This window comes from Variovorax robiniae, from assembly GCF_037889955.1.
Taxonomy (GTDB): domain Bacteria; phylum Pseudomonadota; class Gammaproteobacteria; order Burkholderiales; family Burkholderiaceae_C; genus Variovorax; species Variovorax robiniae.
On the sequence record NZ_JBBKZS010000028.1, the window covers coordinates 1 to 57,671 of the forward strand.

At 63.1% G+C, this 57,671-nt stretch carries 51 protein-coding genes and 4 pseudogenes; 28 read left to right on the forward strand and 27 right to left on the reverse strand.

Annotated features, from left to right (window positions below; translation table 11 throughout):
* The 3 genes from istA to WKW79_RS32780 all read right to left on the reverse strand — a co-directional run.
* Positions 1-573: IS21 family transposase (gene istA, locus WKW79_RS32770; protein ID WP_340339422.1), on the reverse strand; the 573-nt coding region annotated here is incomplete at its 3' end.
* A 356-nt stretch (positions 574-929) separates the two neighbouring features.
* A complete protein-coding gene (locus WKW79_RS32775) occupies positions 930-1,895 on the reverse strand; it encodes an extracellular catalytic domain type 1 short-chain-length polyhydroxyalkanoate depolymerase (protein ID WP_340339423.1) in 966 nt (321 codons plus the stop codon).
* A gap of 319 nt (positions 1,896-2,214) precedes the next feature.
* On the reverse strand, positions 2,215-3,081 hold the full coding sequence (locus WKW79_RS32780) for a class I SAM-dependent methyltransferase (protein ID WP_340339424.1): 867 nt from the start codon (positions 3,079-3,081) through the stop codon (positions 2,215-2,217).
* Between the two features lie 796 nt (positions 3,082-3,877).
* On the opposite strand from WKW79_RS32780, the gene WKW79_RS32785 reads away from it, so the two are divergent.
* Together WKW79_RS32785 and WKW79_RS32790 are read left to right on the forward strand one after the other, a co-directional pair.
* A complete protein-coding gene (locus tag WKW79_RS32785) occupies positions 3,878-4,684 on the forward strand; it encodes an alpha/beta fold hydrolase (protein ID WP_340339425.1) in 807 nt (268 codons plus the stop codon).
* Positions 4,685-6,205 (forward strand): sensor histidine kinase, encoded by a 1,521-nt coding sequence (locus WKW79_RS32790; RefSeq protein ID WP_340339426.1) that lies wholly within the window; start codon positions 4,685-4,687, stop codon positions 6,203-6,205.
* A gap of 40 nt (positions 6,206-6,245) precedes the next feature.
* Here the strand turns inward: WKW79_RS32790 and WKW79_RS32795 are convergent, their stop codons facing one another.
* From WKW79_RS32795 to WKW79_RS32805, 3 genes are read right to left on the reverse strand one after another with little or no spacing between them, the layout of a single operon-like run.
* Positions 6,246-7,574, reverse strand: a complete 1,329-nt coding sequence (locus tag WKW79_RS32795; protein WP_340339427.1) for a hybrid sensor histidine kinase/response regulator — start codon at positions 7,572-7,574, stop codon at positions 6,246-6,248.
* Between the two features lie 14 nt (positions 7,575-7,588).
* A complete protein-coding gene (locus WKW79_RS32800) occupies positions 7,589-9,064 on the reverse strand; it encodes an ATPase domain-containing protein (RefSeq protein ID WP_340339428.1) in 1,476 nt (491 codons plus the stop codon).
* A complete protein-coding gene (locus WKW79_RS32805; RefSeq protein ID WP_340339429.1) occupies positions 9,057-9,476 on the reverse strand; it encodes a hypothetical protein in 420 nt (139 codons plus the stop codon). Before WKW79_RS32805 ends, WKW79_RS32800 begins: the two co-directional genes overlap by 8 nt.
* A gap of 54 nt (positions 9,477-9,530) precedes the next feature.
* On the opposite strand from WKW79_RS32805, the pseudogene WKW79_RS32810 reads away from it, so the two are divergent.
* Positions 9,531-10,541, forward strand: a pseudogene (locus WKW79_RS32810) (Tn3 family transposase); the annotation flags it as partial.
* Here the strand turns inward: WKW79_RS32810 and WKW79_RS32815 are convergent.
* Positions 10,506-11,144, reverse strand: coding sequence for an acyl-CoA dehydrogenase family protein (locus WKW79_RS32815; RefSeq protein WP_340339430.1), 639 nt, complete (start codon positions 11,142-11,144; stop codon positions 10,506-10,508). The pseudogene WKW79_RS32810 and the gene WKW79_RS32815 sit on opposite strands and share 36 nt — an antisense overlap.
* Positions 11,145-11,266: 122 nt before the next feature.
* Here WKW79_RS32815 and WKW79_RS32820 point away from each other — a divergent pair, with 122 nt between their 5' ends.
* Complete coding sequence (locus tag WKW79_RS32820; protein WP_340339431.1) at positions 11,267-12,310, forward strand: GlxA family transcriptional regulator; 1,044 nt, start codon at positions 11,267-11,269, stop codon at positions 12,308-12,310.
* Positions 12,311-12,567: 257 nt separating this feature from the next.
* On the opposite strand, the gene WKW79_RS32825 is transcribed toward WKW79_RS32820, so the two are convergent.
* Positions 12,568-13,587, reverse strand: a complete 1,020-nt coding sequence (locus WKW79_RS32825; RefSeq protein WP_340339432.1) for an AraC family transcriptional regulator — start codon at positions 13,585-13,587, stop codon at positions 12,568-12,570.
* Positions 13,588-13,732: 145 nt separating this feature from the next.
* Here WKW79_RS32825 and WKW79_RS32830 point away from each other — a divergent pair, with 145 nt between their 5' ends.
* The 9 genes and pseudogenes from WKW79_RS32830 to WKW79_RS32870 all read left to right on the forward strand — a co-directional run bounded on the left by WKW79_RS32830 (position 13,733) and on the right by WKW79_RS32870 (position 22,895).
* Positions 13,733-14,113: a carboxymuconolactone decarboxylase family protein gene (locus tag WKW79_RS32830; protein WP_340339433.1), complete on the forward strand. Its 381-nt coding sequence runs from the start codon at positions 13,733-13,735 to the stop codon at positions 14,111-14,113.
* Positions 14,114-14,160: 47 nt separating this feature from the next.
* On the forward strand, positions 14,161-15,216 hold the full coding sequence (locus WKW79_RS32835) for a beta-keto acid cleavage family enzyme (RefSeq protein ID WP_340339434.1): 1,056 nt from the start codon (positions 14,161-14,163) through the stop codon (positions 15,214-15,216).
* 122 nt (positions 15,217-15,338) lie between these two features.
* Positions 15,339-16,652, forward strand: coding sequence for an MFS transporter (locus tag WKW79_RS32840; protein WP_340339435.1), 1,314 nt, complete (start codon positions 15,339-15,341; stop codon positions 16,650-16,652).
* Between the two features lie 183 nt (positions 16,653-16,835).
* Positions 16,836-16,976: pseudogene (locus WKW79_RS32845) on the forward strand (electron transfer flavoprotein subunit alpha/FixB family protein); the annotation flags it as partial.
* A gap of 119 nt (positions 16,977-17,095) precedes the next feature.
* On the forward strand, positions 17,096-18,322 hold the full coding sequence (locus tag WKW79_RS32850) for a porin (RefSeq protein ID WP_340339436.1): 1,227 nt from the start codon (positions 17,096-17,098) through the stop codon (positions 18,320-18,322).
* Positions 18,323-18,810: 488 nt separating this feature from the next.
* Positions 18,811-19,191, forward strand: coding sequence for a Rieske (2Fe-2S) protein (locus WKW79_RS32855; protein ID WP_340339437.1), 381 nt, complete (start codon positions 18,811-18,813; stop codon positions 19,189-19,191).
* A 35-nt stretch (positions 19,192-19,226) separates the two neighbouring features.
* The gene (locus tag WKW79_RS32860) at positions 19,227-20,222 is read left to right on the forward strand and encodes a Bug family tripartite tricarboxylate transporter substrate binding protein (protein ID WP_340339438.1); all 996 of its coding nucleotides are present in this window, start codon (positions 19,227-19,229) and stop codon (positions 20,220-20,222) included.
* A 23-nt stretch (positions 20,223-20,245) separates the two neighbouring features.
* Positions 20,246-21,874, forward strand: coding sequence for a 3-(methylthio)propionyl-CoA ligase (locus WKW79_RS32865; RefSeq protein ID WP_340339439.1), 1,629 nt, complete (start codon positions 20,246-20,248; stop codon positions 21,872-21,874).
* 4 nt (positions 21,875-21,878) lie between these two features.
* Positions 21,879-22,895, forward strand: coding sequence for a YeiH family protein (locus tag WKW79_RS32870; RefSeq protein ID WP_340339440.1), 1,017 nt, complete (start codon positions 21,879-21,881; stop codon positions 22,893-22,895).
* A gap of 603 nt (positions 22,896-23,498) precedes the next feature.
* On the opposite strand, the gene WKW79_RS32875 is transcribed toward WKW79_RS32870, so the two are convergent.
* The 4 genes and pseudogenes from WKW79_RS32875 to WKW79_RS32890 all read right to left on the reverse strand — a co-directional run bounded on the left by WKW79_RS32875 (position 23,499) and on the right by WKW79_RS32890 (position 28,284).
* Positions 23,499-25,178 carry a mechanosensitive ion channel family protein gene (locus WKW79_RS32875; RefSeq protein ID WP_340339441.1) on the reverse strand — a complete coding sequence of 560 codons (1,680 nt, stop codon included), beginning with the start codon at positions 25,176-25,178 and terminating at the stop codon, positions 23,499-23,501.
* 386 nt (positions 25,179-25,564) lie between these two features.
* Positions 25,565-26,011 (reverse strand): outer membrane lipoprotein, encoded by a 447-nt coding sequence (locus WKW79_RS32880; protein ID WP_340339442.1) that lies wholly within the window; start codon positions 26,009-26,011, stop codon positions 25,565-25,567.
* A 274-nt stretch (positions 26,012-26,285) separates the two neighbouring features.
* Positions 26,286-27,225: pseudogene (locus tag WKW79_RS32885) on the reverse strand (IS481 family transposase).
* Between the two features lie 84 nt (positions 27,226-27,309).
* Positions 27,310-28,284, reverse strand: a complete 975-nt coding sequence (locus tag WKW79_RS32890; RefSeq protein WP_340339443.1) for a tripartite tricarboxylate transporter substrate-binding protein — start codon at positions 28,282-28,284, stop codon at positions 27,310-27,312.
* A 63-nt stretch (positions 28,285-28,347) separates the two neighbouring features.
* Here WKW79_RS32890 and WKW79_RS32895 point away from each other — a divergent pair, with 63 nt between their 5' ends.
* The 11 genes from WKW79_RS32895 (at position 28,348) to WKW79_RS32940 (ending at position 38,385) form a co-directional block, all read left to right on the forward strand.
* Positions 28,348-30,186 (forward strand): ATP-binding protein, encoded by a 1,839-nt coding sequence (locus WKW79_RS32895; protein WP_340339444.1) that lies wholly within the window; start codon positions 28,348-28,350, stop codon positions 30,184-30,186.
* Between the two features lie 4 nt (positions 30,187-30,190).
* Positions 30,191-30,805, forward strand: a complete 615-nt coding sequence (locus tag WKW79_RS32900) for a response regulator transcription factor (protein WP_340339445.1) — start codon at positions 30,191-30,193, stop codon at positions 30,803-30,805.
* Positions 30,806-31,028: 223 nt separating this feature from the next.
* The gene (locus WKW79_RS32905; protein WP_340339446.1) at positions 31,029-31,352 is read left to right on the forward strand and encodes a cell envelope biogenesis protein TolA; all 324 of its coding nucleotides are present in this window, start codon (positions 31,029-31,031) and stop codon (positions 31,350-31,352) included.
* 113 nt (positions 31,353-31,465) lie between these two features.
* Positions 31,466-31,879 carry a hypothetical protein gene (locus tag WKW79_RS32910; RefSeq protein ID WP_340339447.1) on the forward strand — a complete coding sequence of 138 codons (414 nt, stop codon included), beginning with the start codon at positions 31,466-31,468 and terminating at the stop codon, positions 31,877-31,879.
* 378 nt (positions 31,880-32,257) lie between these two features.
* Complete coding sequence (locus WKW79_RS32915; RefSeq protein WP_340339448.1) at positions 32,258-33,286, forward strand: transporter; 1,029 nt, start codon at positions 32,258-32,260, stop codon at positions 33,284-33,286.
* Positions 33,287-33,604: 318 nt separating this feature from the next.
* Positions 33,605-33,973: a response regulator transcription factor FixJ gene (locus tag WKW79_RS32920; RefSeq protein ID WP_340339449.1), complete on the forward strand. Its 369-nt coding sequence runs from the start codon at positions 33,605-33,607 to the stop codon at positions 33,971-33,973.
* A 282-nt stretch (positions 33,974-34,255) separates the two neighbouring features.
* Complete coding sequence (locus tag WKW79_RS32925) at positions 34,256-34,402, forward strand: hypothetical protein (protein WP_340339450.1); 147 nt, start codon at positions 34,256-34,258, stop codon at positions 34,400-34,402.
* Between the two features lie 218 nt (positions 34,403-34,620).
* Positions 34,621-36,288, forward strand: a complete 1,668-nt coding sequence (locus WKW79_RS32930) for an arylsulfatase (RefSeq protein WP_340339451.1) — start codon at positions 34,621-34,623, stop codon at positions 36,286-36,288.
* Between the two features lie 79 nt (positions 36,289-36,367).
* Complete coding sequence (locus WKW79_RS32935; protein ID WP_422824002.1) at positions 36,368-37,648, forward strand: formylglycine-generating enzyme family protein; 1,281 nt, start codon at positions 36,368-36,370, stop codon at positions 37,646-37,648.
* Positions 37,649-37,687: 39 nt separating this feature from the next.
* A complete protein-coding gene (locus WKW79_RS37115; protein WP_422824005.1) occupies positions 37,688-37,876 on the forward strand; it encodes an ATP-binding protein in 189 nt (62 codons plus the stop codon).
* A 293-nt stretch (positions 37,877-38,169) separates the two neighbouring features.
* Entirely contained in the window at positions 38,170-38,385 is a 216-nt protein-coding gene (locus tag WKW79_RS32940; protein ID WP_422824003.1) for a site-specific integrase, read from the forward strand.
* Between the two features lie 106 nt (positions 38,386-38,491).
* Here WKW79_RS32940 and WKW79_RS32945 read toward each other — a convergent pair whose 3' ends face one another.
* On the reverse strand, positions 38,492-39,493 hold the full coding sequence (locus WKW79_RS32945) for an ABC transporter substrate-binding protein (RefSeq protein ID WP_340339452.1): 1,002 nt from the start codon (positions 39,491-39,493) through the stop codon (positions 38,492-38,494).
* A gap of 67 nt (positions 39,494-39,560) precedes the next feature.
* Here WKW79_RS32945 and WKW79_RS32950 point away from each other — a divergent pair, with 67 nt between their 5' ends.
* Entirely contained in the window at positions 39,561-40,001 is a 441-nt protein-coding gene (locus WKW79_RS32950) for a site-specific integrase (protein ID WP_340339453.1), read from the forward strand.
* Positions 40,002-40,269: 268 nt separating this feature from the next.
* Here the strand turns inward: WKW79_RS32950 and WKW79_RS32955 are convergent.
* From WKW79_RS32955 to WKW79_RS32995, 9 genes and pseudogenes are all read right to left on the reverse strand, one after another.
* A pseudogene (locus WKW79_RS32955) lies at positions 40,270-40,523 on the reverse strand (IS5/IS1182 family transposase); the annotation flags it as partial.
* 52 nt (positions 40,524-40,575) lie between these two features.
* A complete protein-coding gene (locus WKW79_RS32960; protein WP_340339454.1) occupies positions 40,576-41,301 on the reverse strand; it encodes a type 2 periplasmic-binding domain-containing protein in 726 nt (241 codons plus the stop codon).
* Complete coding sequence (locus tag WKW79_RS32965; RefSeq protein ID WP_340339455.1) at positions 41,259-41,633, reverse strand: transporter substrate-binding domain-containing protein; 375 nt, start codon at positions 41,631-41,633, stop codon at positions 41,259-41,261. The genes WKW79_RS32960 and WKW79_RS32965 overlap by 43 nt, the downstream gene beginning before the upstream one ends.
* Before the next feature lie 381 nt (positions 41,634-42,014).
* On the reverse strand, positions 42,015-46,238 hold the full coding sequence (locus WKW79_RS32970) for a CheR family methyltransferase (protein WP_340339456.1): 4,224 nt from the start codon (positions 46,236-46,238) through the stop codon (positions 42,015-42,017).
* A 688-nt stretch (positions 46,239-46,926) separates the two neighbouring features.
* Positions 46,927-47,292: a response regulator transcription factor gene (locus WKW79_RS32975; RefSeq protein WP_340339457.1), complete on the reverse strand. Its 366-nt coding sequence runs from the start codon at positions 47,290-47,292 to the stop codon at positions 46,927-46,929.
* Positions 47,293-47,713: 421 nt separating this feature from the next.
* Positions 47,714-48,148 (reverse strand): large conductance mechanosensitive channel protein MscL, encoded by a 435-nt coding sequence (gene mscL / locus WKW79_RS32980; protein ID WP_340339458.1) that lies wholly within the window; start codon positions 48,146-48,148, stop codon positions 47,714-47,716.
* Between the two features lie 998 nt (positions 48,149-49,146).
* Positions 49,147-49,845, reverse strand: a complete 699-nt coding sequence (locus tag WKW79_RS32985) for a glycosyltransferase family 2 protein (protein ID WP_340339459.1) — start codon at positions 49,843-49,845, stop codon at positions 49,147-49,149.
* A 78-nt stretch (positions 49,846-49,923) separates the two neighbouring features.
* The gene (locus WKW79_RS32990) at positions 49,924-50,178 is read right to left on the reverse strand and encodes a DUF2934 domain-containing protein (protein ID WP_340339460.1); all 255 of its coding nucleotides are present in this window, start codon (positions 50,176-50,178) and stop codon (positions 49,924-49,926) included.
* 20 nt (positions 50,179-50,198) lie between these two features.
* Positions 50,199-52,622: a catalase gene (locus tag WKW79_RS32995; RefSeq protein WP_340339461.1), complete on the reverse strand. Its 2,424-nt coding sequence runs from the start codon at positions 52,620-52,622 to the stop codon at positions 50,199-50,201.
* A 33-nt stretch (positions 52,623-52,655) separates the two neighbouring features.
* On the opposite strand from WKW79_RS32995, the gene WKW79_RS33000 reads away from it, so the two are divergent.
* Together WKW79_RS33000 and WKW79_RS33005 are read left to right on the forward strand one after the other, a co-directional pair.
* Positions 52,656-53,555 carry a Crp/Fnr family transcriptional regulator gene (locus tag WKW79_RS33000; RefSeq protein ID WP_340339462.1) on the forward strand — a complete coding sequence of 300 codons (900 nt, stop codon included), beginning with the start codon at positions 52,656-52,658 and terminating at the stop codon, positions 53,553-53,555.
* The gene (locus tag WKW79_RS33005; protein ID WP_340339463.1) at positions 53,548-53,790 is read left to right on the forward strand and encodes a hypothetical protein; all 243 of its coding nucleotides are present in this window, start codon (positions 53,548-53,550) and stop codon (positions 53,788-53,790) included. The genes WKW79_RS33000 and WKW79_RS33005 overlap by 8 nt, the downstream gene beginning before the upstream one ends.
* A 348-nt stretch (positions 53,791-54,138) precedes the next feature.
* Here WKW79_RS33005 and WKW79_RS33010 read toward each other — a convergent pair whose 3' ends face one another.
* From WKW79_RS33010 to WKW79_RS33030, 5 genes are all read right to left on the reverse strand, one after another.
* A complete protein-coding gene (locus WKW79_RS33010) occupies positions 54,139-54,450 on the reverse strand; it encodes a hypothetical protein (protein ID WP_340339464.1) in 312 nt (103 codons plus the stop codon).
* An 82-nt stretch (positions 54,451-54,532) separates the two neighbouring features.
* The gene (locus WKW79_RS33015) at positions 54,533-54,940 is read right to left on the reverse strand and encodes an Hsp20/alpha crystallin family protein (RefSeq protein WP_340339465.1); all 408 of its coding nucleotides are present in this window, start codon (positions 54,938-54,940) and stop codon (positions 54,533-54,535) included.
* A 16-nt stretch (positions 54,941-54,956) separates the two neighbouring features.
* Positions 54,957-55,409: an Hsp20/alpha crystallin family protein gene (locus WKW79_RS33020; RefSeq protein ID WP_340339471.1), complete on the reverse strand. Its 453-nt coding sequence runs from the start codon at positions 55,407-55,409 to the stop codon at positions 54,957-54,959.
* 202 nt (positions 55,410-55,611) lie between these two features.
* A complete protein-coding gene (locus WKW79_RS33025) occupies positions 55,612-55,983 on the reverse strand; it encodes a response regulator transcription factor (protein ID WP_340339466.1) in 372 nt (123 codons plus the stop codon).
* Positions 55,984-56,075: 92 nt separating this feature from the next.
* Positions 56,076-56,420, reverse strand: a complete 345-nt coding sequence (locus tag WKW79_RS33030) for a hypothetical protein (protein WP_340339467.1) — start codon at positions 56,418-56,420, stop codon at positions 56,076-56,078.
* 904 nt (positions 56,421-57,324) lie between these two features.
* Between WKW79_RS33030 and WKW79_RS33035 the strand changes: the two genes are divergently transcribed.
* The gene (locus WKW79_RS33035) at positions 57,325-57,564 is read left to right on the forward strand and encodes a hypothetical protein (protein ID WP_340339468.1); all 240 of its coding nucleotides are present in this window, start codon (positions 57,325-57,327) and stop codon (positions 57,562-57,564) included.
* Positions 57,565-57,671 lie beyond the last annotated feature (107 nt).

Sequence of the window (57,671 nt, forward strand, 5' to 3'; positions counted from 1 at the left end):
TCGGCGCGCGACGCCGCCCAGCGCCGCAAACGAGCGGGTGTGCGCGTCGAACAGCATTTCGTGGCCCTGGCTCGGATAAGCCACCAGCCAGAACGCGCGGCTTGAGCACAGCTTCAGGTGCGAGACCTGCATGCGGCGGTAGACGCCGCCGATCACCAGGCCTTCTTCGCTCCAATCGAACTGGAACGCCTCACCGAGTTCGAAGGCCAGCGGCACGAACGCCTTGGTCGCCGCCCCTTGGCCTTCACCCTGACGCCACGCCCGAATGAAGTCGGTCAACCGGCTATAGCCACCCTCGTAGCCCTGCACCTTGATCTCCGCGTGCAACGCCCGTGCCGTGCGCCGTTCATGCTTTGCTCGCCGGGCGTCAGCTCGCAGCATCTGCACCAGCGCCTCATGGAACGCATTCAACTTGCCGGCCGCCGCCTCGCGCCGGTAGCGCGGCTCGACTTCGGCAGGCGCCTTGACCCATTTCTTCACGGTGTTGCGCGACAGGCCCGTGCGCCTCGCAATGTCGCTGAACGAGAGATGGTCGCGGAAGTGCATCCGCTTGACCTTGCCAATCATGTCCATGGTGATCACCTGTTCGCCTTGCTGAAATAATCAGCAGGGCAGTTGAGCACCCTGGTCAATTTTGGATCGGCAGACTCCGGTCTAGATGGTCAGTTTTCGGTCGGCGCCAACAGACCAGCCCAACGTCGTCGATACGGAAAGCGCTTGCCGGTACCGAGAAGCTGGCCGTTGCCGTTTTGGCTTCGCCGGCGCTTACACGCAACTTTTTTTCGCCAGCGCGCGTTCCTTGACGATGAAGACTGCGGCAGACAGAAGCCTCGTTCTGCGATAGGTCAACGTGCTGGCACAGCACCGCATGAAGCGAGATTGCGGTCAGCCAGCTGAAGTACGGAAGGCATGTGCGTAAAGAACTTGGCTCAGGAGTGGCCGCAAGACGGTTGAAGACTGATCGCCGTGTCCCTGGTGTCGACGAGCCGATGCGTCTTGAAAAAACGAAGCATCTCCTCGCTCGCATCGGGGCCTTGAGGATCTGCAAAAGTGCCCGCTGCACTTCCACCGGACCATGCGTGAGACGCTCCATGCAATGTCCAATGCTCGCCGCAGACTGCCTTCGATGATCTACGAAAGTACTTTCGTCGAGTGACGCGGCGACCGTCTGCGCCGACATGCTCTTCGAGACTGAAACGGCGATCGATGCCGAACGCGGCTTCGATGACTTGCATGCCATTGACGGGACTGACGACCGTGTCCCTGTCTCCATGAAAAACGATAGTCGGCATCTCGCTGGGCACCGAGGGTGGACGCACCCCTCCTCGCATCGCGGCCAAACCAGACGACATGTCTTTGCCAGCGAACGCCGCCAGGCCGGAGTGCACTCCGACCGCCGCATAGATCTCGGGAAAGAGTTCGCCCAGCAAGCTGGCCATTGCGCCACCGGCCGACAGCCCCGCCACATAGATGCGCTCGCGGTCGACGCCATGCGCGCGGGCCACGTGTTGGGTCAGCGCCGCAATGCGCGCCGGCTCGCCATGACCTCGGTCCTGGTGTGCCGCCTCGAACCAGTTCCAGCACCGGTACGCACTGGCAAGTTTCGATTGACCGGGATAGAGAACCACGAAGCCATGGCGCTCGGCCGCATCATTCATCGTGGTCCCAGCCGCAAAATCGTCCGGGTCCTGTGCGGCGCCGTGCAACATCACCACCATGGGACGCTCCTTCCTCGCCGGCCGAGAAGGAATGAACACCGTGTGCTCGCCGTGCGCTTGCGAACTGGCTTCGATGTCGGCGGCGCCGGCGGGAGGCGGGGTGCCAGATGGCGCGTTGAGGGAAGTAGGGGCTTGTGTCGACGGCGCAGGTACCCAGAACATTGAGTTGAGGAACATTTCGACTGCGGGTGAAAGACTGAGCATCACCCGTTATCGGCGAGTGAGGGATCGCCGCTGCTGCGCTAGCGCCACGAGGACGCGTAGGCGGACAGGCCGGGTTGGCGCGACCGGGCAAGTCGACTGAGGTCGAGGCGCGTGGCGTGATACACCGACGCCGCGCGCAAGGCGGCCGAGGCCGGCGCCGTTTCGATGGTGCCTGTGTTCGCGTGACGACCACCTTGCGGCTGCGGACATCGAGACTGCGTTGTCCTGACTTCGCACGTTGAAAGGCTCCCCTTTGCCGCTTGTGCTCTCAACCGGAGAAAGCACGTGTCGCTCAACGTGCTTCGAACAGACAGACGCCAGAAGACTGCCGCAAGCTTTCGTGCGCCAATTGAAAGTGCGGTCCGCCGAATGCCGTCCACCAAGCGGCCCATGAATGGGGCCGTTTGAGCCGGATGGATTCGTCCCAGGTCGATCGAAACTCGCGCTCGCGCCAACCTAGTCGTGCGAAGAATCCCGGGCGATCGTCAGGCGCGAACTTAAACGCTGCGTCAGGCGTCAGTTGAGATTTCCAGAGCGAGGCGGAGGTTGCGCGCACGACAGGGCTGATCACGTCGCCGATCCACCAGGCCACCTGCGGTTCGTCAAACAACTGTGCTGCAAGGCGGGCAACCTGGTGCTCCGTGAGGTAGAGCAGCAATCCCTCGGTGAGCACGACCACAGGGCCCGGACTCGATCTGGCGATCGAGAGCACCGTTTCAACCTCCTGCACGTCGCAGACATCTGCAACCACGTGGGAATGCTTGCAACTTGACGTTTCGTCGCCCAGGCACTTGCGTCGGTGCACCACCATGTCGGGGAGATCAACGTCGATCCAGTGCAGGTCGGCAGGCAGACCCAGTCGAAACGCACGGGTATCCAATCCCGCCCCCAGATTGATCACCGTGCATGCGCCTTGCTCGATGCAGTCCAGGACGAGTTCGTCTATCACGACTGTGCGCACTGTCATCGGATGAGCGATTTCCGCGGCGCCGGGCATCATGCGAACAATCGCTTCACCCCGCGCCCCAGCCATCCTCCGTGCCAAGGGGTCGTCGAAGAGCGCATCGGGCCGCTCCGACTCCATAGCGCGGTACATCGCCACCCACAAGGCGGTGTCCGAGACGTTTCTCAAAGATGGCAAAGGGTCGATAGTGCTCATAAGCAATGCTGGTTGCGTGATGCCCCTTTGGACGAAGCACAGGAGAGGTCTTCGCCGCGAAGCGCGCTTTGCACGGCCGAGTGCCCATGAAAACGCACCTCCATGCCGCGCCGATGGCGCAGCACTGAACGTTGTCGCGTCAACAGGCGGCGTTATTTCAGACGTCTCTGATCGGGCGCCACTGATCCCAGTCGCATGCGGCCGTGGCGTCGTGTAACTCGCGCGTGTTCGGTTGCTGATGCTGCGCGAGTTCCCGATTCTCTTGAAAGGATTCAGGACCGGTATCGCTTGACCTTGAATCGACCTGGGTGCGTGTGCTCATGGACTTCCTAAAGTGATTTAGCGATTCGAACTCGCTTTAGGGAAATAGTAGGGTTAGTACCAACGACGACAGGTAGGACTTCGCGCCGTCGCCTGGGGCCTGGAGCTGAATATCGCGCCCCGCAGGCGGAATGAGGGAGTGGGGAGGCCGAGCTCGCCTGGGCAATATCGTCAGCGTTCAGCAGTGTTGTGCAACCTTGGTCACGCGCAGCTCGTGCGGCACGATCAGGGCCGCCATCAAAACAGCCGATCAGCCGGGCCGCTCCGCACCTTCAAGTTTGCGGAGATCAACAGTGATGCGACGCGACCATCCGGCCCCGTACGCAGCCTCGACGACAAGCAGGGCGCCGATGCCGGTGAGAATGAGGGAAACAATGCTTCCCGGCCAAAGCTGGGACGTTCCCACAAACCGCGATAATGGCTTTTTCATAGTCGGGTGGAGTCAGCGTCCGCGCGGCATCTGTCAAGGGCGCGCATGTCTGTCGAAACGCGAAACAACGTCAAGGTCCTCGGAGATGGGCCAGCCACCATGGTGTTCTCGCACGGATTCGGATGCGACCAGCACATGTGGCGGTTTCTGGCGCCCCAGTATTCGTCGCGATTCAGGACAGTCACTTTCGACCTGGTCGGTGCGGGTCAGTCGGACCTGAATGCTTACGACCCAGCCAAGTACAACCAGCTGTCCGGCTATGCGGACGACTTGCTGGAAATCGTCGATGCGTTTGCCAAGGGTCCTGTCATCTTCGTCGGGCACTCCGTGAGCGCCATGATCGGTTTGCTCGCCGGCATCCGGGCCCCGCAGCGTTTCGCAGGTCACGTGATGGTCGGTCCATCGCCCTGCTACATCAACGACGGGGACTACGTCGGCGGCTTCACACGGGAGGACATCGACTCGCTGCTGGACACGCTCGAGTCCAACTACCTGGGTTGGGCCAGCAACATGGCGCCCGCGATCATGGGTGCGCCGGAGCAGCCCGAGCTTGGCGTCGAGCTCACCAACAGTTTCTGCCGGACGGATCCAGAGATCGCGAAGCAGTTTGCACGCGTCACCTTCCTGTCGGACAACCGGGCCGACTTGCCCAAGCTGAGTGCACCAACACTCGTCGTCCAGTCGAGCGACGACCTGATCGCGCCGCTGGCGGTGGGCGAATACCTCCAGCGAACGCTTCCCAACTGCATGCTTCGCGTCGTCGAGAACGTGGGTCATTGTCCGCATCTGAGCGCGCCTTGTGCCAGTGCCAGCGCAATGGACGAGTTCCTCGCGACGCTTGGCCACCGGTGAATGGTCGAAGACGTACCTGACCTGCCCAGCGCCGAGCAACTCTTCGACGAGTTCCCGACCGCGCTGCTCGTCACGAGCATCACGGGCAACATCCTGAAGGTGAACAAGACCTTCTGTACGTGGCTGGGGATCGAGCGCGATGACCTGGTCGGCAGGAAGCGGCTGCAGGAACTCTTCACGATGGGTGGGCGCATCTTTCACCAGACGCACTGGCTGCCCACGCTGCAGATGCAAGGCTCCCTGTCCGAAGTGAAGCTTGACGTGCGGCACAGGGACGGCCATACGATCCCGATGATGCTCAACGCCATCCGGCGCACCACGGACGCCGGCAGCTATGACGAGATCTCGATGGTGGTTGCCGAAGAGCGCAATAAGTACGAGCGGGAACTTCTCGTCGCCCGCAAACGCGCCGACGAGTTGGTGATCAAGGAGCGCGAAACCCAGGCGGCCCTGCAGGTCACGCAGGCCCGGTTGCGCCAAGCCCTGCGACTCGGGAACCTGTTTCTCTGGGACATCGATGCGGCAACGGGCGCCCGACGCTACGAAGGCGACGTGGCGCGGCTGCTCGGCTACGCGACCGCATGCCCGGTGGACGAATCACGCTACGCTGAAGCAATCGACCTTGCAGACAGGGAGAACGAACGTCACGCCATGGAACGCGCCCTCGGCCGCAGCGAGGAGGCCTACAACTGCACCTACCGGCTCAATGGTGTCGACGGCGTCCAGCGAACGGTGGTGTCTTCGGGCCAAGTTTTTTTCAGCGAGGATGGCGCGCTGGCGTACTTCGTGGGTGTGCTGAGTGACATCACCGAATCCACGCGCGAGCGAGCACGTGCAGAGGACCGGGCCCTTTTTGCTGAGCAGATGGTGGGCATCGTGAGCCACGACCTGCGCAACCCGCTGTCGGCGATTCTCATGGGCGCCAAGGTGCTCTCGCACGACGAGGACGCACCCCAGAAGGTTCGAGTCCTCGGCCACGTCACACGCTCCGCACAGCGGGCCCAGCGCCTCATCGGGGAACTGCTGGATTTCACGCTCGCCCGGGTGGGACGTGGTCTCACGGTCGCACCGGCGCCTCTGGACCTGCATGTTTTGGTTGCCGGCATCGTCGAGGAGCTTGCTCTGGCTTTTCCCGGACGGCAGCTTGTCCACCGTGCGGAGGGCGACGCGCAGTGCATCGCCGACGCGGATCGGGTAGCCCAGCTGGTGGGCAACCTCGTGGGCAACGCGATGGCCTATGGTGACCCGGCAGGCGCTGTTACCGTGACCTCGGCCATTCGTGGGGACACGGCCAGCCTGTCCGTTCACAATCAGGGTGAGCCCATCCCGCAAGCCTTGCAGGCCTCGCTGTTCGAGCCCATGGTGCGAGGAGATCCCGGAGAGAGCGCTACACGCAGCGTTGGACTGGGCTTGTTCATCGTTCGCGCCATCGCGCTGGCGCACGGCGGAGATGTCAGGCTCCGTTCATCGCGCGCGGACGGAACGACCTTCATTTTTGCGTTTCCGAGGAAGCAAAACTAGCGGCGATGCCGCATCTGCGAGACAACAGGATCGCGAGCTGTTAAGAGCGAGCTTCGCTTTGGATCGAGTCGATCAGTAGCAACAGGCGATCAAAATCCACCGGCTTCGCCACGTGATGGTTGAAGCCAGCCGCGATCGCATGCGCCCGATCGGCGGGACCGTCGTAGCCCGTGAGGGCAATCAGTACCGGCGCTGGCGTGTCGTTTCTTTCGCGAATCCTCGAAGCGACTTCGTATCCGCTGACCCCGGGAAGGCCGATGTCGCACAACACGACCTGCGGTCGCTGCTGTTCAAACATCTCCAGCGCCGATGGACCGTCAAGGGCAATTTCGACTTCGTGGCCCTCCATGCGCAACAGCATGGCGAGAAGAAGCCCCGCGTCCGCGTTGTCATCGACGACGAGGATGCGCGTCGGCACGACAGTTGCCGAGGGGCGCGATGCGACCGGGGCGCTGACGGGGCGGTCGATGCGGGGGAGCGTGACGATGAACTCACTGCCTTCGCCAAGCCCTGCGCTCCTGGCCTCGACCTTGCCACCGTGGAGTTCGACCATGCTGCGCACCACGGTGAGACCGATGCCCAGTCCGCCCTGGCTGCGACTCAGGGAGCGATCTTCCTGGCGGAACAAGTCAAAGATCATGGGCAGCGCTTCCGCTGAAATCCCGCTGCCGTTGTCGATCACCCGGATCACGACCTTGTCCGCCACCGCCCGCGCGCTGACAGAGATGACGCCGCCTTCGGGCGTGTACTTGGCCGCGTTGTGCAACAGATTGCCGATGATCTGCGCCAGCCGCGTTGGATCGCCCTCGACGTAGAGTTGCGAGACGGGCATGTCCAAGTTGAGTTGATGGCGCTGCGCCTCGATGTGTCCGCGGCTGATCTCCACGGCCTGGTCGACGAACTCGCTGATCTTGATGGGGCGCCGCTGCAGCGTCACCTTGCCACTGGTGACCCGGGACGCATCAAGAAGGTCGTCGAGCAGGCGCGCCATGTGATCGACTTGCCGTCCCAGTACCTCGCGGATGACGGGAAGCGTCGGGTGCAGGGCGTCCAGGCGCTCCAGCAATGCGACCGCACTGCGAATCGGTGCCAGAGGATTGCGCAACTCGTGGGCCAGCATGGCCAGGAATTCATCCTGATGACGCTTGGCCTGCAAGGCCGCTTCCTTGTGCTCTTCGGCCTGCAGGGTGGCCATGACCAGATGTTCGTTGGCCTCTTGCACATCGGCGGTGTGCCCCTCCGATTGCGACTGCGCCTGTTCGCGAAGGAAAACCGCCTCTTCGCGCATGCGCGCCGCGTCCTCGCGCTCTGCGACCGCCTTCTCGCGCTGGACGACGTGTCCGTCACTTGGGCCCGCAGAATCGCTCATGGTGGACCTGCCTTTCAAGGTGGCATCGTCGCGCTTGGCCTCGGATGGCCCGTGAGCAACGCGTCCATGCCGGGCTTGTGATCAGCGATGGCGATGCCCGCATCGTTGATCTCGAACAGCCGAAGTTCGTGGCTGTGGGCGCTGTTCCTGAGCTTGACCACCGCCATCACGCGCTTGATTTCGCCTTGGAGTTCTACATAGCGTTGCACGATGATCGCATCGGTGAGGAACGCGGCGCCGTAGGGGCTGAATCGCAGGTCTGTGTAGCGGTCTTCGAGCTCCGAGATCATCATCACCGTTGCGCCCATGCCCGTCAGCACCGCGACCATGCGATGCAGCGACTCGCGAAAGTCCTCGCGAAATGTCGGCGCCAGCGCAAGCTCGAATCCCGAAAGCGAATCGATGACCACGCGCGTCGCGCCGGTGCGCTCGATGACCTGCGTCAGCGCGTACAAGGTCTCGTCGATGGAGAGATCCAGGGCGCGCGTATCGACGACGGCAACATCCTCGCTGGCGATCAACTGTTCGAGCAAGATCGTGCGCGACCGGCTCGGGCTTTTCTCGAAGGCGGCGATCACGCCTTTCTGTCCCGCCTTCGCGCCTGCGGCAAGGAAGGCACTGGCCAGTTGTGATTTGCCCGAGCCCGAAGGCCCCGCGACCAGCAGCGAATAGCCAGCCGGCAATCCGCCGCACATGAGTTCATCCAGCAGGGGTATCCCCATGGACAGTCGCGGCGACACCGCTGGCTCGACGCGGGTATCGCCAGCCGCGGCCTCGGGCGCGCGTGCGATCGTGCGAGGAAAGATGTGCAGACCGTCCTCGTTGATTCGAAAGGTGTGCAGACCGGGAATGGTGGCATGCCCGCGCATCTTCGCGACCTGGATCTTGCGCACCATCGAATTGCGATCGACACTTTGTGCCAGCCAGAGAATGCCATCGGCGACAGTGAAGATCGGATTCGATTCGTTCTCGGGCGCCATGTACTCGCCGATCAGGAAGGTCGTGGCTTGCCAAGTTGTCAGGTGCATGCCAAGCCGCTGGATGAACTCCTGCAGATCCATGCTCCCGTTGCCTGGGGCTTTGGACGCCTGCACAACGGAGCGGAACGAATCGACCATGACCAGCGCAGGCTCGAAGCGTTCGACCTCATCGGTGATACGAGCCAGAACACGCTCGAAATCGCCCGTCATGACGTCGTCTGCCAGATTGACGAAGCGGATCGACTCGTTGACCTTGGCGGCGTCGAAGAAGGTGTATTGCTGCTGGTAACGCAGCATCTTCAGGGGAGGCTCGCCGAGCACGGTGAAAAACAGGGCACGCTTGTCCGGCCGTGCCAGCGAGAACATGATCTGATGGGCCAGTGTCGTCTTGCCCGAACCTGGCGCACCGGCGATGAGGTTGAAAGAAAACTCCGCAAGGCCGCCGCCCAGCACTGCATCGAGTCCGGGCACGCCCGTCGGCAGCCGTCGGATCTCAACTTTCTCATTCATCGCGCGTTCTCCCGGAAGGTTCGTCGTCAGCCGCTCTGCCCCAAGCCGATTGCAACAAGCGGTGTGTCAATGGTTCGCCGATCAGTGATACCAGAAGATCGGCGAAGGCGAGCAAGATCGCCTCTCCTGCTTCCCGCGCCTCGGTCGGATCGCGCAAGGAAAGGTCACTGCGCAAGGTCGAAAGTCCGGCTTCCGGTGGGTCGGGGGCCGGTTGGTTGAGCCACTGAAACGAAGAGCGCGTCAAATGCAAGCTTCGTGCGTACAGTGCGCCGGTCGCCTGAGACCCAATGAGGGAACCGAGTTCTGTGTGGAGCAAGCGCAGTGCGCCCACCGTCGCATCTGCAACGGCGGCCGGATTGGCCCCGTCGCCAGCGAGTTCAGCGAGTGCTTTCGCGATGATTTGCTGTCGCATTTCCCTGCGGCGTCAAGCGGCTGATGGTCTGAGCATGCGCCTGCTCGGCGATGAACGCAGGCCTGCCAGGCAGTGCTGGAGTTCATGCAGGGCCACGCCATCGCCGCCACCTGGGGTCGTTCGGACCTGGCCTCCTCGGACATGATGAGCATGGAGACAACCAAGCGGGTCTGGCAGGCGCGATTGGATCCCAGGCGCAACACGCCCTCGATTGGCATCTACTCTCATGTGCGCGATCGCTGGGGCATCTTCAATGCGCAGCCGTTCGTGCTCAACGAGCGACAAGCCGGCGTGGCGATTGAGGGCGTCGTGCGCCAGGAGCGCATCGAGACGTCCCAACTTGCGGTGGACACGCACGGGCATACCGACTTCGCCATGGCCCTGGCTCGTTTGCTCGGCTTCGACCTTTGCCCGCGGCTGAAGGACCTGAAGCAGCGACACCTGTACGTGCCGCATGGCATGGCGATCCCGGCCGAGATCGCCTCGGTGTGCGAGGCCAAGGTCGACCTGTCAAAGATCGAGGCGCATTGGGATGCCCTCGTTCATCTCACCGCCTCTGTCATGTCCGGCCACGCCAGTGCGGTGGCGGCACTGGCGCGGTTTGGTTCGGCGGCCCGGGGAGATCCGATTTATGAGGCCGGTGTTCAGCTCGGCCGTTTGCTGCGCACGGCATTCCTCGCGGACTACTTCGTCAACGAGGCCTTCCGGCGCGAACTGCGCCGGGTGCTCAATCGCGGCGAGGCGGTCAACGCCCTCAAGCGCGCCATCTATACCGGGCGGATCAGCCCGGCGCAGGCCAAGCGAGTCGACGAGATGCAGGCGGTGGCCGACGCATTGAGCTTGCTGGCCAACATCGTGATGGCATGGAACACCACGCAGATGCAGGCGGTGCTCGATCGCTGGGCCAACCGGCGCCAGGTCATCCCGCCAGAACTCATAGGGCGCATCGCGCCGACGCGGCTGGAGGGCATCAATCTGCGCGGCGTCTTCCGCTTCCCGATCGAGCGCTACGTCGATCAGCTCCTACCGTCACAAACTGCAGCGATAACGAGCGCCGTGCGCTGAGATCGACCTCGCAACGACGCCGCAAAACACAAACTCAAGAGCGAACAGGAAGTTCAACAAAATCAACGACATAGCTATCGCTACCCCGCATGGTTGCTGGGGTTCGCAACCGTCAGTTATTGCACCGAAAACGAGTAGACCCCTGGTGGCGAAGCTGCCGATCTTCTCGCCGGCCAGCAGCGGTGTGAGGTAGCGCGCCTGCAACTGGGGTGACGCATGCTCCAGCGCGTGGCCTGCCAGGATGCAATGCACGTCGACGACTGCTGCGACGGAATTCGAGTGATAGGCCAGTTCTTCGATGAGCGCGGCAGTCGCGCAGGCCGGGTACTTCAAGCCGCGTCCGCCCACCTCGGCCGCGAAGGGAATGCGGAACAGCCCCGCATCGGCCATCTTGCGAAAGAGTTCGCGCGGGAAGTTCTCGACCGACTCTTCTCGGTGCCCGATCTCCCACGCTACCGGCGCAACGTGTTCGTCGGAGAAGCGGCGGACCTCCTGGCGGATCGCGAGCGTTTCTGCGGGCGTGAGAAGGTCGTGATAGAGCTTCGGCTGATGGCGCTCAGGCGCCTGTTGGCTCGATGCAATGGTGTCGTCTCTGGCGTTCATGTCTCGCGTTCCTGTGGCGGGTGGGCGTTGCTCGCCCGTTGAATGTGAGACCAAGTCTAGGTTTTGAGGCAGGTGGGGTACATTGGCAAAAGTGACGTTTTCAATGCGAGATCAGACAGCCCATGCCGCGCGCCGCAATCCTTGCCATTGACGGCTGCTATGCCTCAAGCCTGGGCGGATTCGCCGACATCCTGCAAGTGGCGAATTCGCATTTGCGCAGACAGCACGGTGCGTCAGCGGCACTTTTCGAATGGCGCTTCGTGTCGCTCACGGGCGAGCCCGTCGCGGCCAGCAACGGCCTGCAACTGCAGACACACAGGATCGGCGCGCGCGAGCATTTCGACCTCGTTTTCATACCCAGCCTGCACTACGCCGGCCACAAGAAGTTCGACCAGCTGCTCCATTCTCAGCAGGCTGCAAGCGCGTGGCTCGCATCGCAGTGGCGTCGCGGCGCCTGGCTGGCAGCCAACTGCACGGGCACCTTCATCCTGGCACAGACACGCCTTTTGGACGGGCGCATTGCCACCACGACCTGGTGGCTGGAACGGCAGTTCCGCACGCGCTTTCCGCAGGTCGATCTACAACTGCGGCCCGTGCTCACGGAAGTCGATCGGCTGCTGTGCGCCGGCGCCTCGGCGTCCTATCTGCTTCAAGCCATTCGCGTGGTCGAACGATTCTGCGGACCGGCGATCGCGTCGCAATGCGCCAAGAGCATGCTCATCGATGTAAGCCAGACGAGCCAGACACCCTATCTGCCCTTGCTTGCGGACATCACGCACACCGACGCGGTGGTTCATCGTGCCCAGCACTGGTTGCACACGAACATGGCCCGGCCGATCCGCATTGCCAGGCTCGCGGGCGAACTGGCGGTAAGCGAAAGAACGCTGGTTCGACGGTTCAACGTCGTCCTCGATCAGTCGCCGCTGACCTACCTGCAGCATCTGCGCATCGACTCCGCCCGTGCTCTGCTGGAAGCCAGCGATCTCGGTATCGACCAGATTGCGGTGCAGGTGGGCTATAGCGATGCCAGTTCATTCTCGCGCCTGTTCCGAGAGCGCATGGGTCTTAGCCCTGGCGCGTATCGCAGCCGATTCCAGTTGCCGGAGATCGAGGCCTCGATCCAGCACTCGGCACAGCGCGGAACTCGGGGTGGGCCGGATACATGAACTGCGGGTCTTGCCAAGTAGATGCAGATCGCGGATGCCTGCTTCGCGGCGAAGTTGCCTCCTCGCTGTAGCGAGGCGCTCAGGTTAGCGTGCACGCGCAGCCCAAGAGCGATCGCCTCCCAAGTCGGTACTCCAAAGTTGCAACCGTCATCCAACAAGTCATGTACAACAACATGTGCACATGTGCTGCTCGATGTCGCGTCGCAATTGCGCTGGTCAAAAAAGGAAGACGCGTTGGCGGAGCACAAAGCCGACGCTCAGCAATCGGGTCGTCCTGCCCCGACGATCATGCGACGGCGCAATCCGGCAACCTCGCCGAACTGTTGCCTGTACCACCGCGAGAAAGCGCTCAGCGCAGAGAACCCGAGCAATTCAGCAACCTGGGCCAGCGGTCGCGTGCCGTCGTCGAGGTAGTGCGCGGCCAGTTCGCGACGGATCGTATTCACAACCTCGCGGAAACCGGTGCCCTCGCGCACGAGTCGCCGGTGCACTGTCTGCCGGTCCACACCCAATTGTTGCGCCACTTGCTCGATCGAGCACTGTCCCGAGGGCAGCAGCACCAGCAGTATGTTGCGCACGCTGTCGGCCGCGCTCATGCGCGTCGAAGCGGCGGACGCTTCCAAAACCTGGCGTGCGTAGCGCGCCATCACCGGGTCAGCCATCGGGTTCGGCGCATCCAAGTCGCTTGTCGTGCAGGCGATCCCATTGAAATGCTGTCCGAAATAGACGCCATAGCCGAAGAGCTGAAAGTGCAGGCTCGGATCGCGCGGCGGTGCATGCGAGAAGCAGACTTGCAACGGGTTCCATGCCGGGCCGAGGAAGAATTTCAGACTCCGGAATGTCACCCCTACGAGCAGTTCCGTCGCCTGACGCGATGAGCCGCCCTGGCCCACGAGGAATTCTTCCCGCATCACGGCGATGCCATTGGCCTCTTCCAATTCCACGAACAACGACTCGTTGAGCACGTGGCTGTATCGCATCATCGCTCGCACGACGCGTCGCACCGTGGGCTCCTCGCGCGCCATCAGCGCCACCGCGCCCAAGTTTGAAAGGTGCCGCGTTTCGGCCATCCGCAGACCGAAATTGTCCACGCCGCTGGCCTTGGCCGACGCCTCCAGCAGGTCTCGCACCGCATAGCTCGGTATGCGCATCTCGGGATCGTGCAGGCACGCCGGACTCAGTCCCACCCCGGCCAGCAGGACCAAGGGATCGAGTCCGACCGCACGCGCGACCTCGGGATAGTTGGTCAGGCTGGCACTGCGAACGAGGTTAGACATAGGGATACCGCGGGGTGTCACAGCAGGTTAAAAGGAAGTCACAACAGGTCAATCGGCATCTCCCCTTGCCCGGAACAATTCAATCTTCTGAATCCACTGCCACGTGAGGCACGGGGCAGCGACAACCTCAAGGAGACACGACTCGATGGACCAACTCAACGTACCTACCTCCACACCGGTCTGCGACCGCTTGCGCAGCACCGGCAACTGGAACCCCAACTGGGAACCTTTCGCCGAACTCGACCCCGCGTGGACCGAGAAATTCATGTCGATGGCCATGGCGCCGATGCTTTCGGGCGTGCTTGATGCGAAGACAGTCGAATTCCTCGCCATCGCCGTGGATGCCTCGTGCACCCACATGTATGGGCCTGGCGTGCGCCGCCACATCCGCAAGGCGCTGGAACTCGGCGCCACGAAGGAAGAGATCACGGCCGTGCTGCAGTGCGTGAGCGTGCTCGGCATCCATACCATGAGCATCGGTGCCCCCATCCTGCTCGACGAAATGGCCTCGGCTTCCGCGCGCTGAGCCATCCCCTACCCGCTCCACTTCCCGAACTCCAAGGACAAATCATCATGCAATTCTTCGACGACTCCCTCCTCCCTGAAAACCAGCAACCCCTGGTCATCCAGGTCGCCCCTTACGGCCCCCAGTGGGACGCCAGCGACTCCGACGACATCGCGGTGTCGATGGACGACCAGGTCCAGAAAGCGGTCGATTGCTGGAATGCCGGCGCCACCGTGCTGCACGTGCACGTGCGTGAAGAAGACGGCAAGGGCAGCAAGCACCTGTCCAAGTTCAACGAGATGCTGGCGCGTCTGCGCGAAGCGGTGCCCAAGATGATCCTGCAAGTGGGCGGCTCCATCTCCTTCGCCCCCGAGGATGACGGCCAGGCTGCCAAGTGGATGACGGACGACACGCGCCACATGCTGGCGGACCTGAACCCACGTCCGGACCAGGTGACGATCGCCATCAACACCAACCAGATGAACGTGATGGAGCTGATGACCGAAGCCGATGTCGCTGGCACATCGCTCACCAATCCGGCCTTGCAGGCAGCCTACACCGACATGATCGTGCCATCGAATCCTTCGTGGCATGTCGAGCACCTGAAGCGCCTCACGGCCAGCGGAATCCAGCCGCACTTCATGCTCGGCAACGTGTCCCAGCTCGAGACGGTGGAGCGACTGATTCGGCGCGGCGTGTACATGGGCCCGCTGATCCTGAATTACGTGGCGATTGGTGGCGGCTTCGCCGGTCTGAACCCGGCGGACATGATGGAGTTCGTGCGCCGCACGCCCGACGGGGCGGTGCTCACGCTCGAGACCCTGAACCGCCACATCTATCCGATGAACACGATGGCCATCGCGATGGGCATGCATGTGCGCGTGGGCATCGAGGACACGCTGTTCGGGCCGACCGGCGAGCGCATGACCTCGGTCCAGCAGATCGAGATGATGGTGCACATCGCACGCGAACTGAACCGCGATGTCGCCAGCGGCGACGAGGCGCACCGTATCTACAAGATCGGCGAGACCTACCGCAGCACCGAGGAGACGCTGGCGCGGATCGGGTTCGCACCGAACCGGGCCCAAGGTCAACGCGGCGTACCGATGCGCGTGGCCGCCTGAGGCCGCGCTCCCGCCGCTGTCTGCCAGCGGGGGGCGAGCAGAACCGATCGCCGCACGGAAGCCAAGACGCGCCCGCGCACAGCAAGCTGTCGCACGACCACAAAAACCAAGAGACAAAGACCATGAACCCCTCCCTGTCGGCCGCCGCGACCCACAGACTTTCCCGCAATCCGGCTCGCATATCCCGCCTCTATGCATGGGCAGTGTTCGCACTCACCTTCGGGCTGATGCTGTCTGACTACTTGTCGCGCCAGGTCATCGGCGCCGTGATTCCATTTCTGAAGCTCGAATGGGGACTGCTGGACTCGCAACTCGGAATGCTGGTGAGCGTGGTCGCGCTTGTGGTGGGGGTGTTGACGGTGCCAATCTCGTTGATCGCTGACCGCTGCGGACGTGTCAAGAGCATCACGGTGATGGCCTTCGTCTGGTGCTTGGCAACCGTTGCCTGCGGCCTCGCGCAAAGCTATGGGCAGTTGCTATGGGCGCGGGCCTTTGTGGGTCTTGGCGAGGCGGCTTACGGGGCAGCGGGTGCCGCACTGCTGGCACATGTGTTTCCCGCCAGGCAGCGTGCCGCGGTGATGGGTGCCTTCTTGTCGGCAGGCCTGTTCGGTTCGGTACTCGGCGTGGTCCTCGGGGGCGCCGTCGCGGCCCAGTCGGGCTGGCGCACGGCTTTCTTTGTCGTGGGCGCTCCGGGCCTGCTGCTGGCCCTGATCTATCCGTTCGTCGTGCGTGACTACAAGACTGTGGCCCTAACGCCCGAGGGCGAGGGCAGCACGGCGCCCGAGCGACTGCGCTTTGCACGGATCGCGCGCGAAGTCTTCGCCGCTCGCTCGAGCAATTTCGCCTACCTCGCAAGCGGCCTGCAGATGGCGATGCCCGCGATGCTGATCGCATGGTTGCCGACCTACTTCGTTCGCTTCCATGGGATGGACATGAAGAAGGCCGCCCTGATGACTGGCGTGGCAGTGCTGGTGTCAGGCCTCGGCATGATCTTTGGCGGCGGCCTGGCGGATCGGTTGAGCGCCGGTCACCCGCGGCGTCGGGCCCTTGTGCCTGCGCTCTATTCAGTGCTCACGGCCGTGTTCCTCATCGCCGCGTTCGCGCTCCCGACCGGTCCACTGGGACTGGGTCTGATTTTCCTGGGCGCCTTGTTCGCGGCCGCGCAGGGCGGCTGCTCCGTCGCCCTCGCCTGCGATGTCACCCATCCTGGAGTGCGTGCGACGGTCACGGCGACGATGACCTTGGCCAACAACCTGCTCGGCCTCGCGCCGGGCCCGATCATCGTTGGCGTGCTCTCGGACAGCTTTGGGCTGAAGTTTGCACTGACGCTGACCCCGGTCCTTGCGCTCGCAGCGGCTGTCTTCTTTGTGCTGGCTTCTAGCACCTACCAAAGGGACTCCACGCGCCATTTCATCGGCGGTGCTCAACGCGCCTGAACGGAACTCGGCGCGGTCTTCAGGGTGGGCCATGTGCAACCGGTCAAGGTTGCTGTTCATGGTCTACCTAACCGCCGGACGAGGATCCGCTCCCGGCTTGACAACCGAGCACGCACTGCCCACTTGCTACTTTTAAAGATGGAAATCAACCAATGAAAGTTCTCGTAGGAGTCAAGCGCGTCGCACTTGGCCGGAATGAAGGATTCCAAGGCGATCGTCGCGATCAACAAGGATGAAGAAGCCCCGATCTTCTCGGTGGCCGACTACGGCCTCGTGCCCGATCTCTATCAAGCGGTGCCCGAATTGGTGACCTCCTTGGGCTAATTCAGCGTCCCGAACCACAACCGAACCCCGCGTACGGGGCCCCTACCTCTTCCGACCCTGGCCGTGGATCACGCATGGCGGGCGTCCCCTGTCGATTTTCAACACCCATGAAACGTCCCATGAAAAAGTCACTCGTTACCCTGGCTGCCCTGGCCCTCACCGGCGCTGCCTCGGCGCAATCTTCCGTCACGCTGTTCGGCGTGGTGGACGCCGCAGTCAGCGGATATTCCAACAAGGCGGAGGATCGCAACGTCGCAACCCTGCTCAACCCGGCCTACATCAATCGCGGCAGCGTCACGACCAGCCGTACGGTGCTGTCGAATTCGGGCTACAACTCCAGCCGACTGGGATTTCGCGGCACGGAGGACCTCGGCGGCGGCCTGGCCGCCAGCTTTTGGCTCGAAGCACCCATCACCAATGATGACGGCGCTGTGGGCATCTCGAGCTTCATCCGTCGCTCGACCGTGAGTCTGTCGGGGGGCTTCGGTGAAATCCGCCTGGGCCGCGATTACACGCCCACCTTCTGGAATGACGCGGTGTTCGATCCGTTTGGCACCAACGGCGTGGGCACCAACCTCATCGCGACGGCCAACGGCCTGGTCACTCCCGGCAGCGCGTCGGCGGGCTTCCAGGCCAACCCGAACTACGTTCGCGCGGCCAACTCGATCGGCTACGTCCTGCCGCCGAACCTCGGCGGCTTTTACGGCCAGGTGCAATACGCGTTCCATGAGCAAGTCAAGTACGACCCGGGCACGACCACCCCGGTCGCTCCCCTCAACAGCAGCCGTACGGGCGGCTATGTGGGCGGGCGCGTCGGCTATTCAAACAACGCGCTGGACATTGCCGTGGCCTACGGCTCGAGCACCGTGGGCGACAACTACTTCCTCGGGTCTACCACCTACCTGCAGACGGCCAACATCGGCGCCTCTTACGACTTCGGCCCGGTCAAATTGTTCGGCGAATACAGCCGCTCCAAGCTCGCGCGCGACACGGTCACGGTGAACCTCCTGCCCGAGCCCACGGCCGACGGCTACCTGCTTGGCGCGACGGTGCCGATCGGCCCGGGCCTCATCCGCGTGTCCTATGCGAAGCTCAAGCTCGACACCCACGTGCGTAGCCCGCTGCTGGCGCAGCCCCCCGCGCCTGGCGCGCAGAAGTTCGCTGTCGGATACGTGCACAACCTGTCCAAGCGGACTGCTCTGTACGCCACCTACGCCTACCTGAGGGATGAGAACGGGCTGGATCTGACCGTCGGTGGCCCTGCCATGGCCACGGCCCTGAACGGCGTGGCGTTGTCGGGCAAGACCTCGCGGGGCTACGACATCGGCGTTCGCCACGCCTTCTAGCCAACGCGTCCCGCTCCCACGCACAGTTGAAAGCAATGTCAGGCCGTTTGGCTGCATGTCTTTTCCCATAGGCAAAGGTCGGCATTGAGCTGCAGGGCCGGCATGTGCGCGATGCGGGCGCGCAGGGTAAGTACTTTCTCCTGACCCCCTTTGAGGGAAAACCATCCGTCAAATTGCCGGACCTTTCAGTTATCTCCGTGGGCGTCCCGCAAGTGCGCTCACCTTCACCCACCGGGCGCAACCCGGTGGGTTTCTTTCTTTGCGAAGAACCTCGGACGAACTCTCGAAGCTTGCCCAGCCGGCGCACGTCGAGCAGTTCAGCCGATTGTTGCCCCCTCAGAAGTTGATGAATCCGTTTGTCACAACAGGTTAAACCAAAGTCACATCCGGTCAATCAGCTCCGGTCCTTGACCGGAAAAATAGGACTTCCGAATCAGCTGCCAACGTAATGGTCATGTGCAGCAACGATCTCCAGGAGACACGAAGAAATGGACCAGCAGAACACAGCCACTTCCACGCCGGGGTGCATCTCTCGAGCGTGGACCGACCTGCTTGGAGCGCACGAACTGACCGAGCACGGACGCGGCTTTGCGCGCAGCGACGGACACGAGATTGCGCTCTTCTGCATCGAGCACATCGTGCATGCGATTGCGGACAGTTGCCCGCACGCTGGCGCGTCGCTCGCCGGGGGCGCGCTCCAAGGCACCTCGATCCGATGCCCCGCACATGGCCTGCGCTTCGATCTCGCAACTGGCCATATCCATGGCGCAGGCGGCGGGCTCGCTGTGCGTATTTACCCCGTGCGCGTTCTTGATGGTCGCATCCAAGTCGACCTCAGCGACCACCGAACACCGGACTCCATCCGATGACACGCACCGCTATTCATTTATTCCGGAGACTCAACATGCAACTACTCACGAACCCTTTGCGCCGCGCCATGCTCGGCACCCTTGCCGCCGCGTCCCTGCTGGCCATGGCACCCACCGCGCTGGCGCAAGGCTGGCCCAGCAAGCCAATCCGCCTGGTCGTCGGCGCGCCAGCCGGCGGCACTGCCGACACCGTCGCGCGCACATTGGCCGAAGGGCTGACGCCGCTGCTCGGGCAGCCGGTGATCGTCGACAACAAGGCGGGTGGCATGGGCGCCATCGGCACCCAGGACCTGCTGCAATCGCCGCACGACGGCTACACCTTCATGGTCGGCGTCAACGGACTGGTCAGCGAGATACCGCATGTCGTCGCGAAATCCCGCATCGACATGTTCAAGGACGTCAAGCCTTTGGCCCAGCTCACCCAAACCGGCCTGCTGCTCGTCGGCACGCCGTCGCTGCCGGCATCGAACCTGCAGGAAGTCATCGCCTATGTGAAGGCTCATCCGGGCAAGGTGAACTATGCCTCGTACAGCACGGGCTCGATGTCGCACACCATGGGACAGGAGTTAAACAAGCTCGCCGGTCTGGACATGACCCATGTCGGCTACAAGGGCTCGCCGCCCGCGCTGCAGGACGTGATGGGCGGCCATGTGGCGTTGATGTTCGATGGTCCGGCGACTTCGGTTCCGCTGATCAAGGCGGGCAAGCTGAAGGCGTTCGCGGTCGGCGCACCAAAGCGGCTGGCTGCACTGCCCGACGTGCCGACCTTCGCCGAACTTGGCTACCCGAAGATCGGTGACCTCGCATGGATCGGCCTGTGGACCACGCCTGACGTGCCGGCCGACGTGCAAGCCAAGGTTCGCGAGGCCACGCTGAAGGTGCTCCAGCAACCGAAGGTGATCGAGCGTTTCAGGGAACAGGGCCAGGACATCGGCCTGCCGCTCACGCCCGAGGAGCTGTCGAAGTCGCTGCTCGCGGCATCCGACAGGCACGCTGCCAACCTGAAGGCCATCGGCTTTCAGCCTGAATGAACACCCATCAAGGAATACACATCATGAACGGACAGATGATGCAGCAACCGCTGCTGATCTCCACTCTGCTGACGCATGCCGAACGCCATCACGGCGAACAGGAAATCGTCTCGCGCCGCGTCGAAGGCGACATCCATCGCACCACCTACCGGGAGCTCGCCGCCCGGGCGCGCCGCGTGGCCAACGCGCTGGCACAACGCGGCGTCAAGTTCGGTGACCGCGTCGCCACGTTGGCGTGGAATGGCTACCGCCACATGGAGCTGTACTACGGCGTCTCGGGCGCCGGCGCCGTACTGCACACACTTAATCCGCGCCTGCACCCCGACCAGGTAGTGTGGATCGCCGACCATGCCGAAGACGAGATTCTGTTCTTCGACCTGAGCTTCCTGCCGATCGTCGAAGCGATCGCGTCACGTGTGAAGACCATCAAGGCCTTCGTCGTCATGACCGACCGTGCCCACATGCCGGCGTCCTCCAAAGTGCCCAACCTGCTGTGCTACGAGGAACTGCTGACTGATGTGAGCGATCGTTTCGAGTGGCCGCGCTTCGACGAGAACAGCGCGTCGTCGCTGTGCTACACCTCGGGCACCACCGGCGACCCGAAGGGCGTGCTGTACAGCCATCGCTCGACGGTGCTGCACACCTATGCCGCGGCGCTCCCCGACGCGCTCAACTGCTCGGCGCGCGATTCCATCCTGCCCGTGGTGCCGATGTTCCACGTCAATGCCTGGGGCCTGCCCTATGTCGGTTGCGCGGTCGGCGCCAAGCTCGTCTACCCGGGTCCGTTCCTGGACGGCAAGAGCCTGTACGAACTGTTCGAGTCCGAGGGCGTGACGATGTCGGCTGGCGTGCCCACGGTCTGGCAGGGACTGCTCGCGCACGTCGAGTCCAACGACCTGAGCTTCAGCACCATGCGCCGCACCGTGATCGGCGGCTCGGCTTGCCCGCCGGCCATGATGCGTGCCTTCCAGGAACGCCATGACGTGCAGGTGCTGCACGCCTGGGGCATGACCGAGGTGAGCCCGCTGGGCACTGTCTGCACGCTCAAGCCGGCGCAACTGGCCCTGGGCAGCGAAGAGCACCTCGCGACCCAGTCCAAACAAGGGCGCGCCGTGTTCGGCGTCGACCTCAAGATCGTCGATGGCGACGGCAACGAACTGCCCTGGGACGGCAAGACCTCGGGCGAGTTGATGGTGCGCGGTCCCTGGATCGTCGCGAGCTACTTCAAGGGCGCCGGCGGCGACCCGCTGGTGGACGGCTGGTTCCCGACCGGTGACGTCGCCGTCATCGACGCCGATGGCTTCATGCAGATCACCGACCGCGCCAAGGACGTCATCAAGTCCGGCGGCGAGTGGATCGGCTCGATCGACCTGGAGAACATCGCGATGGCACATCCTGCAGTGAGCATGGCCGCCTGCATTGCTGCATTCCATCCGAAGTGGGACGAGCGTCCGCTGTTGGTGGTGGTGAAGAAGTCCGACTTCGAGGTCACGCGCGAGGAACTGCTGGCCTTCTATGACGGCAAGATCGCCAAATGGTGGACGCCCGACGATGTGGTTTTCAGTGACACGATACCGCTCGGCGCGACCGGCAAGATGCTCAAGCATCGCCTGCGCGAGCAGTTCAAGGACCACCGCCTGCCGACCGCCTGACGCCATGACCACCACACTCACGATCGGCGCGGTTCCCGGGCGCGCTCGCTTGCTGATTCCTGGCCTGCTCGCATGTGGCGTCGTCGCTGCGGCCTCCACCTTCCTCTCGAGGCACTATGGTGCGCCGGTCATGCTGTTCGCGCTGCTGCTGGGCATTGCAATGAACTTCCTCTCCGGAGAGGGCGGCACATGCAAGCCGGGCATCGAATTCGCGGGTCGGACGCTGCTGCGCATCGGCGTCGCGCTGCTCGGGTTGCGGATCACCGTGGGCCAGGTCGCCGAACTCGGCTGGCAACCGGTGGCGCTCGTTGTTGCGTCAGTGGTGCTGACGATCGTGGTGTCGATGCTTTCGGCGCGGTTCCTGGGGTTCCAGACCCTGTTCGGCCTTCTAAGCGGCGGGGCCACCGCGATCTGCGGCGCTTCCGCGGCGATGGCGCTGGCCGCTGCGCTGCCGAACCACCCGCTGAAAGAGCGCGCAACGCTGTTCACTGTGGTTGGCGTGTCCGCGTTGTCGACGCTGGCGATGATCGTCTACCCGATGATCGCGCAGGCCATGGGGCTGGACGCGCGCGCCGCCGGAGTGTTCCTCGGCGCAACCATCCACGACGTCGCCCAGGTGGTCGGCGCCGGCTACAGCATGTCGCAACAGACGGGCGACGTGGCCACACTGGTCAAGCTGATGCGCGTGGCGATGCTGCTGCCGGTGATCGTCTTCGCGGTCATGTTGTCGCGGCGCCAGGCAGGTCAAACAGGTGGCCCGCGCCCGCCGCTGCTTCCGGGCTTCGTCATCAGCTTCGCGCTGCTGGTAGCGATCAACAGCACGGGCTGGATGCCGGCGGTCGTCGCCAAGGGGGGCAGCGATCTCTCACGCTGGTGCCTGGTGGCCGCCATTGCGGGCATCGGCATGAAGACGCAGTTGAAGGACTTGGTCACGGTCGGCCTCAAGCCGGTGATGCTGATGCTTGGCGAGACGGTCTTCCTCGTCGTGCTGGTGCTTGCCTTGATGCATTGGCTGGCCTGAATCCGACGCGCTGATACTCGAGGTCCAGACGCTCAGTAAACGCGCGCGGGTCGGGGCTACGAAGCGCATCGTCAGCACAAATTCGCCTTTCGGCCTTTCAGTGCCGGAACTCAGTTGGCTTGTCTGTCGGCACCGGGCGAAAGGGTTCCTGATGTCGCTTGACAGCAACGTCGGAGGGTCGGGGAACCCATCTAGTCAGCGACGAAAATTGGCCGCTACGGTACGGCTACCGCCGTCACTGCGACAAGGGTCTTGAGCCGTCGGCAGGCAAAACGATGGTCGAGTCGCCGTCGGGCGAAGTGACGGTTGCGGAGTCACTTAACGGCGGTGGCGCGCCTTGCGGGACGACGACAATTGCGCGGCCGCCTGGCGAAGCGACGTCGTCCGAGGGAGGAAGACCGCGTTGAGCCCGGTCCCACGCCATTCCGGCATCGCGCACGCAGGCATCGCGTTGCGGGCGCGGCAAATTGCCGCTGTTGCAATACGCCATCGAGCGCTCGTAGCGCGCTTGCGCCGCGTCAATGTCGGACGATTGTGCGAACGCGACTACGCTTGACAGGAGAGCGACACAAGAAATTGCCGCATTCAAATGACTATGAGTCATCATGCTGCTCCTCGGTTTGAAGGGACGGGTTGTCCAGGCTGAGGCGAAGTGGCCTGATCTTCGTGGTCTGCCATGGCAGGTGGCGAAAACCACTTCTCCCTTGGCACGACCTTGGGCGTTTCGGGGTCCTCCTCGTAGGCGGGCGTCACGATCGAAACACCGTAATCGTTGAAGACATCAAGGATATTTCGGTGCAGCACAGAATAAAGTTCGTGCATGCGCTGAGGATCGTCGCACCCGACGTTAAGTTCGTAAATGATGGAGCAGTCCCCAAGCTTCGTCTGCAGCACAAAGGGCTCCGGTGGGGCCACAAGACCTTTGGTGTGGGATGCCGCTTCCAGCAGCATCGCTTCCACCTGACGCCAAGGCGTGTTGTAGCCAATCTGTATCGAGGTGTGCAGGAGCAGGCCATCCTTGCGCGCCAAGGTGGTGTAGTTGATCACGGAGCTGTTGATGATTTGCGAATTCGGGATCACTACCTCCTCGTGCTTAGTTGTGCGCAGATGCGAAACCTGCAACCGCATGGCGGTAATGTCTCCCGTGACTTCGCCGATCTTCACGCGATCGCCGACGCGAAATGCACGGCGGTACGTCATCATGTATCCCGCAATGATGTTCGAAATTGCACCTGATGAGCCCAGTGAAAAGACGACGCCGAGAAAAAGAGAAACCCCCTTGAATGCAGCGGAACTCGATCCGGGAACATAGGGATAAGCGATGACGAGCGCAAACGCAATCATGGCGAGCCTGACGATCTTGTAAGTGGGCATTGCCCACTCCGGTTCGAAGTGCTGAAGCTTTACCTTGCCTTGCTCCACCGCGTCGAAGAACAGACGGACGATTCGCAGCGCAGATCGAAAGATGAAATAGAGGATGGTAAGAAAGATCAGGTTCGGAATGGCCGCAAGAAAATCCCTGCCGATCGTCGTGAGTGGAGTGACGACATGCTGGAGCAGCGCGTTGCCAACGCCGATCGTCCACGGAAACAGGTCCAGCACGTAGACCATCCATGCGAAGGTCAGTGCCAGCAGCACAAGCAATCCGAGGAACTTGAGGATTCCGGAAAGAACAGCGCGGATCTGCTCGGCGCGCACGATCGCAAAGGATTGAAAGCCGAGAGTTTGCACGCGCGGGTGCAGTATGTGCTCGACACCTCGTCTCAAGCGGATCGTGAGCCACACCGAAATTGCCGCTGCGACGAGGAACAACAACGTCGCGGTCGACGCGAGCAACATGGCGTGCCTGACGCGCTCGGGAGTTCGAGCTACGCGGTAGTCGATGATCGCGCTGCGCACGCGATCCCCCGCAGCGCGTGCAAACGCCTCGACCGTCGTTTCAGCGGCCTGTGCGTCTGCATCCGACACTGCCATGATGCGCGCGGGGCCGGCAAAGATCGCAGTCATGCCCGCCACGGTTCCTGTGCGGACGAATGCAGGGTCGATGCTCCGATCGCGTGCAGCAGCTTCGATTCGCTTGGCGATGCCCGCGGCTCTTTCCGATGCCGGAAACCCGAGCGGACTGCGCACAAGGAACAAAGTTGCTCCGTCTACGACGACCGCCGCTTGCTCCAGCGCCAGTTCCGGGCTGTCTGGGTTAGAGGTGACCGCGCCCGCTGTCGAGTTCGCGAGCATTGCCACCGTGATCACCACTGCGATGCGGCACGCGATGTAGCTCATCATTTAGGGATCCCGGGACTCGATCAGCAACAAGAGGATGGCCAAGGCTGCGGCGGCGAGTTGTAGCGAATCTCCAGGGCGCTCCTCTTATGGCCGGTCTCGGCGGATCGAACTGCGGACACGGCAGGAACGCCATGCCGCGTCGGTTGGCTTGGTGCAGCATTCCGGTCGTCACGACAAAGCCGTCGAACTGCACGAAGCGCAGTACATGAGGACTGCTGAGGAAATCCAGCGCGACATCGAGCACGATGAACTGCACTCCAACCAGAATTTGGGCCGGCACCGGGCTGCCACCGCTGCGACCGCATCCAGCAAACAGGTGTGTGGCTCATGGCGCATTGAACTAGAGCGCGGCCACGAAAGACTCGTGGTGAGCAATCAGCCGCTGGCTACTGTTGAGGGACGATTCGCGCGTTTTCGCCGCTACCTTCGATGTAGACCCGCTGCCCGACTCGAAGGCCCGGGTTGGCTGGTTGCGACACCGAAACCAGCACGCCGCTGGCGGTGCGCACGACGATCTGCTGCCCCGGTGTCGGCTGGTCGTATTTCTTCTGGACCTCATTACCTGCCACCGCCCCGCCCACGGCGCCCAGCACCATGGCCACGTCGCGCCCGGTTCCGCCGCCGATCAGGCTGCCAATGCCCACTCCTGCAAGCCCCCCAGCCACGGCGCCGATGCCCGCGTGATGGTTGCTTTGCAACTGCGTTGGTGTGATCTGCTCGATGGTAGCCCGCCGTACTTCCATCGCACCGGGCTGGGCGCCAGGTGCGGCGCAGGCTCCGAGCGCCAGGGCCAAAGCCAATGCGCCGATTCGGGGAACAAGGTGTCGGTTCATAGATGCTCCTCAGGAATTTGCTCAGAGGTCAGGCACAGGTGCCGAGAATGACAGCACCGAACCGGACGCCAACACGGCTCTGCTTGGGGCACAGCGCAATGCGCGTGGTTTGCAATGAGCATTGCGCGATGCATGGAGAATCCAGATTCGGCAGCGTGCGTGATCAGAGCGGCGATTCTGGAACTCGCAATCCCGCCCGCCTATCCCGGCGACTACGCAGTCCACGTACGTGGACATCGACCTGGGAGGCGGCCCCAAGAGAGAGAAGAGAGATCTAGTTGTTGAGTTGCAATAGGTTATTCCCGCCGAGGCGGGAGGCTGGCGGCTTGTAGCCCAAGGCCGAGTGCGGTCTGCGAGCGTTGTAGTAACTCAGGAACGCGGGCAGCCAAGCAGTGCGCTCAGCGCTGTTGGCCCAGATGCGGCCATAGACCCACTCTCGCAGGCAGGTCTGGATGAAGCGCTCGGCCTTGCCATTGGTTTGCGGGCGATACGGCCTGGTAAACGTGTGCTTGATGCCCAAGGCCTGGCAAGTCTTGGCAAACAGCTGCGAGCGGTAGGCCGGCCCGTTGTCAGTAATCAAGCGTTTGATCGTCACGCCCAGCGCCTCGTAGTGCGCCACGGCGGCCAGGAGGAAGCTCACGGCCGAGTCCTTGCGCTCGTTCTCGCGCATCTGCACGAAGCCCACGCGCGAGTGGTCATCGATGGCCACATGGGCGAATTCCCAGCCTGCACCGTCCACCGAATCACGCCGATCACCCGTGAGCGCGATGGCTGGGGCGCACGATACGCCCGAGCTTCTTGGTGTCGATGTGCAGCAACTCGCCCGGTGCTTCGCGCTCGTAGCGCACCAGCGGTGCAACCGGATCGAGTGCCTTCAGGCTGGACAGGCCCAGTCGCCCGAGCAGCCGGCAGACCGTGGCGACGCTACGTCCCACGACTGCGGCGATGCGCCGCATGGGCATGCGCGCGCGGCGCAGTTGCTCAATGCGCTCGCACAGCGACTCGTCCAGGCTGGTACGGGTCTTCGCCGGACGCGAGCTGCGATCGAGCAGGCCCTGCTCACCGTGCGCCTCGAAGCGCCTGAGCCACTTGCGAGCCGTGCGCGTGCTGATGCCGGCAGCCTCGGCTGCCGGCATCAGCCCCATCACAGCAATGCGTGCAACAAGCAACTTGCGCCCTTCAAAGGTCAATCTGGCATTCTTATGGCTGTTCACCTGGTTGTTCTTTCTGATGACTGAAGCGTGGTAACTCCAGTCTCCCAGACCCTTCCGGGTGAACAACCTATTGAGACATCACATCTAGTCGGCGCGGAAGCCCGACGCCTTGACGATTGGACCCCAGCGTGCGATGTCGGCGGCCATGATCGCGGTGAGCTCTTCTGGCGTGGTGCCGGTCGCATCGAGCCCGAGTTCAACGAACTTCTGCCGCGTTTCGGCCGAACGAATGGCGCTCAACAGCGCGGCCGACCACTGGTCGATGACTGACTTGGGCGTCTTCGCGGGGGCAAAGAAGGCGACCCACCCCGTTGCCTGCACTGTCGGATAGCCCTGCTCGATGAAGGTCGGCACCTCAGGCAACTGGGACTCGCGCTTTGCGCCCGACGTTGCGAGAATTCTGAGTCGCCCTGCGCGGTGCAGTTCAATCAAGTCCAAAATCGGCGAGATGCCTGCGGGAACTTGGCCGCCCATGAGGTCGATCGACATGGGACCGAATCCCTTGTAGGCGACTTGGGTCATGTCGACATCGATCGCCCTGGATATGAGTACGCCCAGGAAGTGAGGCAGGCTGCCCGCAGCAGGCGAGCCAAAGAATGCTTGCGACGGGTGGGATTGCAGCCAGGCAACAAAGTCAGGGAACGACTGCGCGGGGTGATTCGCGGGAACCGCAAACGCAAAGCGATAACTGGCGATCTGCGAAATGGGGGCAAAGTCATGCATAGCGTCGTATTGCACGTCCTTGAAGGTCATCGGCGCCAGCACCGGCACTGCGATGGGAAGCATTGCCACCGTTGCCCCGTCTGGTACAGCGTGCTTCAGCGCGAGGGCACCTACGCGCCCGCTGGCGCCCGGTTTTTCCTCGACGTAAATGGGCCGCTTGAGCGGCTCGCGCATTCGTTCGGCCAGATGCAGTGCCACGTTCTTGGCCGAACCACCCTCAAATGCCAGCATGATCCTGGCCGGACTGGCATCGGCGACCTGCGCAAACGCAATTTGGCCCAGTCCGATCGCAGCTGTTGCCGATAGCAGCCACGTGATTGTCCTGATCAGTCCCATACAAACCCTTCCGCCAGAGTGATCGTGTAAATGGGCAGGCAGCATTATCCATTCCGCGGGAGCATGCCTGAGGCGATCGCGTCAGCCAATGCGTCTGCTTCTCTACAGGAACTGCTGAGCTTCGAGCGTCTGTTGCAGGATCTGTCGGCCGCGTTCCTATCCGTGCCTGCTCAAGAGATCGATGATGCGATCGACCGAGGCTTGGCGCGGATCGTATCAACGCTTGGCATCGATCGTTCGACCCTGAACCGTGTCTTCCCGTTAACTGGCTGGGTGGAGGTGACTCACTCCTTCGCTGTGGAGGGTGTGGAGCCGGTGCCCAAGCGAACGATCCCCGCACGGGATTCGAATCCGTGGGCCGTGGCAAAGGCGATCGCCAACGAGTCGATCGTTTTTTCCAGTATGGACGAGTTGCCGCCGGAAGCTAGCTTCGACAAGGAAAACTGGCGCAAGCTCGGACTGAAGTCCCACGTCATGATGCCCATCACGGTAGCAGGGGAACTGCATGGCATTCTCAACTTCGGATGTATTCGCAGCGAACGCAACTGGTCTGACGACTTGGTTGCGCGCATGCGTCTGCTGGCAGGGATTTTCGGAAGCGCCTTGGCGCGCAAGCGCGCGCAAGAAGAACTCGGACTGTCGGTCGGATTCGAGCGGCTCGCGAGCGCCATCCTTGCGTCCCTCGTGCTCTCCAAACATGGCGAAGAAAATCAGGCAATCGCGAAGGGCCTCCGACAGATCGGCGAGTTTGTGGGAGCAGAGCGAGTTGTACTTTGGCAAATTAACGACGGCGTTCCCTTCGGGGTGCTACAGCAGTGGCACGCGGCCGGTTTCGCCGGAGTAGCCGCGCAAGGCAAGGCCCCCGAATTGCCGTGGATCCGCGCGCTGATTGGGGGTGGCAGCGTCGTGCGCATCTCGCGCCTTTCGGATGTCCCGCCCGAAGGACAAGCCGATGCGGCCACACTGCGTCAACTCGGCGTTCGTTCACTGCTCGCGGTGCCGATCGCATCGGAAGGCAGGAATGCGGGCGCCCTCGCCCTGGCGAGCATCGAGCGCGAACACGAATGGCCCGACGTGCTGACGCCCGGGGTCACCCTGCTGGCTGAAGTGTTCGCAAGTCTGCATGAGCGCGATGCCGTGGAGCGTCGCAAGCGGGCGGCAGAAGTCGAAGCCGCGCATTGGCGCGAGCGACTGGCTCACCTGGTGCGCGTTCACACGGCGGGAGAGATGTCCGTCGCGCTGGCACATGAGATCAATCAACCACTCTACGCAATCCAGAACTACGCGATGGCCGCGCGCCAGCGAGCCGCCGAAGCAGCACCCGACATCAGCCGCGTTCTCGACCTGCTCGACAAGGTCATCGGTCAGGCAACCCGGGCGGGCGACGTGGTGGCGCGCATGCGCAGCATGGTTCAGCGACATGACCTCGAGCCGAAACTGATCGACATGAAGCAAGCGGTGACCGAGTGTCTGGGCATGGTGAAGATGGACTTTGAGCTGCACGGCATCGACATTGGGCTGGCGTCAGGGAATTCGCTGCCAGCAGTCTTGGTTGACGAGATTCATTTGCAGCAGGTCATCCTGAACCTGCTGCGCAATGCGATGGAGGCCATCGAGGGGGCGCCACCGGGCGGTGCGCGGGAAATCACAGTCGCCCTCCGCCTGAATGAGTACGACGAGGTCCTGGTGGAAGTCGCGGATCGTGGCATTGGCATCGCCGAAGGCGACTTGGAGCGGATTTTCGGATCGTTCTACTCGACCAAAACCAATGGCCTGGGCGTCGGGCTGGCGATCTGCCGAAAGCTGATCGAGGCGCATGGAGGCAAGCTCTGGGCATCGCATCGCGTTGGGGGCGGTGCGATATTCAGTTTCACACTCCCGATCGCTACTTCAGTAGACTGACACGATGGCAGAGCCGACTGTATTCATCATCGATGACGACGAGGCCTCCCGCGACTCCGTCCGGGAACTGGTGAGTTGCGTCGGGCTCGCTACCGAGACGTACAGCTCGGCGATCGACTTCCTGGCGGACTTCGACGCGGCCCGCCCGGGCTGCCTGGTGCTGGACGTGCGCATGGCACACATGAGTGGTCTGGCGCTTCAGGAGCGCCTCGTGGCGATCAGCGCGCGCATTCCCATTGTCTTCATCAGTGGCCACGGCGACATCTCGATGGCGGTCAAGGCCGTCAAGGACGGGGCGATCGACTTTGTCCAGAAGCCCTACCGACAGCAGCAATTGCTGGACGCCATCAACGAAGCCTTGCGCCGGGACGCGAGCATTCGCGAACCTGCGACGCCGGAACGGGGCAGGCTCCTGGACAAGCACATCGCCGCGCTGACGAGTCGAGAGCAAGAGGTGATGCGGCTCGCGCTCAAGGGCTTGCCGAGCAAGGTCATTGCCAAGGACCTGGACATCAGTTTTCGCACCGTCGAGCAGCACCGAAGCCGGCTGCTCGAGAAGCTGGGCGTCAGTTCGATCACGGAGCTGATCCGGCTCCAATCCCAACGCGCAGACGACTGAGGGCCTTGCCCACGCGCTCGGTGGGTGCGCAATTCCTGTCATTGGGCCGACCACGTACGTGGGCGTAAGTGGCCGCCGGGCTGGTTTTGTCGAATGGCCCTCTTCAGAATCATTTCGCCAGGCCATCGCGCATTTCTGAACTGGCGCACGGCAACGCTTCAACGCACCGTGACGCGTTCACCGCGGAAAGGCGCATCGATCCATCAACCGAGGAGAAAACGCAATGAGCAAACTTCTTGCAGCCATGATCGCCAGTCTTTTCGCCGTCGGCGCATCCGCGCAGAACCCGCCAGGTACGACGTCACAGGAACAGGTCATCACCAACAGCAAGCCGCAGCAGCGCGCGCAAGCCAAGGATGACGCGAAGCCGCACGGCATGGTGAAGAAGCCGACGGGCGACGAGGCAATGTCGGCTCAGAGCGACGCCGTCGCCACTGGCAAGTCCGCGGCCGCCGGACAGTCACGCGTCGAGGCGCGGGACGAGCGGCATCCCAACAGGAAGCCATCTAAACAAGGTGGCACGCCGGACATGCCCGGCGCGAAGTAGGTCCGCCGGACCATTCTCCGGTCTCGCCTGACTTTTCCCGCTTGTGCCCACCGACGGCACATGGGGCCGGCCAGGCTCGTCTTCGAATCCATGGCTCCAACAGGTACACCACCATGAAGCATCTGCCTGATTCATTGAAGAGCGTCGCCGCAGCCACGGTGATCGTGCTGGCCGCGGGCTGTGCCACCAGCGATGCGCTCAACAACGACAACCTCGCCGTGGCTGCCGGGTTCAAGGTCATTACTCCCAAGAAGCCGGACCAGCAGGCGATTCTCGCCAAGCTTCCAAAAGACAAAGTCACCCCTGTGAACTACCAGGGATCGACGTACTACGTCCTACCCGACTCGATGAACAACTTGGCCTACGTCGGCGGTCCGGCGCAATACCAAGACTATCAAAAGATGCGCGTTGCCAAGCAATTGAGCAACAACAACCTTGAGGCGGCGCAGATGAACGAGATGAATTCCATGGACTGGGGCGGTTGGGGCGGCTGGGGCGGTCCCGCGTTTGTCGGCTTGCGTCGGTAGCCAAGGGACGATGGAGCACCAAGGAGGGGATGCAGTGAAAAGCCGATCTCAAAGCGCGGCCAGGGCGTTGCTGCGCTGGGAGCATTTGACGGCAGCACCGCGCACGACTGGTACGGCGGAACCAGTCGTACCACTCGTTTCGGAGAAACCACCACCGGCGCCTACGGTATGGTGACCGTGTGTACCGGGGCCAGCGGCTTCGGCACCTACCGCCCACCGGCCTTTGGGTATGGAGGCTATGCCCCGTGCTACCAGACTTGGGGATGCCGTAGGCGGCCGGCCTGCTTGAACTCAGCCTGACCCGAATGAAAGAACAGCTACGCCATTCACTGTCCGCCAGCCTGTTCAATTGTGACGCCCAGTTCGCCTCCTGCACGGATGCGCCTTGCCAACTGGAAAATCGAGAAGGCACAGCGACATCAGCGCGCGGATCGCAGCATCGCCCGGCAACTGACTCCCCGGGAGATCGATTCGCTCGCCGCCTGTTACTTGGGCGTGCCAGACGCCGGGGGTGTCGCATCGCTGACTTCTGCGCCTCGCAATTTGAAGGCTTTCAATGAATCAGAGCGGAGGAACCAAATGCACAGTTGCTGCCACACGCCAGTCAAGGTTCTTGCTGGCTCTTGCAGTGCCGCGGCCCTGTTGGCAGGCTTTGCGGCGCATGCCGAGATGAACGCCGAAGAGCTTGCGAAGCTTGCACAGAATCCGGTTGGCAACCTCATCAGCGTGCCGTTCCAAAACAACACCAATCTCAACTTGGGCCCGGAGAAGGGAACGCAGAACATCCTCAACATCCAGCCGGTGATTCCGATTTCGGTCAACAAGGACTGGAACATCATCACCCGCACGATCTTGCCGCTCATCTCGATGCCCTCGCTGGGCCCCGGAACCGGCAGTCTCAATGGCGTGGGCGATGTGGTGATGACCGCCTTTCTCTCGCCGGCCAATCCCGGCAAGTGGATCTGGGGAGTCGGTCCGGTGGTCCAGATTCCCACCAACAGCAATTCGGAACTGGGCAACAAGAACTGGGGACTTGGCCCATCCGCGGTCGTGCTGCATCTCGATCATGGCAGCCCTTGGGTCTACGGCGCGCTGTTCAACAACATCTGGTCGGTGAGCAGCAACAAGCAGGGCGGGTCATACAACAACTTCCTACTCCAGCCTTTCATCAACTACAACTTTCCGGGAGGGTTCTATCTCACCACCGCTCCCATCATCACCGCCGACTGGAAGGCCGATAACAGTCAGCGATGGACGGTGCCTCTCGGCGGGGGCGTTGGCAAGATCTTGCATCTGGGCAAGTTGCCAGTGAACACGCAGCTCTCCGCGTACTACAACGTAGTCAAGCCGGACAACGGCGCCAACTGGCAGATTCGAGTGCAGGCGCAGTTCATGTTCCCCAAGTGATCCGGGCATGCTGCTCGCCGGCATGCAGGATCCAGGGCTAGGCGCCACGCGCTGGAGCGCCCGCGCCGTGTGCGAAGGCAAGCGGCGCCCAAGACCGCTCACGCCACGTACGTGGTGCTGCGTGGCTGCCCGGATAGGCGCATTTCGAATAGGAGCCCACCATTCATGGCCTGTTAGCGATTTGCATTAGAACCGGTCCAGAAGCGAATATCCAAAGAAGGCGACGAAAGCCAACAATGCACTGATCTTGATCGCCAAGGAAGGCAATGCAACTGGAGGGCCGAGGCGCTCTTAGTCACTCACAAGACGTCTAAAGCCATGCCCACCATCGTCTACGTCGTCGGCTTCAAGCCGGATGAGCGCGCATGGATCGAATCGGCGCTGAAGCGCGACATCGCTTCCGTTGTCTTCCTCGACGACGAGAAAGCATTGTTCGCCAATGAGGCAAGCAACCCTGGCCAGTGCGTAATTGCAGCGGCCGACGTCGACCCGGCCGCGACGCTCAAGCTGGTACGCGAGCTGAGAGACAGTCATATCACGATACCGGTGATCGTTTTGGGGCCCTACGCCGCCTTCCGCACCGCCATCGACATCGCGCGACTCGAGGCGACCGACTTCCTGGAGCGGCCGGTGAGCGTGCTCCAGCTCCGCGCAGCCGTACATCGCGCGTGCATGGATTCCCGGTGAACATTCCAATGGCAGGTGCCGGATTGCACGCAGCCGATCGAGCTTCGATAGATCCCGGCAGCCAATGATTATTGCCACGTACGTGGAGGTACGGGGTCGCCGGGATAGCCACCGCATGCGCACAGGCCCATCATCCGCCCCTACGGGTCCATCAGGTGAGTCCTTCGCTGCCTTCGGTACGAAAGAACATCCGGAGACTCTGCAGGCGTCGGTTCGACATTGGCCGAGTCGCGCCGCCAGTGAAAGAGGGTCAAGTTCGCAAGTTTGGAGTTCGTTCCGATCGTGTCACGCTATGCGGCGGCGGTCGTGGCCATGCTGGCGCACGTGACCCACGGCGACGGCATCCGCGAGCGCGTGGAGACCAGCGGCGGCACAGCACCCACGGGTTCGCTGCCCGCGTGGAGGCATCGAACACAGTTGAGGTCCTAGCGGTGGTGCAGTCCTTCGACCGCCAGGCCGGCCAGAAGTCGCCGTGAAGATTCCGGCAGGGATGGACATCAGCAAACTCAAGGGCGACGGCGAAATGCGAATGGTGATCGAGGAGGCCGCCGTCCTGAGCGTCGAGCGTGCGGCGAAGAAGTAGTGCGCGCCCGTGACTCCGCGCAGGTTGCCTGCGCTCAATTCTTCAATGAAGAGGAAACAACAACATGACACTCATACGCAAACTGAGGCTTGTGGCGCCGGCAGCAATCGCCGCACTGATTGCCTTGACGACCACGCCGTCCATGGCACAGCAGCAGGCCAAACCCAATATTATCCTGATCGTCTCTGACGACACCGGGTATGGCGACCTTGGTCCGTACGGCGGCGGCGCCGGTCGCGGCATGCCGACCCCGAACATCGACAAGCTCGCGGCAGAAGGCATGACGCTGTATACCTTTTACGCGCAGCCCAGTTGCACTCCCGGCCGCGCGGCGATACAGACCGGCCGCATCCCCAACCGCAGCGGCATGACCACCGTCGCCTTCCAGGGCCAGGGCGGCGGCCTGCCGGCGGAAGAATGGACGCTGGCATCGGTGTTGAAGAAGGGCGGCTACAAGACCTTCTTCTCCGGCAAGTGGCATCTCGGCGAGTCGGACTACGCGCTGCCGAATGCCCAGGGCTATGACGAGATGAAGTACGCAGGCCTCTATCACCTGAACGCCTACACCTATGCCGACACGACCTGGTTTCCCGACATGGACCCGGAGCTGCGCACCATGTTCCAGAAGGTCACCAGGGGCGCGCTGTCCGCCAACGCGGGCGAAAAGGCACGCGAGGAATTCAAGATCAACGGCCAATATGTCGACACGCCCGTGATCGACGGCAAGCCGGGCGTCGTCGGCATCCCCTTCTTCGACGGCTATGTGGAGAAGGCATCGATCGACTACCTTGATCGCAATGGCAAGGGCAACACGCCCTTCTTCATGAACATCAACTTCATGAAGGTGCACCAACCGAACATGCCGCATCCGGACTACGTCGGCAAGTCGATGTCCAAGAGCAAGTATGCGGACTCGGTGGTCGAACTCGACGCACGCATCGGACGCATCATGGACAAGGTTCGCGAACTCGGGCTCGACAAGAACACGCTGGTCTTCTACACGACCGACAACGGCGCCTGGCAGGATGTCTACCCGGACGCCGGCTACACGCCCTTGCGTGGCACCAAGGGCACGGTGCGCGAAGGCGGCAACCGCGTGCCGGCCATTGCCTGGATGCCGGGCAGGATCCCGGCCGGCAGCAAGAGCCACGAGCTCTGCGGCGGACTCGACCTCATGGCGACCTTCGCCAACTTGGGGGGCGTTCCACTGCCGACGGCCGACCGGGCCAACAAGCCGATCGTCTTCGACAGCATCGACATGGCGCCGGTGCTGTTCAGCACCACCGGCAAGTCGACCCGCAAGTCCTGGTTCTACTTCACCGAGAACGAGTTGTCTCCGGGCGCAGCACGCGTGGGCAATTACAAGGCGGTGTTCAACCTGCGCGGCGACAACGGTGCGCAGACCGGTGGCCTGGCGGTGGATTCCAACTTGGGCTGGAAGGGTGCGGAAGCCTATGTGGCCACAGTGCCCCAGGTCTTCGACCTCTGGGCCGACCCGCAGGAGCGCTACGACATCTTCATGAACAACTTTACCGAACGGACCTGGTCGCTGGTGACCATCAACGCCGCAGTGAAGGAATTGATGCAGAGCTACGTCAAGTACCCGCCGCGCAAGCTGCAGAGCGAAACCTACACCGGGCCGATCACGATCTCGCAATACGAGCGCTTCCAGCACATCCGCGACGCCCTGGCCAAGCAGGGCTTCAGCATGCCGATGCCCAACGGCGATTGAGACCGCGGCCGACGACCCTCAAGGCCCCGGATTGCCCGGGGCTTTTTATTCTGCGACAACCACTCTTTCGCAATCGATCATGAGCAAGCAGCAACGCAACAGGCGCAAGGCCACGCGGCCTGCGACGGCTGCCACGGTGACGGCGCGGGCCGTCGAGTCCGTGGAGGCGCGGGCACCCGCGCCGTCCTCGCGCAGGAACTTCCTGACGGCACTGGCCGGGGCCGCCGTCGCGGGCGGCGCGGCCTATGGAGGCATGGCCTGGTGGCAAGGCCGCGCGCCCGTAGCAAGCCAGGTCGCCGCCCCTGGCAAGGCCTCGCACCGCGCTCTTCCGACCGTCGTCCCGGGAGACGGCGTGAACGGACCCAAGGGCATGGTCTGGGTTCCCGGTGGCGAGTTCGCCATGGGCAGCGACAGCAAGCTCGCCCAGCCCAACGAGAAGCCTGCACACCCCGTCCGGGTGCGTGGCTTCTGGATGGACCGCAACCACGTGACCAACGCGCAGTTCCGCGAATTCGTGAAGGCCACCGGCTACATCACCACGGCCGAGCAGAAGCCAGACTGGGAAACCATCCGCGTGCAGAGCCCACCCGGCACGCCGCGCCCGCCCGACGACATGCTCGTGCCCGCCGCGATGGTCTTCGTCGGCACCGATCGGCCGGTGAACCTCAACGACTGGTCCCAGTGGTGGCAACTGGTGCCCGGCGCCAACTGGAAGGCGCCGCAAGGCCCCGCCAGCAGCATCGAGGGCAAGGACGATCACCCTGTCGTGCAGGTCAGCTACGAGGATGCGCTGGCCTTTGCCAAGTGGGCGAACAAGCGCCTGCCAACCGAAGCCGAATGGGAGTTCGCCGCACGCGGCGGCTTGGAGCAGGCGACCTATGCCTGGGGCGACGACTATCAGCCCGGCGGCCAGCCCATGGCCAACATCTGGGACAAGAGCGCCAAGGGCCGCTTTCCGGTGGTACCGAAGGTGAGCGCTAAGGCCGGCGGCGCGATCGGCACGCAGCCGGTCGGCACCTTCCTGCCCAACGGCTACGGCCTGGTCGACATGACCGGCAACGCCTGGCAATGGGTCGCCGACTGGTTCCGTGCTGACTACTTCCAGCAGCAGGCCAAGGCGCAGCAAGGCAAGGGCACGCCCATCGACAATCCCACGGGCCCACAGGACAGTTGGGACCCGGACGATGCCGGCGCCCCACCCGCCGCGCCACGTCGCGTGACACGCGGCGGCTCCTTCCTCTGCAATGAGGACTATTGTCTCAGCTACCGCCCCAGCGCGCGGCGCGGCAACGATCCGTTCAATCCCATGAGTCACATCGGCTTCCGGCTGGTAAGCGACGCGCCCAGGCCTGCCGGCTAGGTCGGGCTACTATCCCTGCAGGCCGGAGCTTTCGTGGATGTGGCGCGGGTCGAGCAGATCTTCTGGAACCTGGCAAGCAATGCGCTGAAGTTCACGCCGCCCGGCGGCACGATCCAGGTCCGGCTGAGCCGCGACGGTCCCTTGGCGCTGCTGGAGGCAGCCCGACTCCAGTTTAGAAGTGACCGGATAAGAGGGAGACGTCAACCGCTGCATGTCGCGGCACCGTGAACAATGTCTTCCCTGCTTTGCCTGGAAGGCCTTTCGCCCCTTCGTCTCTGCCTTTGAAGTTCCTTCGCAGTCAGGACGTAGAGTGGATTGTTTGCCAGGCGCAGGACAGCCAGGTCGATAAAGGCCCTGACGCGTTTCGGTTGAGCGGTGCGGCCGCTCCCATGCGACATCGGCAGCAAAGGTGGCGGCGAAGTCGAAATCAGCGGCAAATCTGAAAGTCGACCTGGTGCATGCACTGCCGCCAGAGATCGACCACGCGCTGGTGGGCAACGGGTACAAGGCCAAGCTGGGGGGTGCCGGCGCTCAATACGTTTAGTGCATCGGGTGGCGGTGCTTTCGAAAGCGCATCAGTTGGCGCAGGCTTCGTGACGGAGGCGGGCAAACAGGACATGCCGCTGCCCGAAACCATGGCGATGACCGGGCACCACAGCGTGGCCACCGTGATGGGGTATTTCCGCTCCGAGAGTTCCCTCACCAGCAAGGCGAGCCGGATGCTCGATCAAGAGTGAACGCGTGAAGGATGCAACTCACGTAGCCCAAAATCCAACATCACTCAAAGACTGGGTGCCGGCGTTCCCGCGAGGTAGCCGATTCACTAGATTGCGTGCCGAGCCTTCATTCAATCACCTCGTCGGCGCGCACTAGCAGCGATTGTGGAACCTGGATCTTCAGCGCCCTCGCGGTCTTCAGGTTGATCACCAGATGAAACCTCGTGGGCTGCTCGACCGGTAGGTCCGACGGTTTGGCACCTCTCAGGATCTTGTCGACATAGCTTGCAGCTCGGCGATTCAGGTCGAGGAGGTCTGGGCCGTACGACATCAGCCCGCCCGCCTGGACAAACTCTCGCGTCAGGTACATCGCAGGAAGTCCGGCGCGCGCTGCTAGCTCCGGGATGCGCTGTACCGGATTGTGGAAGATCGGGTCTCCCGGCGCCCACAGTGCATGGACCTTCGCCTGGGAAGCTGCATCGATTGCCGGCCCGATGTCCTCCGGCGCGCGAACCCTGAAGACGTGAAGCTCCAAGCCCAGCTGCCGAGCAGCCGGCTGAGCGTCCAGCGAAAAAAGCCTGTTCGATACTTCGTTGCTGGGATTGAGCAGGACTGCAATCCGCGACGCCTTGGGCACCATCTGTGCGAGCAGTTCAAGTCCCTTGCCCATCAGGCCACCCGGGACCAGTGTCGCCAGGCCCGTCACGTTGCCTCCCGGCCGCGCCAGGCTGTCCACGAGTCCAATGCCAACGGGATCCGCGACCGCAAGAAACACGATGGGGATGGTGGCGGTCGCATCCTTGGCTGCACGGGTTGCCTGCGGATTGAACGCCATGATGAGTTCGGGCTTGAGATTCACCAGTTCCTGCGCAAGATCCGGCAAGCGGTCGATGTGTCCGTCGGCGGCACGGAACTCGATTTTTAGATTGCGGCCCTCGATCCATCCGGAACTGCGGAGCCCCCCTCGCAACGCATCGAAGGCGGGGGTGTCGCAGCGGCTGAGGCAAAGCAGGCCGATGTGCGCCACCCTGTCAATACCTTGCGCCACGACGCTCGAAGCCGATACGACAAGGCCGCTTGCGATCGCCAGAAGAGCCCCCGCCATTCGTGCAGCATCGACAAGCATCATGGATTCCCCTCGTTTGCGCGACGCACATTGCAACCCCCGAGGCGCCACGTCGACGCAGTATGCACCGATGCAGGTCGGACCCGACCTCGTTCGATGGGGCAATCAGCTGGATCGGCTCCCTGACCGCGCTCGTGCGCGAGTTGATTGGCAGGACACGTCGCGCCTATTCCCAACGCGGCGCCCGCCCGAACAGGCAGCGCGCGCTCGCAAAAGATCCGTTGCAGCTCGAGTTGGCCACTGCGATGAAACGCTGCGCGGCAAGCGAGACCGCGCCCTGCTTCTGTTTGCTTGGGCGACCGGCGGGCGGCGACGTTCCGAGCCGGCCGGTGCGACGCTGGAGAACCTGTGGCGCGTGGATGCGAATTCGTATGTCCACGCCCTCACCCACTCCAAGATCAACCAGTCCGGGCAGGGCCGTCCCGAGGACATCAAGCTCCTGGTCGAAGTTGCGGCGCTGACGATGCGGGCCTGGCTCGCCGCCAGCGGCATCAAGCGTAGAAGAACGTAAATCCGAGACCGCGTGCTTCGCTGTTTGCCGAATGGCGGCTGCCCGCGTAGTCACAGACTTACCGTCATCATGTTGATGCCGGCGCGTTCTTGCCCCCCAGTGCCGGGCACTGAACTGACCCGCCCCATCACTCGCAACCCAGTGCTGGCAAAGAATTCCAATGCTGGCCCGTGGGTCCGCGACATTCCGGCTAACTTGTCAGTTCTCGACCGGCTGCCACAATCGAAGGCCCTGGCGGGTCATCGGATTCGTCCCCCGTCGGATTGCTCTCTTCCAAGGCGGCAAGGTATTCGCGCAGAGCGCGACTTGGCCCTTCGCCCTTGCTCCACTCGGTGGTGTCGGCGCTCACACCACCACGAGCGCGTTTTGCGTCCGCCTTGATGATGCTGGCATCCACCGCAAACCCTTCACCACGTACAAGGCCTTCCCTCATGAGCGCCGCAGAACGAGCTCGAAGAGGTGGCGCAATGCATCGCTGTCGCGGAAACGCCCGTGCCGATGCTTGGAGAAGGTGCCGCGAGAAAGCATCGCAACGCCGCGGACATTCCCTTGCGCAGCATAGGGAAACCGACACCTACCTCTGCGTCTTGAACCACTTGTCGTGGATCTGCTCGTATGTCCCATCCTGATAGACCCCGAGCAGCGCCTCGTTGATCCGCTTGCGAAGCGGGCTGCCCAGTGCAACCACGATGCCGTACTTCTCCGGCCTGAACACAGGGCCGACGACTTGCAGTGATCCATTGCCTGATGTCGCAGCCCAATACTGCAGCGTGGGGGCGTCGAAGACGATGGCCTGGACCTTGTCGTGCATGAGCAAGTCGATGGCGGCCGCGGCATTAGCGACTTCGACAAAAGGCAGGTGCAGGATCGCGAGGTAATCTGCCGCCACGGTGCCGGGCACGGTCGCCACCGTCTTGCCGGGCAAGTCCCCTGGACCGGTGATGGTCGACCGCAACCTTTGCACCGTCTGCGATGAGGTCACCGTCGCGGTCAATTGCGTGATCAGTACGATGCCCATCAGCCAGATGCAGGCAATAACAATGCGCCTCAGGGTGCCGGGGTCGCGACGTTCGCCATGTTCGCCGGTCGCGATGATCAGCGTCGTGTTCCACATCTCATTGCCGATGGCCGCCAGGTATCCCTTGCCAAGATCCAGGCCTCGTCTTCGCTCGATGACCCAGAGCACGTTGGCCCAGAGAAACACAAGCACGAGCGCCGCGGCGAACAGCTTTCCGATGGACTTCCAAGGTATGGCCATCAAGGTGGCAAGAATGGGACTTTCCGCTTCGGCGCGGACCATGATCTGCAGCCCGAATCAAAATAGGCTTGCGAGAAATCGATGACGCGCTCGCGCTCAGGCGTCATCACAATAGCCGAGATGGCGACGTCCGCGTTGCCACGAGCCACGCTTTCAAGCTGGTCCGCACGTGAGCCCGCGTCCACCCAGACGAACTCGACCCCCATTCGGCGCGCGAGTTCGTTCCACAGGTCGACGCTGAATCCCTTGAACCGATCCCCCTCCTTGATGACGAAAGGCGCCAGCGCACTCGTGGCCACCCGCAACGGCCGGGTCTGCCGCGGAGCCGCCTCGTCCCCGTACACCGACGAAGCGCATGCCAGCACCAGCCACATCGAGGCCAAGCCTCGCCATCGGAGTGAATTCGTTTGCACCAGCGACACCTCCATCCGTAGACCTCGATACATTCTGGCCGCGAGCGGCAGCGCCGACAATCGTCAGGATGACGACATCGTCGCATCTGAGATTTCCGTGCACGGGGAAGGCATCACGTGCAACTGAGAGCTGCTTTTCGCCTCCATCGCGTCCGCCCCCACGCGTAGAGAAAAGCAATTGCGGAAGACCAGATTCGTTTTTTGCGCTTGCGCGTGCGAGTGACCTAGTGCGCCTGATGTTCCAGGAACAAGGCCGATTCGGCCTGCTGAGCAGCCCTCGGCGCAGCCTTGGACAAAAGATGCCGCTGTTCCTTTACAACCGACAGAAGATGCGGGGGAACGCTAGCGTCGCCCAATGCTTGCCACGGCTTCGTTCAAGGCTTCGAGCGACACAGGTTTGTTCAAGTGCATGTCGAAGCCCGCGGCCCTGGACTTCGCCGCGTCCTCTGCGCGTCCGAAGCCGGTGAGGGCAATCGCCGGCCATCGGCGGGCACGCGGCAGGTTGCGCAGCCGCTTGATGAGTTCAAAGCCGTCCATGCCGGGCATGGCGATGTCCGAAATGACGAGGTCGAACTCGCCTTGCCTCGCCGCCTCCAGCGCCGCTTCTCCGCTATCGGCGGTCGTGGCCATGGCGCCTTCCAGGGCCAGGAGTTCACCCAGTGTCTCGAGCGTGTGGGGGTCGTCATCCACGAGGAGGATGCGTTGATCGGCCAAGGCCCCGTGCGAGACCAGTTGGAAGCCGGGCACGTTGCTGTCCAGCGTGCCCTCCAGCAGCGGAAGGCGCACCCTGAACGTGGCGCCCTTGCCCGGTCCTTCGGAGTCGGCCTCGACACTGCCACCGTGCAATTCCGCCAGGCTCTTGACCAGTGCCAGGCCGATGCCCAGGCCTCGCTCGCTGCGCGTGGTGGGCTGGTGGTCGCCCTGCTCGAACATGCCGAACACCTGCCCCAGAAAATCCGGCGCGATGCCGCGGCCGGTGTCCCGCACCTCCAGCAGCGCCCAGGGACCGTCACGGCCGAGCCGCACCTCGATCGTCCCGCCGGACGGCGTGAACTTCAGCGCGTTGCTCGCCAGGTTCCAGAAGATCTGCTCGACCCGCACCACGTCCGCGAACACCGCCAGATCCTCGGCCTGCACGGACAGGGACAACTGCTTCGCCTCCGCGTCCTTGCGCAGCGCATCCGTGATCCGTTCGACGATCGGGCGCCACTTCACCGGCGACCGGTTCAGGGCCAGCTTTCCGGTCTGAAGGCGCGAGAGGTCGAGCAGGTCATCGATGATCTGCGCCTGCGCTTGGACCGTCCGGCGGATTGTGTCGGCGGCCCGCGACAGACGCGGCGAATCCTGCACCTCTGGCGAGCGGCCGATCAACTCGGCGCTCACCAAGATGAGGTTCAGCGGGTTCTTGAGTTCGTGCGACATCACGGCCAGGAACTCGTTGCGTAGCGCATGCGCCGCCTCGAGCTGGACGCGCACCTGTTTCTCGGCCTCGAGCAGCTCCTCGCGCTGGCGCTCCAGCAGCCGGCGCTCGGTCAGGTCGCGGGCGATCTTCGCAAAGCCCTGCGCATTGCCTTCGACCAGCGTGGTGGTGATGCCACTGCAATAGAAGCGGCTGCCGTCCTTGCGCAGGTGCCAGCGCTCGTCGAGTGCGCGGCCATGCGCGCGGGCACTGTGCAGCTCCTGCTCGGGCATTCCGACGGTACAGTCCTCCGGCACGAAGAGGCGGCGGAAATGCTCTCCCAGGATCTCATCGACGGTGTAGCCGAACATCAGCTCGGCGCCCTTGTTCCAGCCCGTGACGCATCCGGCCTCGTCCAGCGTGATGACGGCGAAATCCCGAGTGCTTTCCGCAACCAGGCGCAGCCGCTCGTCGCGTGCGCGCAGCTGCTCCTGCGCCGCGCGGCGCTCGGTCACGTCGATGAAGTTGAGCACCGCGCCGTCGATGCGATCCTCGTTGGTGCGATAGGCCGAGATGCGCATGAGGTACCAACGTCCATCGACGGACGCCACTTCGCGCTCCAGTGGCTGCAGCGTCGCCAGCACATGCAGGAGGTCTTCCGTGAAGTTCTCCCCGTAGTCCAGGCGATGCGTGATGTCGCCCAGCGGCCGTCCCTTGTCGCCCGGGAGGATGTTGAAGATCAATGCAGTCAGGGGCGTGAAGCCATTGATGTGCATCTGCCGGTCGACGAACACGGTGGCGATGTTCATCGAGGTGATCAGGTTGCTCAGGTCGTCGTTGATCCTGGCGGTTTCCTCGACCTTGTTCTTGAGCTCGAAGTTGACCGTCGTCAGCTCCTCGTTGACCGACTGGAGTTCCTCCTTGCTGGTCTCGAGCTCTTCGGTCGCCGAACGAAGCTCCTCGTTCATCGACTGCAGTTCCTCATTGGACGCGCGCAGCGCCTCGGTCGAACTGGCGGATTCACCGATGCTGCCCTTCAGTTCGCGTTGCAGCCGAAGCACCTCTTCCTCCAGCACCGTGTAGGCGGGCTCCGGCTCGCCCGCGCGTGCCTGCGCATCGGCGTCCGGCTGCAGCATGAGGTCGACTTCGTCGAAGGCGACCAGCATGTGGCCGCCGTTGTCGGCGCCAGCCGAACCTCGTACCGTCATCTGCACGACGATGCGGCCCTGCTCACCGTCGATGGCCACCGGCTTGGCCGCCACGCGCCGGCCGGAGCGCCCCGCGTAGAGGATGGCCGGGCGCAGCGCGGAGGCCAGTTCCGGCAGCACGACCGCGAGCAGATCCTGGGTGGGAACGCCCGATGCATGGCGCAGGTAGCGCGACGCACCGGGACTCGTGTGAAGGATCTTCTGATGCGCGTCCACCACCACCGTGGCGCGATCGCCATCGTCGAGCAGGCGCTGATGCAACTGCGAGAGCGTCGGCACCACCCGCCCCTTCTGTTCGGCCGTGCCGCCCTTGTCAGCGTGGCGCAGGGGCAGGAGATCGCCACGTGGGAGCCGGATGGCGTTGGCCCGGTAGATGCGGTGCTTCTTGTCCACCGCGGTGAAGCGGCCGTTCAGCAGGTCTGCGGACTCGGCGCTGCCCAGGAAGAGCAAGCCGCCGGGCTTCAGCGCGAAGTGGAAGATTTCCAGCACCTCGGCCTGCAGGTCGCGCTCCAGGTAGATCAGCAGGTTGCGGCATGCGATCAGGTCCAGGCGTGAGAAAGGCGGATCGCGCAACACGTTGTGCCGGGCGAACAGGACCTGTTCCCGCAAAGCCTTCCTGATCCGGTACGCCCCAGCCTCGTAGTGGAAGAACTGCCCGAGGCGCGGCGCGGACACGTCGGCGGCAATGGCCTCCGGATAGACGCCCGCCCTCGCCACGGCCAGGGCGCGGTCGTCGATGTCGGAGGCGAATATCTGGATGGCGGACCGTGACGCCGCCTGCGGCGCACCTTCGTTGAGCAGCATCGCGAGGGAGTACGCTTCCTCCCCCGTTGCGCATCCGACCACCCAGGCACGCAACTGCGAATCCGCCGCCAGTCTACGGAAGAGCAGCGTGTGAACCTCCTCTTCCAGGGCACCATAGGATTCAGGATCGCGGAAGAAGCTCGTGACGCTGATCAGCATGTCCTGCAACAGTTGCGCGGTTTCTTGCGGATGGCTCTCGAGGTAGTCGCGGTAGCCCGCGATGTTCTGCTGGCGCGTCACCTGCATCCTGCGTTCCAGCCTGCGCAGCACGGTGCCTCGCTTGTAGTGCCGGAAGTTGTTGCCGGTGCGGCTCGCTAGGATGGCGATGATGTCATCCAGCGCGGCCTCCGCACGCTGCGCGGCTTCCCCCGACGGCGGTTCCTTGGTCCGCAGGCCGATGCTCCTGGAATCCGGCAATTCGATGGCCTGGGCGTTCTCCCACAGCGCGGTCAGCTTGGCCGGGATCTCGGCAGCGGGGAGGACGAAATCGACCTGGCCCGTGGCGATGGCGGCCACGGGCATGCCCGAGTATTCGGCCTCCGCGGGCAATTGCGCGATCGACACCCCGCCCTGGGCCTTGACCTCGCCCAGGCCCAGCGCGCCGTCACTGCCCGTGCCGGAGAGGATGACCGCGATGGCGCGTTCCTGGTGCGTCTGCGCCAGCGTCCGGAAGAACAGGTCGATAGCGACCGGCCGGCCGCGCGGGTGATCCTGCGTCTCGACGATCAGCTTGCCGTCGTCCATCGCCAGGTGTAGCGCCGGGGCGATGACGTAGACGTGATTGACCTGGATGGCCTCGGTCTGCGTGACCTGCACGACGGGCATGCCCGTGGCCCTTTGCAGGATCGTCGCGGCGTGGCTCTCGTGCTCGGGCGACAGGTGCAATACGACCACGAAGGCCATGCCGGGGGCGTCGGGCAGGTGCTCGAACAGTTGCAGCGCCGCGGCCATGCCGCCCGCTGATGCGCCGACGCCGACAACAGGGAACTGGAGCGAGGAGCGCCTCGCCTCGGGCCCGTCGTCCCACTCGTCGTCGTTTCTTGCCTCTTGGCTCATACGATTTTCCTGTGCGGCCCGGATTATGCGCGGGTCGATCCACGATACCCGGGCACGGTTACTACAGCCTGAAGGGCTTGTGAACGGCAGTTTGCGCAACGACCTCCCGGACGAGGCGCGAAATGCGAAACCAGAAGAGGCCGGGCACCCCGCCCGCCACCTGCTCAGGGCGCCAAAGAGCGACGTGTCGATGCCGATTTCGCCAAATGTCGTGAGCACAGGCTGGGCCCAGCCCCGTATTCAACTCAGGCGCCGTGCAGCGCGGCGTGGCAGTACGGCCCGGACCTGGCCCACGTCCCTCTTTACGGCGGCGACGGACTGTCCAGCGCCCCGATGCGCCGTGGTCTTCGCGCTGGCGGAGCCAAGTTCATCCCCCAGCTTTACTCGCGGGGTTGGAGTCATGACAGCGTCGCGGCCAGTGCCCCATCGATAGAGCTTTGCGCGGGGACCGCTTCCTCGGGACGGGGTCCACGCCTCGACGTGAATGCGCCGGTCAGTTGTGAGCAAGGCAACGCGACGGTACACGGTCCGACCATTCAGGCCCACTGCCGCGGCGATCTCAGCGATGGTTAGAGCGCGACCTTGGATGGCGCGTCGTATGAGTTCTACGTCTCTGGACATGCGAGTCACGATTTCTGGGAACGAACGCTTATTGTGCGCAACGACTGCGCTGGGCGACAGAAGACTTGTTCGGGATGCTCACAGCTTGAGGTGCTCATGCGCGTCAGGCAGCGGTGGTGGCCGTCTCTTTCGCCGCCACCCGCTGGAACGTGGGATACGCCCTTGGCTAGCCGCCCATCCTGGTCCGGCCAAACGAGCCGATCGCGCCTCCGATCGCCTCGAGCAGTTCGTCACTCGAGAACGGCTTGCGCAGCAGATTCCTTACGCCGGCCTCGCGCGCGGTGCGCTCGAGCGCGGCGTCGTCGGACCCCGTGATGAACACCACCGGCACCTGCAGGTTCGCGGCTCGGATGCACGACTGCACCTCGAAACCGGACAAGCCCGGCATGTGCAGATCCACGATGGCGCATAGCGGCAGGTGGGCACTCAGCGAGACCAGGAACTCCTCGCCGGTCGCGTATTCCCGAACGCGGTATTCGGCCAGCCGCAACAGGCGTCCGAGCATCACGCGCACGGGCAGCTCGTCGTCCACTACCGCGATGAAGGATCCGATACTGCTCACGCACGAACCCTACGCCAGTGCGATCACGAATGGGACTGCACTTTGGTTCAGTCAGTGTGCAATGCGCCCGCAGCGGCTTGCATTCCCCGTCCGCGTGGCCTCTTGTAAGCACCTTGAACAAGCCATTCAAGGTTCGCATCGACCTCTTCAGCCTCCTCGACTCCTGACCAAGGATGGAATCTGAAGCCCGTGCAAGAGGTTGGTCCAGCCCATCCTAGGCTCGTTCGTCGAATTTCCGCCACGGCAAAGGCGGCAAGTTCTCGCTTGACCAGGCGCTTGAAAAATGCAGGAGGCCACAGGCTGCACGCGCTCGATTGCGGTCATCGGACTTGCTGCTCCGGCGAGCAGTCCGACCAGATGGGCGCGCGCAAGTCGCGTCGACGCAAAAATCTCAACGGTGCGTCAGGCTGTCGCGGATCTCGCGCAGCAACAGGATGTCCTCGGGCGTCGCGGGCGCCGCCGCTGCTTCGACCGGCTCAAGCGCGTGGCGCAGCTTGTTGATCTGCTTGACCATCAGAAAGATGATAAACGCCAGAATCACGAAATTGACCGCGACGGTGATGAAGCTGCCATAAGCCAGCACCGGCACTCCTGCCTTCCTCAGATCGGCCAGGTTGTTGGCAATGCCGGGGGGTGGCGTGCGCATCACCAAGTAAAGGTTGGAGAAGTCGAGCTTGCCGAACACCAGGCCGACCACCGGCATGATGATGTCGGCCACAAGCGAGTCGACGATTTTGCCGAAGCCAGCACCAATGATCACACCGACCGCAAGGTCGACCACGTTGCCCTTGACCGCGAACGCACGGAATTCAGTAATGAAGCTCATGGGTTGGATCGCATCGGACTCCCGCGACCGGCGCGTGCCGTGCCGACGCACTCGGGAGGGTTTGACTCACAGCCGGCGAAACGGTCCATCGCAGTCACCGTTTTGGCACCGGCCAACGGAAGCACATGTTCGCATGGCAACGTCGCCACGGGCAACCGTCGGGAGGACGAGCGCGTGATTCGATACGAGGGAACGGCTGCCGCTCGTCGCGCTCTAACCTGCGAAGTTGCAAGCACGTCGATCGTTCTCCCTCGGTCGGCGGGTCTCCAGAGCCATCAGCAGTGGACCGCCCATCAATGGCTCTCTTTTTTTGACACGCTGCCGATAGGAAATGTGACGAGCCGCGAACGTCACGATCTCACGAGGCAGAACGGTCGACCCTCGACGCGCGCCCAAACGCAAGCTCGCAGGCATGCGCCGACGATGTCCCTTCGAACCGCCCGTGGGGCACTCTTCACGAAGATGAGCATGATGTTCCCCTGCGCCGCGACTCAGTACCGGCGCGCTATCTATTTTATAGCATCGCATCCTTACGCAGAGAGCTTTTCAGCCGAACTGCGCTCCGCATTTGTCTTAACGATGCGATTGAGCAACACCTCGCGGGACGTGCCGCAGCTCTTGGAGTTTCCGGACGGCGAAGAATTGCGGGGCGCCGGAAATGAACGTGGTCTTCCGCACCGGCCGAAATTTGATAAGAGCAATGCCTGGAGTTTTCGAGCCCAGCGCACCCTCCGGCCGCGCCTCGCTACAGAGCCTGCCCCACCGCTCGATTGGGCTGGAGATGCTGAGAGCCCCCGGCGACAGGCGAGGGCGATGCGGTGGTGCTCGGCTGGCAGCAAGACACCGCCGTAGTCTTTCCGCCGGCCCAGCGAGCGCCAGTTCACTCAGGTAACGAGCCCATGCACCACGGCAACGGCCGCGGTGTAAGTGGGCTCCAAGCAAGCCGACTAATGCTGCGGACGGGCCCTCTTCTCAAGGTTTGCCTTTCGCTTCGGAGGCTATCCTCCCTGCTCCAATGCTGACGCCGACAACAACAGGGCATCCACGGCATGACAAAGAGCCGCCGCAAAGCCTGCCGGTGCGCGCGCCACCCTTCGCGCGCTGGTAATGACGCGCGGCGCAGCGCTCCATGCAATGGTTGCGCCGGCTGCCTGCAGCGCCTCGACCAGCGCAACGTCCTCGCTCGATGCCAACGGCAAGAAGCCACCCACTGACCGATAGGCCCCGGCGCTCAGGCCGAGATTCGCACCATGGACATGACGGTGCCCGTCCGCGTCGCTGTAGGTCCGCTTGAAGTGATCTTCAAGCTGCGTCGCATGGTGACGATGATCCGACCAGTCTTCGACAGCCACGGTGCCGCACACCACATCCGCGCATTGGCGCAACTGTTGCGCGAGCCAGTCGGCGGAAACGCGACTGTCCGCGTCCGTGAACGCAAGCCACCGGGCACCCCGCGCGAGCAGTCGTTCCGCACCCGCAGCGCGCACGAGGCCGACGTTGCGCGCTGTCATTGCGAGGCTCTCCACCGGGTAGCCAGCCACGATGTCGGCTGAGCCGTCCGTGCAGTCGTCCAGCACGACGACGATCGCGACCTCTTCACCGTTCAAGCCCGGATGGCGCGCCGCGGCCATCGCCGCATCGAGGCAGGCCTGAAGAAGCCGTGCCTCGTTGTGCACGGGAATGACGATGCCGATCACAAGCGCGCTTCAGCGATCGGCGCGCTTGCGGGCGCAGACCAGGATCACACCTTGCCACTCCACGTCAGATGCGCCTGCTCAGGGGGAAGGGTTTTCGGGGTCTTGCGCATCGACCTGCTGCTCGGCCTCCAGCCAGTCGTCGGTCTCGAATCCCGGCGCAAAGCCACGGCGTTCGGCGGCCGCATAGGCGGCAAGTCGTATGCGGTCCTCGCGTGAGGCTCGCGCACCCTCGGATTCGCTTGCTGCGTCTTGGTCGGAACGCCGATCTGCCTCTTCGTCGATGGCGTCGGCTTTGTTGCGTGATACGGGCTGGACGTTGTTGCCTTTGGTCATGATGTGGCCTCTGGTTGGGATCAAACTGCGGGAGGATCGGTTTCGCGCTCCGGATGGCGGTGGAGCGCAAGCGCCTGGATGAAGCGCTGGGCGGCCTGTTCACCGTCCGATGCATCCGCCAGAACGATGCCGGGGTCCCTCTCTCCGGTAGGCAGCAGCTCCTGGACTTTTGCCTCGGCCAGCAACGCCTGCGACGCACCGAAGGCAAGGATGGTCTTGCCGTGCCGGTACTGGTCCTTGATGAACTCGCCGGTGTGACCATAGGAGGCCAGCGCCTCCACGGACGCCTCCCCATCGGGCAGCACGAGGCCATCGAAGAGAAAGCCCGGCTCGTTCTCCATCGAGGCGTCCGCCTGGATCGCGTCGCCCGACGAGGTCGTGAACGCTCCGATGCGCGGTCCTACCAGCCGCCCCACAGCGCCCTGCGCAAGCAGCGCCTCCTGCACGGCAGAGAGCGACTCGCCATGAACGCCGTTGGCCACGAGGATGGCGACCTTGCGGGTCCTGACCGAGCCATCGCCGGGGCGTGCCTTCAACGACAAGGCAGGTGAAACCGCCACTTCGGGCGTCTGTGGCGCCTCCAGGGCCCTCGGCATCGGCGCAGGCACATCCATGCCAAGTCCGGCTGCAACCTTTGCCGCAAGTGCGGGGGATGCGTTCACCAGGCTCGACAGCACCCGCTCACGGATGGCAGGGACCGTCAGCTTCGACAGCTCGAACCGGAAAGCAGCCGCGATGTGGGCCTGCTCGACGGGCGTCTGGCTTTCGAAGAACAAGGTTGCCTGCGTGTAGTGGTCCGCGAACTTCTCGGGCGCACCCCGCACCTTGTCGCTGCGCTCGTCCGCGTCCTGCCGCTTGGCCAGGCTCATGAAGCCCTGGACGGCACCGGCCTGGAAGGGGCAGCCCCCGGCCAGCGAGTTCGGCTCGTACGCCACGCGTCCGCGATGGACCGCCTGCCGGTGCAAGCCGTCACGCTGGTTGTTATGCACCTGCGCCACCGGCGCGTTGATCGGAATCTCATGGAAGTTGGGACCGCCCAGCCGCGTGATTTGCGTATCGACGTACGAGTGGTTGCGACCTGCCAGCAGCGGATCGTTGGTGAAGTCGAGTCCTGGGATGATGTGGGCCGTGCAGAAGGCCACCTGTTCGGTTTCCGCGAAGAAGTTGTCCGGGTTGCGGTTCAGCACCATCCGGCCGACGGGCTTGATCGGGACCAGTTCCTCGGGGACAAGCTTGGTCGCATCGAGGACGTCGAAGCTGAAGCCGGCGGCCTGCTCCTCGGTGAAGATCTGCAGGCCCAGTTCCCATTCGGGAAACTCGCCGCTCTCGATCGCTTCCCAGAGATCGCGACGGTGGAAGTCGGGGTCCGCCCCCGAGATCTTCACCGCCTCGTCCCACACGAGGGAATGGGTGCCGAGCACCGGCGTCCAGTGGAACTTGCAGAACACCGAGTCGCCTTGTTCGTTGACAAGCCGGAAGGTGTGCACGCCGAAGCCCTGCATCATGCGGTAGCTGCGCGGAATGGCCCGGTCCGACATCTGCCACATCAGCATGTGCGTGGACTCAGGCATGAGCGAGACGAAGTCCCAGAAGGTGTCGTGCGCACTCGCGGCCTGGGGCATCGCGTGATGCTGCTCGGGCTTGACGGCATGCACCAGGTCTGGAAACTTGATCGCGTCCTGGATGAAGAAGACCGGCATGTTGTTGCCGACCAGATCCCAGTTGCCTTCGTCGGTGTAGAACTTCACGGCGAACCCACGCACGTCACGTGCGGTGTCCTTCGAACCCCGTTCGCCGGCCACGGTCGAGAAGCGGACGAACACCGGGGTGACCTTGCCGGCCTGCTGGAAGGGCGCTGCCTTCGTGAACTCGGTCAGCGGTTCATAGGCCTCGAAGAAGCCGTGGGCTCCTGATCCGCGCGCATGCACCACGCGCTCTGGAATCCGTTCATGGTCGAAGCTGGTGACCTTCTCGCGCAGGATGAAGTCTTCCATCAGCACGGGGCCGCGCAGTCCCGCCTTGAGCGAGTGCTGGTTGTCCGCCACCTTGACGCCCTGGTTGGTGGTGAGCACCCGACCGGCCGAATCGACGCGGACCCTGTCGAGCGGTTCGATGGTGGCGTTGAGGCCCTGGATGGCGGCGCCACCGACCTTGTCGGAGGTGATCTCTTCCGACAGCGTGCTGCCGGTAGGGAGTTGCGAAGGCGGATCGACCGCAGCGCCCGGCTGCGGGTTCAGCGCATTGTCGAATCCGAATTCCAGCGGCTTGTTCGCATTGAACGGCATGGCGCTTGCCAGATCGCCGGTCTGCACGGCCTTGAGCAATGCCGCATCGGGCGCAGAACCCGGAGCCAGCGTCGCGGGTGCGCTGTCGGTGTTGCGGGCGGCGGCCCCGGAAGCTGTGTCATCGGCTGGCGTCGGCTTCGCCTTGTTGCTCTTGGGCATGGAGTGTCCTCGTGGGGTTGCGGCAGTGGCGCCGTGCGCGAGGGTATGGACGGGTCGCCTGTCAGAAAAGTAGGACGAAACCCTTCTTGTCCCGTGCATGCAAATTCAGGTCTCAAGTTGATCCACGTTAATGCGGCGCGGTGCAACATGGCGCACCATCCCCAGTCCGAGGCCTTCTCCATGCTGACCCAGAACCTTCTGAGCAACCGCCAAACCGACCTCTCGGATGACGAGCGTAGCGCGCTGGAAGGTGCGATCTCGCACACGCAGACATTCCCTGCTGGCCACGTCGTGGTGCGCCAGGGCGTGCCGGTCGACATCAGTACCTTGCTGGTCGAGGGACTCATGACGCGCCACGTCGACGCGGCCGACGGCAAGCGTCACCTCGTGGCCGTCCACATCCCGGGAGACTTCGTCGACCTGCACGCCTATGCGCTGAAGAAGCTGGACCATGATGTCGCCGCGTTGACCGACGTGACCGTCGCGATCTTCAAGCATGCGTCGCTGGAACGACTGCAGCAGGTCGACAACCACCTGACAAGGCGTCTGTGGTTCCTGACCTTGCTCGACGCGGCGCTGCACCGGCAGTGGATCTATCGACTTGCGAGCCTCAACGCCGTCCAGCGAGTGGCTCACTTCCTGTGCGAAACGAATGCACGTTTGCTGGCGATCGATGCTTCGGACGGCAACACTTTTGCGCTGCCGATGACACAGGCCGACATCGGAGAGGTCTGCAGCCTCACGAATGTCCACGTGAACCGCGTCCTTCGCGAACTGCGTGAACTTGGCCTCTGCCAGGTCAGGTCGTCTCGCGTGCACATCACGGACCTGAAAGGCTTGATCGCAAAGGCCCTGTTCGATCCCGAGTATCTTTACCTGAACCCGCAGATTGCGGCGCGCGCCACTGCACAAGTTGGAGATCCCCATGACTGATCGAAGTGCCGCCCTCAAGCCTCGTGAGGACGCCGGTCGTGCCACCGCGGAGAACGGCGTGGTCATCCTCGACGGACCGAACGGGATCGCTGTCACGATGACAGCGGATGCTGCAGCCAAGACCGCCGACAGCCTGCAAGAGGCGGCAAGACAGGCCCGAGAGCACCCGGCATCAGATGAGGTTGCTCGCGATGCCCCAGGAGACGAATTTGCAAGTGGCTGGCCACAGGAGTGACGGGCCGCTGCCGGTCAGGTCGTACAGTGACGGCACTTGCTCGAGTAGAAATAAGACTTCGGAAGATGCCAATCGGTTGAGGACAGGAATGACAGAAGGTTCGAGAGATCAGTTTGAGGAAGCCTACCTGCTGTGGGCAGGTGCAATCGAAACTCACAAGGTGATGATGGACGACGCCATGGTGGGCAAGACCGTCGATGTGATCAGATGCACCAGTTGCTTGCGGAGATCGAGGACCTGCATCAAGACTGGATGCGAAAGTCCACCTCATTCGTCCACTGGACATAGCTGGGCAGCCCGCTGTTTCAGGGTTCGTGCATTGGTCGGCGATTGATGGGCGACGCGCCCTCACTTCGACACCCCTCGGGCGCGTTCCACGAGCTCGCGAAGTCGGCTGACCAAATGTCCCGTCGATCGGACCCCTCGCAATTGGGAATCGGGTTCGCCAATTGCGCGGAGTTCCTGCAGTCCTTTCTCGGTGATGGCGGTGACCATCGCCCGATGCGTCTCTGTCGACCGGGATGAAGCGGCATCTGCGACGAATACCGCGAGAAGCAGGCCGGCTGCATGCAGGACCCTCAGCTTGTCGATGTCGTCTGGCGAACTGAACGAAGCCGGCAATGGGGAGGCCGCAATACGCCTCAGCAGATCCATGGCCATGAGCAATACACCTCCTGATGATCATCAAGATTCCACGGGACCTGCAAGGCGGCTAGCGCCGCCCTGCCCTTCTCGGCCGCTATCAGACTGCAGTCACTGCGATGCGACGCGGCTTCGCATGCTCGGCCTTTGGAATGCTCAGTTTCAGGACGCCGTTGGAGAGGTCCGCCGCGATCCTCTCCGGATCCAGTTCCTGGCTGAGCGTGAAGGTTCGATGAAAGCGCCCCAGCCCGACCTCGGTATGACTCGCCTGCAGGTCCTCCGGCAATCCCAGATCCACTTCTGCGTTGATCGTGAGGGTCGCGGCTTCCACCTGCACGTGCAGGTTTTCCCGGGAAACGCCGGGCAGGTCCGCGTACAGCGTGATGCCGTTGGCGTCCTCAACCACATCAACCGGGGGCATCAACGCCGCATCGCTGTAGCGGGATGCATCCTGCGGTCGTCCCTCAGAGGACGACCGTCGGCCAGCTTGTTCACGAAGTTGATTCATTTTCGATCTCCTCTCGTCATTGAATCGCGATACGGCGCGGCCGGGACGTGGCACGCCTTTGCACCGTGATGCGCACGACACCGTCGCGGTAGGTCGCATCGATGGCTTCCGGATCCGCGTCTTCCGGCAAAGACAGGACGCGGCGAAAATCGCCGGAAAAGCGTTCGTTGATGTGCACCGTGGCCTGCTTGCCATCAGCGCCCTTCCGCTCGTCGTCTACGCTGGCGGGGCGCTTTCCCGCGATCGTCAACACGCCGCGGTCCAGATCGATTTCGAGACTTTGTGGGTCCACGCCCGGTGCAAAGGCGTAGATCTGCACCGCTTTCTCGGTGCCTCCCACGTTCAATGCAGGAAAGCCACCGCGGCCGAACCCGCGGATGCTGGGAGAGAGGTCCATGGCCTGCTGCATCTCGCGTTGCAGGCGGTCCACCTCGGCAAAGATGTCGCGCGGAAAAAGTGATCGATACATAGCGAGTACCTCCATTCAGGTTGAACAGAGCGCCGGAGGCGTCCTTCCAGCGCTTCCGACTTGCAAGCTAGAGGCGGCCCGAACGCTTTTCAAGAGGGTCCAGGCAGGATTCAGAAACACACAGCGGAGGCATGGCGCACCGGGCTTCACACGAGGTGAGCTGGTCTGCGCGCGGCACTCCATCCGTCGCTCGGCGACGACTTCAACGGTTCAATCCCGCGCAAAACTCAAAGAACGCCTCGAGTTCGGTCGACTTGTCAAAGACGGCCGTCGCGCCCAAGGATGCCGCGCGCTCGCGCATGATCGGAGTTGCGTAGTTGGACAAGATCACGAGCGCCGCGTCCGGGCGCCTGGCTTTGAAGTGCCTGAGCACGCCGAAACCGGAGCCGTTCTTCAGCAGCAGGTCGATGACCACCAGATCCAACGCGCCGCCGTATGCATCGAGCCATTCCGCGGCGGCCACTTCGGTCTCCGCGTAGGCGATCACCTCCGCACCGGCAAGGTCGGCCAGTGCCGGCAACAAATTGTCGCGAATGGTGGCGTTGTCTTCGACGAGGAAAATCAGAAGCGGCATGCTCGTCGTCGGTGCGGATGGAGGGAAGCCTGAGGCTCAACGCCGATCTGCGTCGAACCTGTGAGTCAGAGGGAGCAACGCGTGTCAGCTTTCTACGCATCATCAGCGGCGGACTTGCGAGCATTGACCTCCGTCGCCAGTTGCTCGTTCACCTTGTCGAGCTTGTCGGAAGCCTCTTCCAGCTGCTTTCCAAGCTGCGCAGTTTGCTCTGTGGCCAAGCCGACGTCCTCTGCCGCGCCAGCTGGCACGCCTAGTTCCAGCACCGCATGAACTACCGCAAGTTGGTCCGCGACCTGCTTCACCTCTTCGGTGGCCTCCTTGTTGGCATCCAGTACATCGGTCAAGTCGGCGGGTTGTGATAACTGGCGGCTCTCGATTTCCCTGTTCATGATCCCGTCCTTCATCGTTTCAGAATCCGCATTATTGGCTGCGGGCATTTTGCGGAAAATGCAAAGCCCGCGGATCTGGATCGGCCTTGTGTAGTGACACCGTCCCAGCGACGACGCAGGGGGCTCGGCGCTGGCACCTCACTGAAACACCCCCCCTTCAATTCGGTCTCCGGACCCCTTGAAATTTGAGCGCGACGAAACTACATTTCGATTCGCCTGCAGAAAGCAGCGGCTCAACCAACCAAAGAAAGGAGCTTGATCATGAATTCTCATCCTGTCACTCCCTCTGCGGGAAGTGGCCAAGCCCCCCGAGAGGCGACGCGGCGGCGCAGTGTGTCTCTCGGCATGTCCGACGGCCAAGCGCGGGCCTACCTGATTGCGCGGGATGCCGTGCGTCGGGTGCAACGCTGTGCACCTCTCTTCGATACGGTTGCGCAACTACGTCGAGCCGAACTCCACTGAGATTCGGCGCTTGCGTCATGGACGGTCCAGCGCTGCAGGGGTATCGACGGCGACGATAGCACCGGCCCTGTGCATTTTCCGGAAGCACGAGCAGTTCGCCTGTGGATCAAAATCGGCCCCGAGCGAATGTCGGGGCGATGAACTCGAGCAGCGTGTCACCGGGTGCTCGAGGCCGGCATGAAGGTCGGCAAGCAGATCGGCGATACCGACTGGCTACGGTTTGCGTTGCCAGTCGAGTCGGTGCCCCGGCGCGCGTGATTTCAAGGAAGGGCCATTGCGCCACAATTTGCCTTGCGACTGAATGTCTTTCGACGTTGCGATGATTGCGAGTCGATGCAATACAGCGAATCTAGTGCGCGCGCTTTCGAATCGCGAAGGTTTTGAATGAGTGGGTGCATGAAGGCGGCGATGTGAGCGCGAATGTCTTCAGAAGCAAAAGACGGGAGCTACCATCTCGGAATGAAACGCGATGTACGAAGGAATTCAGGAAATGATCGCCCACGCCATGCGCGGCGAGCCCCACTGCATCGCATTTCGCCTCTACAAGCCGGACGGCTCCTGGCGAGACATCGTGGTGGGCGGCGCGTCTGAGCAACAGCAGCAGTCGCTCTTGGCCCTGAATATGCGGTTGCGCGAACATGTGGCCGCGTCGATGGGGCAGGCTGCAAACGACCAACCCTGTGTACCGGTTTGCGCTCCAACGACGATAGGGCTAGCCCATGAACTATGACGACCCCGACAAGGGCCTCAAGCTCTTTGTGATTGTCATCCTGGTAGTGGCACTCGGCTTCGCGCTTTTGATCATGTACGACCTGCGCTATTGAAGCCCAGGCGGCG

Coding starts and splice junctions, on each gene's coding strand:
- WKW79_RS33025 (WP_340339466.1), bottom strand. CDS start 55,983: ATGCCGCTTCTGATTTTCCTCGTCGAAGACAACGCCACCATTCGCGAC.
- WKW79_RS32935 (WP_422824002.1), top strand. CDS start 36,368: ATGAGCAAGCAGCAACGCAACAGGCGCAAGGCCACGCGGCCTGCGACG.
- WKW79_RS32960 (WP_340339454.1), bottom strand. CDS start 41,301: ATGGTCCGCGCCGAAGCGGAAAGTCCCATTCTTGCCACCTTGATGGCC.
- WKW79_RS32880 (WP_340339442.1), bottom strand. CDS start 26,011: ATGAACCGACACCTTGTTCCCCGAATCGGCGCATTGGCTTTGGCCCTG.
- WKW79_RS33010 (WP_340339464.1), bottom strand. CDS start 54,450: ATGGCCATGGATCTGCTGAGGCGTATTGCGGCCTCCCCATTGCCGGCT.
- WKW79_RS32965 (WP_340339455.1), bottom strand. CDS start 41,633: ATGTGGCTGGTGCTGGCATGCGCTTCGTCGGTGTACGGGGACGAGGCG.
- WKW79_RS32905 (WP_340339446.1), top strand. CDS start 31,029: ATGAGCAAACTTCTTGCAGCCATGATCGCCAGTCTTTTCGCCGTCGGC.
- WKW79_RS33020 (WP_340339471.1), bottom strand. CDS start 55,409: ATGTATCGATCACTTTTTCCGCGCGACATCTTTGCCGAGGTGGACCGC.
- WKW79_RS32835 (WP_340339434.1), top strand. CDS start 14,161: ATGCAATTCTTCGACGACTCCCTCCTCCCTGAAAACCAGCAACCCCTG.
- WKW79_RS32860 (WP_340339438.1), top strand. CDS start 19,227: ATGCAACTACTCACGAACCCTTTGCGCCGCGCCATGCTCGGCACCCTT.
- WKW79_RS33035 (WP_340339468.1), top strand. CDS start 57,325: ATGATCGCCCACGCCATGCGCGGCGAGCCCCACTGCATCGCATTTCGC.
- WKW79_RS32855 (WP_340339437.1), top strand. CDS start 18,811: ATGGACCAGCAGAACACAGCCACTTCCACGCCGGGGTGCATCTCTCGA.
- WKW79_RS32780 (WP_340339424.1), bottom strand. CDS start 3,081: ATGAGCACTATCGACCCTTTGCCATCTTTGAGAAACGTCTCGGACACC.
- WKW79_RS33015 (WP_340339465.1), bottom strand. CDS start 54,940: ATGAATCAACTTCGTGAACAAGCTGGCCGACGGTCGTCCTCTGAGGGA.
- WKW79_RS32850 (WP_340339436.1), top strand. CDS start 17,096: ATGAAAAAGTCACTCGTTACCCTGGCTGCCCTGGCCCTCACCGGCGCT.
- WKW79_RS32930 (WP_340339451.1), top strand. CDS start 34,621: ATGACACTCATACGCAAACTGAGGCTTGTGGCGCCGGCAGCAATCGCC.
- WKW79_RS32795 (WP_340339427.1), bottom strand. CDS start 7,574: ATGAGCGATTCTGCGGGCCCAAGTGACGGACACGTCGTCCAGCGCGAG.
- WKW79_RS32950 (WP_340339453.1), top strand. CDS start 39,561: ATGCAGGTCGGACCCGACCTCGTTCGATGGGGCAATCAGCTGGATCGG.
- WKW79_RS32800 (WP_340339428.1), bottom strand. CDS start 9,064: ATGAATGAGAAAGTTGAGATCCGACGGCTGCCGACGGGCGTGCCCGGA.
- WKW79_RS32820 (WP_340339431.1), top strand. CDS start 11,267: ATGCCGCGCGCCGCAATCCTTGCCATTGACGGCTGCTATGCCTCAAGC.
- mscL (WP_340339458.1), bottom strand. CDS start 48,148: ATGAGCTTCATTACTGAATTCCGTGCGTTCGCGGTCAAGGGCAACGTG.
- WKW79_RS32890 (WP_340339443.1), bottom strand. CDS start 28,284: ATGGGACTGATCAGGACAATCACGTGGCTGCTATCGGCAACAGCTGCG.
- WKW79_RS32825 (WP_340339432.1), bottom strand. CDS start 13,587: ATGTCTAACCTCGTTCGCAGTGCCAGCCTGACCAACTATCCCGAGGTC.
- WKW79_RS32945 (WP_340339452.1), bottom strand. CDS start 39,493: ATGATGCTTGTCGATGCTGCACGAATGGCGGGGGCTCTTCTGGCGATC.
- WKW79_RS33030 (WP_340339467.1), bottom strand. CDS start 56,420: ATGCCCGCAGCCAATAATGCGGATTCTGAAACGATGAAGGACGGGATC.
- WKW79_RS32900 (WP_340339445.1), top strand. CDS start 30,191: ATGGCAGAGCCGACTGTATTCATCATCGATGACGACGAGGCCTCCCGC.
- WKW79_RS32990 (WP_340339460.1), bottom strand. CDS start 50,178: ATGACCAAAGGCAACAACGTCCAGCCCGTATCACGCAACAAAGCCGAC.
- WKW79_RS32865 (WP_340339439.1), top strand. CDS start 20,246: ATGAACGGACAGATGATGCAGCAACCGCTGCTGATCTCCACTCTGCTG.
- WKW79_RS32805 (WP_340339429.1), bottom strand. CDS start 9,476: ATGCGACAGCAAATCATCGCGAAAGCACTCGCTGAACTCGCTGGCGAC.
- WKW79_RS32815 (WP_340339430.1), bottom strand. CDS start 11,144: ATGAACGCCAGAGACGACACCATTGCATCGAGCCAACAGGCGCCTGAG.
- WKW79_RS32910 (WP_340339447.1), top strand. CDS start 31,466: ATGAAGCATCTGCCTGATTCATTGAAGAGCGTCGCCGCAGCCACGGTG.
- WKW79_RS32920 (WP_340339449.1), top strand. CDS start 33,605: ATGCCCACCATCGTCTACGTCGTCGGCTTCAAGCCGGATGAGCGCGCA.
- WKW79_RS32830 (WP_340339433.1), top strand. CDS start 13,733: ATGGACCAACTCAACGTACCTACCTCCACACCGGTCTGCGACCGCTTG.
- WKW79_RS32915 (WP_340339448.1), top strand. CDS start 32,258: ATGCGCCTTGCCAACTGGAAAATCGAGAAGGCACAGCGACATCAGCGC.
- WKW79_RS32895 (WP_340339444.1), top strand. CDS start 28,348: ATGCCTGAGGCGATCGCGTCAGCCAATGCGTCTGCTTCTCTACAGGAA.
- WKW79_RS32790 (WP_340339426.1), top strand. CDS start 4,685: ATGGTCGAAGACGTACCTGACCTGCCCAGCGCCGAGCAACTCTTCGAC.
- WKW79_RS32775 (WP_340339423.1), bottom strand. CDS start 1,895: ATGTTCCTCAACTCAATGTTCTGGGTACCTGCGCCGTCGACACAAGCC.
- WKW79_RS32870 (WP_340339440.1), top strand. CDS start 21,879: ATGACCACCACACTCACGATCGGCGCGGTTCCCGGGCGCGCTCGCTTG.
- WKW79_RS33005 (WP_340339463.1), top strand. CDS start 53,548: ATGACTGATCGAAGTGCCGCCCTCAAGCCTCGTGAGGACGCCGGTCGT.
- WKW79_RS32875 (WP_340339441.1), bottom strand. CDS start 25,178: ATGATGAGCTACATCGCGTGCCGCATCGCAGTGGTGATCACGGTGGCA.
- WKW79_RS32840 (WP_340339435.1), top strand. CDS start 15,339: ATGAACCCCTCCCTGTCGGCCGCCGCGACCCACAGACTTTCCCGCAAT.
- WKW79_RS32785 (WP_340339425.1), top strand. CDS start 3,878: ATGTCTGTCGAAACGCGAAACAACGTCAAGGTCCTCGGAGATGGGCCA.
- WKW79_RS32995 (WP_340339461.1), bottom strand. CDS start 52,622: ATGCCCAAGAGCAACAAGGCGAAGCCGACGCCAGCCGATGACACAGCT.